Here is a 56,643-nt window from a genome sequence, read left to right as displayed (position 1 = left end):
GGAGTAGCGGAAGATCGCCGCCCCCGCCTTGTTCGCGCCGGGGCCGGCGGGCTCCGAGGCCCCGTCGATCCACCGGCGCTGCTCGCGCAGGGTCGCCTTGGAGATCAGGGCCCCGCCCGCGTACCCGCGGATGAAGCGGGTCAGGTCCGCCGGGGTCGAGATGATGCCCCCCGAAGCCCACACGCCCGACGCGCTCAGCGCCTCGCTGACGTCCTCCGGGGGATTCGGCGGCGTGACGTCGTACCCGTGCATGTAGGGCCGCGGCATCTCGTAGCCCTGCGGGAGGCTCGTGTCGCGCAGGCCGAGCGGCCGGTAGACGAGCCCGCGCAGCAACTGCTCGTAGCGCACGCCGGTCACCGCCTCCGCCATCAGCGCGACCGCGATGTTGTCCGAGTTCGAGTACTGGTACCGCGACCCCGGCGGGAACAGCAGCGGATCACCGGCCACGTAGTCGAGCAGCCGGCGCGAGTCGAAGTGGTGGTGCGGATCGGCGGTGAGGACCTTGATGAACTCGGGGTCCTGCGAGTAGTCGGGCAGCCCGCTGGTGTGGTTCAGCAGCTGGCGCAGCGTCACGGCGTGCCACTGCCGGGGCAGGGACGGCAGCCGGCGGCCGATGGTGTCGTCGAGGGAGAGAGCGCGCCGGTCCACCAGGCGCAGCGCCACGGCACCGCTGAACGCCTTGGCGGTGCTTGCGATCCGCGTGTGGTCGTCCGGCTCGATCGGGCGGGCGCCGCCGAGCTCGGCGACTCCGGCGCGCACGACTCGGGACCGGCCCTCGCGGGTGAGGACCGCGATGACACCGGGCGGGCCGCCGGGACTGCGCACCAGCTCTTCGAGCTGCCTGCGCAGAGCGCTGTCGCGGTCACGGTCAGCGGAGCCGGAGCCGGAGCCCGAGCCGGGACCGGAACCAGGTCCTGAGCCGGTGGCGGAACCGGCGTCGGCCGGTCCGGCCATGGCTCCGGTCAGACAGGCGGCGGCCAGCAGGGCGCCGAGGGACGAGCGCAGCCGGGGGCGGCGGGGCAGGGGCATGAGGGTCTCCCGAGTCGGGCGGGGCCTGGGCACGCCCAGCTTCGGCCCCGGGTGATCGTCCCGCCTGCGCCGCTGCTGCATACGGAGGAGCGGGTGACCGGGCGTTGGGCCGTCCGGCTGTCCCGGCGCGGGAGCACGGCCCGGGCGACCGATGAGTTTCCTGGGGCACCCGGGTCTACCTCTTGGGAGTGCGCCCACGGCTCTGATCGGAGTGCACCTACGGCTCTCGAGGGAGTGCGCCCGCAGGCTCGCCCTACCGGCTCGCCGTGCGGGCGCCGCCCCTCGCGGGCTCCCCTGATGGGGACACGAAGAAGGACACGCGTTCTGAGGAGAATCGGATGACCGGCAAGACCTTCGATTTCGGGCCGCAGGCCCTCGTCGTGGCGCGCCTCGTGGAGGGTGTCACGGACGCACAGCTCGACGGGGTGACGCCCTGTCCCCGGTACGCGGTGCACAACCTGCTCGGGCACCTGGCCGGACTGGCCGTCGCCTTCCGCGACGCCGCGCGCAAGGACCTGGGTCCCACGACCGACACCAGCCCCACCGCCGGGGTGCCCGACATCGAGCCGGGCTGGCGCGAGTCCCTGCCGAAGGCGCTCGACGAACTCGCCGACGCCTGGCGGGACCCGGCCGCCTGGACGGGGACGACCCGGGCCGGGGGAGTGGACCTGCCGGCCGAGGTCGCCGCGGCCGTCGCCGCCGACGAACTGGTGGTGCACGGCTGGGACCTCGCGCGGGCCACCGGACAGGCCTACGCCCCCGACGACACCGTCCTCCAGGTGACGCACGGGTTCCTCGCGGGCGTGGCCGACGACCCGACCCGCCTCGGGGGCATCTTCGGGCCCGTCGTCCCGGTGCCCGACGACGCGCCGCTCCTCGACCGGGTGATCGGCCTCAGCGGCCGCGACCCGGGCTGGAAGCCGTAGCGCGGGAGCCGCTCGCACCGAAGGCTCCAGCCGAGAAGCCGAGAAGCCGAGAAGCCGAGAAGCCGAGAAGGCGACATGACGACGTGTCATCCCGGCTGAGAGGCCATCCAGGCCGAGCAGCCGACATGGCGAGGTGTCACGGGCCGCCCGTCGAACGGGCGGCCCGTCCTCCTCCACACCTCCCTGTGCCGGAACCGTTGACGAATCACGGTCACGCTCCTACCTTCGACGCGTCGTACTTCGTATGTCATATATGAGACGCGCTACGCGAGAGGCCCGGGGATTCTCGTCCGTGACCGGTGCCCGGCTCCCGTGATCCGCGCCCTGAGACCGGAGAGGCGCGCATGACGTCTGTGCCCATCCCGATCCCCTCCCGCACCCAGGTCGTGCTCGAAGGGATCAGACACCGCATCCTCAGCGGGCAGTTGACCCCGGGACAGGCCCTGGTGGAGACCGAGCTCGCCGCGCACTTCGGGGTGTCGAAGACCCCGGTGCGCGAGGCGCTCAAGACCCTGGCCGGCACCGGACTCGTCGTGATGAACCAGTTCAAGGGCGTCACGGTCCGCGGGGTGGACGCGGAGATGGCGCGCGAGGTGTACGACGTACGGCTGCTCCTCGAACCCGAGGCGCTGCGACGGGCGGTGCGCCGAAAAGCCTCCCTCGACGCCGCCCGCGACGCGCTCACCCGTGCCGACGCGGCCGCCGACACCGCCGAACGGTCCCTGGCCAACCGGGAGTTCCACCGGGCCCTGTACGCGCCCTGCGGAAACCCGCTGCTCGGCCGGATGCTCGACGAGCTGCGCGACCAGGCGGCCCTCGTCTCCGCCGCCGCCTGGGCCCTCGACCCCTCCTGGGAGCGGGAGGCGGGCGAGCACAGGGAGATCCTGCGCCTCGCCCTCGAAGGCGACGCCGACGGCGCGGCCGCGGAACTGCACGCGCACATCGCCTCGTTCGTGCGACGGGCCTTCCCCCAGGGCCAGGAGAAGGGCGGACGGGAATGACGGCGACGTTCGCGGCCCGGCGGGCGGCACTCGCCGAGGTGGTGGCGATCCCGGTGACCCCGTTCGCCGAGGACGGCACGATCGACCGGGACACCCACCGGGCCCTGCTGCGCCGGCTGATCGACGGTGGCGTCCACACCCTCACCCCCAACGGCAACACCGGTGAGTTCTACACCCTCACACCCGAAGAACGCCGTACCGTCGTCGAGTTGACCGTGGAGGAGGCCGCCGGCCGCGCGGCCGTCCTCGTCGGCGTCGGGCACGACGTGCCGACGGCCGTTGCCTCCGCACGGCACGCCCGCGCCCTCGGCGCGCCGATGGTGATGGTCCATCAGCCCGTGCACCCCTACGTCTCACCGGGCGGCTGGGTCGACTACCACCGGGCGATCGCCGCCTCCGTACCGGAGTTGGGCGTCGTGCCCTACATCCGCGATCCGGCGCTCGCCGGCGCCCGGCTCGCCGAACTCGCGGACACCTGCCCGAACGTCATCGGCGTGAAGTACGCGGTCCCCGACGCGGCGCGCTTCGCGTCCTTCGCACGGGACGCGGGCCTCGACCGGTTCGTCTGGGTGGCCGGACTCGCCGAGCCGTACGCCCCCTCGTACTTCTCGGCGGGCGCCACCGGATTCACCTCGGGCCTGGTGAACGTCGCCCCGGCCGTCTCGCTGAACATGATCGAGGAGCTGCGCCGCGGCGACTACCCGGCCGCGATGAAGGTCTGGGAGCGGATCCGGCGCTTCGAGGAGCTGCGCGCCGCCGACGCCTCGGCGAACAACGTCGCCGTCGTCAAGGAAGCCCTGGCCTCGCTCGGTCTGTGCCGCCGTGATGTGCGCCCGCCCGGCGGTCCGCTGCCCGCGAGCCGACGGGCGGAGATCGCCGCCCTGGTCGCCGGATGGCCCCGGTGAAGCGGCCGGAGGAGCTCAGAAGCCATCAGTGGTACGGCACCGACGGGCTCCGCTCGTTCAGCCACCGGGCCAGGACCCGGCAGCTCGGCTATCTCCCCGAGGAGCACCTGGGCAAGCCGGTCGTCGCGATCCTCAACACCTGGTCCGACATCAACCCCTGCCATGCGCACCTGCGTGACCGGGCCCAGGCCGTCAAGAGGGGCGTGTGGCAGGCCGGCGGATTCCCGCTGGAATTCCCCGTGTCCACGCTGAGCGAGACCTTCCAGAAGCCGACCCCGATGCTCTACCGCAATCTGCTCGCGATGGAGACCGAGGAGCTGCTGCGCTCCTACCCGGTGGACGGGGCCGTGCTGATGGGCGGCTGCGACAAGACCACACCCGCGCTGCTCATGGGCGCGGCCTCGGTCGATCTGCCGACCGTGTTCGTGCCCGCGGGACCGATGCTCCCGGGCCACTGGCGCGGCGAAGTCCTCGGCTCCGGAACCGACATGTGGAAATACTGGGACGACAGGCGCGCGGGCCTCATCGGCGACTGTGAGATGACCGAGCTGGAGAGCGGGCTCGCCCGGTCGCCGGGACACTGCATGACGATGGGGACCGCGTCCACGCTGACGGCCGCGGCGGAGGCGCTCGGCGTCACCGTTCCCGGCGCGTCGAGCATCCCCGCCGTCGACTCCGGACACGACCGGATGGCGGCCGCTGCCGGGCTCCGGATCGTCGAACTCGTCCACCGGGACCGGCGGTTGTCCGGCATCCTGACCGCCGACGCCTTCCGGGACGCGGTCACGACCGTGCTCGGCATCGGCGGCTCGACCAACGCCGTGATCCATCTGATCGCCATGGCCGGACGGGCCGGGGTCACCCTCACCCTGGACGACTTCGACACGATCGCCCGGACCGTGCCGGTGCTCGCCAACGTCCGTCCCGGCGGCCGGACCCACCTCATGGAGGACTTCCACTTCGCCGGCGGGCTGCCCGGCTTCCTGTCGCGGATCACCGATCTGCTCCACCTGGACCGGCCCACGGTGTCGTACGACAGCATGCGCGAGCAGCTGGCCGGTGCGCGGGTGCACGACGACGACGTCATCCGCACCCGGGACAACCCGGTCGCGGCCGAGGGCGGAGTGGCCGTCCTGCGCGGCAACCTCTGTCCCGACGGCGCCGTCATCAAGCACATCGCCGCCGAACCGCGCCTGCTCAGGCACACCGGCCCCGCGGTCGTCTTCGACGACTACCGCACGATGCAGCGCACCATCGACGACCCGGCGCTCGGCATCACCGAGGACAGCGTCCTCGTGCTGCGGGGCTCCGGCCCCAAGGGCGGCCCCGGCATGCCCGAGTACGGCATGCTGCCCATCCCCGGCCATCTGCTGAAGCGGGGAGTCCGGGACATGGTGCGGATCTCCGACGCCCGGATGAGCGGCACGAGTTACGGCACCTGCGTGCTGCACGTGGCACCCGAGTCGCATGTCGGCGGCCCGCTCGCCCTCGTACGGAGCGGGGACCGGATCACCCTCGACGTCGGGGCGAGGTCGCTCCACCTCCACGTGGACGAGACGGAGCTGGAACGCCGACGGGCCGCGTGGACCCCGCCGCCCGCGCGGTACGAACGCGGGTACGGCGCGCTCTACAACGAGCAGATCACCCAGGCCGACACCGGCTGCGACTTCGCGTTCCTGGCCCGGCCGGGAAAGGTGCCGGACCCGTACGCGGGCTGAGATCCCCCGCGCCCCGTGCGGGCCGTGACGGTGTGAACCGGCCCCCGCCGTACGGGTCGTGGGGCTCAAGTCGGCCGAAAAGTATGTATCGATCGGGCAAAGGGCCTCGCGCAGCAGGGTGTTACGCGCGTAGAAAATCTGTCATGCATAAGCCACTCCGCATCGCGGCCGTCACCGCAGCCTGTGCCGTCGCCGGTGCCGCCCTGTACGGCACCGGTGTCGCCACCGCCGGTCAGTCGACCGCGAACTCGACGCACGAGCCTTACAACATCGGCGTTCTCGTGAAGGACATCGACACCTACTACGGCACCACCGCCGACAGCAACGGTGTCTACCAGGCGTCCCCCGACAGCCAGTACGCCAAGGACCTGGCCCGCCTCGACGCGGCCGCGAAGCGGCACATCGACCAGGCGGCCCGCAAGGCCCACCACCGGCACGAGAAGGCCGCGGTCGTCTTCGACATCGACGACACGCTGCTGCTCTCGCTCGACTACGAGAAGAAGACCAACTACACCTACAACTCGGCCTCCTGGGCCGCGTACGTCGCCCAGGCGGACCGTCCGGCCGTCTTCGGCAGTCCCGACCTCGTCAACTACGCCGCTTCCAAGGGCGTCGAGGTGTTCTACAACTCGGGCCTGAAGGAGTCGCAGCGCGTCTCCGCGGTCGACAACCTGAAGAAGATCGGCGTCGACGTCAACCTCGACTCCGCGCACATGTTCCTCAAGGACGCGGCCAACCCGCCCGCCTACCTGAGCGGCTGCGCCACCGCGGCCGCCTGGAACTGCACGACCGTGCAGTACAAGGCCGGCACCCGCCAGCACATCGAGTCCCTCGGGTACGACATCGTCGCCAACTTCGGCGACCAGTACTCGGACCTCGACGGCGGCTACGCCGACAAGACCTACAAGCTGCCGAACCCCACGTACTTCGTGAGCTGACGCGCCCCCATGGTCGAACGCCCCCGCCGGTCGTCACCGGCGGGGGCGTTCGTCTGCCGGCCGAGGGGGGCTCAGGCCGGCAGGTCCACACCCTCGATGACGTCGAAAACGACGGCGTGGTTGGCTCCGCGGCCCTCACGAAACCGGGGAACCGGTCATGGGCCGGTCCGCGCGGCGGGTCTCAACTCCATTTCCGTAACACGGAGAAAACCTGAAACCGGTTGAAGGGGGGAACAATCCAGCCAGCATCCGCACGCCGAGCGCGCAGGCAACGAGGAGAATCGCCATGTCCGAAGCTCAGACGGTCGACAACCGGCCAAGTGCCGCACCACCGGCGGCAGGTGGGGTCGACGGGTTCTTCAAGATATCCGCCAGAGGCTCCACCATCGGCCGTGAGATACGCGGCGGATTCGCCACCTTCTTCACCATGGCGTACATCCTCGTCCTGAACCCCATCATCCTCGGCAGCGCCAAGGACAAGTTCGGGCACACGCTCGACACCGGCCAACTGGTCACCGCCACCGCGCTGGTGGCCTGTGTGATGACCGTCGTCATGGGCATCGGCGGCAACCTCCCGCTCGCCATCGCCGCGGGCCTCGGCCTCAACGCCGTCGTCGCCTTCCAGCTCGCGCCACTGATGAGCTGGGACGACGCGATGGGCCTGGTCGTCCTCGAAGGCGTCCTGATCTGCGTCCTGGTGCTCACCGGCCTCCGGGAAGCGATCATGAACGCGATCCCGCAGCAGCTCAAGCAGGCCATCGGCGTCGGCATCGGACTGTTCATCGCCTTCATCGGCTTCGTGGACGCCGGGTTCGTCAGCCGTATCCCGGACATCGCGCACACCACCGTGCCCGTGCAGCTCGGTGCCGTGGGCCGGCTCACCGGCTGGCCCGTCCTCGTCTTCTGTCTCGGTGTCCTGCTGACCATCGCGCTGCTCGCCCGCAAGGTGAAGGGCGCGATCCTCATCAGCATCGTCACCATGACGGTCGTGGCGATCGTCGTCAACGCCGTCGCCGACATCAAGAGCTGGGGCCTGACCACCCCGAAGGTCCCGGACAAGATCGTCGACACTCCGGACTTCGGGCTCCTCGGTCACTTCAGCCTCTTCGGCGGCTTCGCCGAGGCCGGTGTGCTCACCGCGGTCCTGCTGATCTTCACCCTGGTCCTGTCGGACTTCTTCGACGCCATGGGCACCATCGTCGGGATCAGCGCCGAGGCCGGGCTGCTCGACGAGCAGGGGCAGGTCCCGGGCATCGGCCGGGTCCTGTTCATCGACGGCGCCGCCGCCGTCGCGGGCGGTCTGGGCTCCGCCTCCTCCAACACCGCCTACATCGAGTCCGCTGCCGGTGTCGGTGAGGGCGCCCGCACCGGCTTCGCCAACCTGATCACCGGCGGCCTCTTCGGCCTCGCGCTCTTCCTCACCCCGCTGCTGACCATCGTCCCGCTCCAGGCCGCGGCACCCGCGCTGATCGCGGTCGGGTTCCTGATGATGACCCACGTCAAGCACATCGACTGGGACAAGTACGAGATCGCGATCCCGGCGTTCCTGACCATCGTGGCGATGCCCTTCACCTACTCCATCACCGACGGCATCGGCGCGGGCTTCCTCGCCTACGTCGTCATCAAGGCGGTGCTGGGCAAGGCGAAGGAGGTCAACTGGCTGCTGTGGGCCGTCTCGGCGCTCTTCCTGGCGTACTTCGCGATCGACCCGTTGGAGCAGCTGCTCGGCGTGAAGTGACCGACCGGCCCCGCACCCCGTCGCCGGGGGTGCGGGGCCGTCTCGCGTACGGGCCGGGCGCGCCTCAGTTCTTCAGCGCCGCCCGCATCATCGCCTTGGCGACCGGCGCCGCCAGTCCGTTGCCGCTGACCTCCGAGCGTGCCGCGTCCGACTGCTCGACCATGACCGCGACGGCGACCTCCTTGCCGTTCGCGTCCGACTTCGCGAACGACGTGAACCACGCGTACGGCGTCTTGCTGTTCTTCTCGCCGTGCTGGGCCGTGCCGGTCTTGCCGCCCACGGTCGCGCCGGGGATCAGGGCGTTGGTGCCCGTGCCCTTCTCGACGACCGTCTGCATGGCGGACCGGAGCTGCCTGGCGGTCTCCGAGCTCACGATCTCAGCGGTCCCCGCGCTGTCGTCGTAGTTCTTCAGCACATTCCCGTCGGAGTCGCTGGTCTGCGACACCATGTGCGGCGAGACCAGCTTGCCGTCGTTGGCAATGGCGGCGGACACCATGGCCATCTGGAGCGGGGTCGCGGTGACGTCGTACTGCCCGATACCGGTCAGTGCCGTGGACGACCTGTCCATGCCCGAGGGGTACACGCTGGCGTACGCCCGCACCGGCACGTCCTGCTTCGTGTCGTTGAACCCGAACTTCTCCGCCATCGCCCTGACCTTGTCCTGGCCCAGGTCGACGGCCATCTTGCCGAAGACGTTGTTGCAGGAGTACTGGAGGGCGACCCGGATCGAGGCGTCCTTGCAGGGCGCCGACCTGTTCTCGTTGCTCAGGGGGGTCGTCGTGCCCGGCAGGGTGTACGGGTCGGGGCTGACCGTCCTCTTGTCCACGTTCGGGTAGAGGCCATCCTCCAGCGCGGCGGCCGCGACGACCAGCTTGAACGTCGAGCCCGGCGGCAGCGGCTGCCGCAGCGCGCGGTTGACCAGCGGCTTGTCCGCGTCCTTGGTCAGCTTGTTCCAGACACCGCTGTTGCCGGCGCTGATCGACGCCGGGTCGTACGACGGGGTCGACACGACCGCGAGGATCTTGCCGGTCTTCGGGTCGATCGCGACGGCGGCGCCCTTGTTGTTCCCCAGCGCCGCGTATCCGGCCTTCTGCACGGCCGAGTCGATCGTCGTGACCACGTCACCGGGGTCGGCGCGCTTGCCGGTGAGCGTGTCCAGCGGGTTCTTCAGCGAGATGTCCGAGCCGTCCAGCATCTTTTGATAGACACCCTCCAGCAGCGTCGCACCGTAGACCTGCGAGCTGTAGCCGGTGACCGCCGCGTACAGGCTGCCGTCCTTGTACGTCCGCTTGTACTTGAGGTCGCTCCCTGTCGTCTGCGCGGAGCCGGTGATCGCCTCACCGCCCACGATGATGTTCCCGAGCGGGTTCGCGTACAGCGCTATCGCGTTCCGCCGGTTGTCCTTGTTGTCCGCGAGTGCCCGCCCGTCGTAGAACTGCACCCAGGTCGCCCTGACCAGCAGAGAGAGCACGAGCAGCAGGGTGAAGACGGCGGCACGCCTGATCGTCTTGTTCATTCCGCACAGAAGGACGAGCGATCAGGGGTGGATCGTTCCCGTCCGCCCTGGTTTCTCATCGATCCCTCATGGGGCCGGCCCTCGTGGAACCGGCCCTCGTGCCCGTCAGAGCCTGCGGGTGGCCAGGGTGAGCCGGTCGCGGGCGTCGAACAGGGCGTCCTTGACCGTCTGCTCGTGCGCGGGGGTGAGACGGGCCACAGGCACCGAGCAGCTGATCGCGTCACGGGCCGGCGTGCGGTACGGGATCGCCACACCGAAGCAGCGCAGCCCCAGCGTGTTCTCCTCGCGGTCCACCGCGAAGCCCTGCTCCCGCACCTGGCGCAGCTCCTCGATGAGTTTCTCCCGGTCGGTGATCGTGTGCTCGGTCAGCGCGGGGAGCGTCTCCGGCAGCATCTTGCGGACCTGCTCGTCGCCGTAGGTGGCGAGCAGCGCCTTGCCGAGCGAGGTGGAGTGGGCGGGCAGCCGGCGGCCGACCCTGGTGAAGGGGCGCAGATAGTGCTGCGACTGCCGGGTGGCCAGATAGACGACGTTCGTGCCGTCCAGACGCGCGAGGTGGATCGTCTCGGTGGTGTCGTCGGAGAGGCGGTCCAGGGTGGGGCGGGCTGCGGCGACCACCTCGTCGCCGTCGATGTACGAGGTGCCGACCAGCAGCGCCCGTACGCCGATGCCGTAGCGCGTGCCCGTCGCGTCCGTCTCGACCCAGCCGAGCTCCACGAGCGTGCGCAGCAGCATGTACAGGCTGGACTTGGGGTATCCGACGGCCTCCTGGACCGCGGCGAGGGAGTGCATTCCGGGCCGGCCGGCGAAGTACTCCAGCAATTCAACGGTCCGCACCGCGGACTTGACCTGCGCCCCGCCGCCTGTCTCGCCTGCCGACATCGCCCTTGACCCCTTCGTTGGACGGGAAATAGTCTCCGATGGAGAGTTCACCATCAGAGACAGCGTTCAGCATATCGAACAGCCTGGTGAGTGGCACAAGAACGGTGGCATCACAGGTGAAGGGACCCCCGGTGGCAGCAGCACCAGTCTGGAGTGTCGACCCCCGTACCGGGAAGCAGCGGGAGCAGGTCGCGGTGGAGGCCACGGGCCAGGAGGTGGACGAGGCCGTCCGCGCCGCGCACGCCGCGCGTCCCGCGCTCGCCGACCGCACCGTCCGCGCCGCGTTCCTGCGCACGGCCGCCGACCTGCTCGAAGGCGCCAAGGACCTGCTCGTCGAGGCCGCCGACGCGGAGACCGCGCTCGGCCCGGTCCGGCTCACCGGTGAACTCGCCCGCACCTGCTACCAGTTGCGCGCGTTCGCCGGAATCGTGGACGAGGGCGCCTTCCTCGACATCGTGATCGACCACCCGGACGCCACGGCCACCCCGCCGATCCCGGACCTGCGCCGCCACAAGGTGCCGCTGGGCGTCGTCGCCGTCTACGCGGCCTCGAACTTCCCCTTCGCCTTCTCGGTGCCCGGCGGCGACACGGCGAGCGCGCTGGCCGCGGGCTGCCCGGTCGTCGTCAAGGCCCACCCCGACCACCCGGCCCTGTCCGAGCTGGTCGCGGCCGTCCTGCGCCGCGCGGCCGCCCGGCACGGCATCCCAGAGGGTGTCCTCGGCCTCGTGCACGGCCTCGACGCCGGCGTCGACCTGGTCCGCCACCCGCTGGTCACGGCGGCCGGCTTCACCGGTTCCGTCCGTGGCGGGCGCGCGCTGTTCGACGCGGCCGCCGCCCGTCCGGTGCCGATCCCGTTCCACGGTGAGCTGGGCTCCCTCAACCCCGTCGTCGTCACCGAGGCCGCCGCCGCGGAGCGCGCCGAGGAGATCGGCACGGGACTGGCCGGTTCGATGACCCTGGGCGTCGGCCAGTTCTGTGTGAAGCCGGGCCTGGTGCTCGCTCCGGCGGGCGCCGCGGGCGACCGGCTGCTGAAGTCCCTGACCGACGCGGTGAGCGACACCGCCGCCGGGGTCCTGCTCGACCACCGCATGCGCGACAACTTCGTCGCCGGGGTCGCCGAGCGCGCCGGACTCCCGGACGTCCAGGCCCCGGTCACCCCGGGCGCCGGGAGCGAGCACACCGTGAGCCCCGGCTTCCTGACCGTGCCCGCGAGCAGGCTCACCTCCGAGGGCGAGCACGATCTGCTCCTGGAGGAGTGCTTCGGGCCGCTCACGGTCGTGGCGCGCTACGAGGACGAGGCCGAGGCCGGCGCGGTGCTCTCCCGGCTCCCCGGCAACCTCACCGCCACCGTGCAGCTGTCCGCCGAGGAGGCCGCGGGCGAGGGGCGCGGCGCGGAGATCCTCGCCGAACTCACCTCCCTCGCGGGCCGCGTTCTGGTGAACGGCTGGCCGACCGGCGTCGCCGTCGCACCGGCCCAGCACCACGGCGGGCCGTACCCCGCGACGACCTCGACGTCCACCTCGGTCGGCGCCAGCGCCATCGAGCGCTGGATGCGGCCGGTCGCCTACCAGGGCGTGCCCGAGGCCCTGCTGCCGCCCGAACTGCGCGACGCCAACCCGCTGGGACTGCCCCGGCGCTACGAGGGACGCCTGGAGCGCTAGGGCTTCTCGGCGACGGGCGGGCCGGTTCCCGGGGGGGCCGGCCCGTCACGTGCGCCGGCGGATCGGCGGGTGCCGCACGCTTCGTCAGATATGGGTCGCCGGGTGCCGCACGGTTCGTCAGATACGGGTCGCCGGGTGCCGCACGATCCGTCCGGTGCGCGTCGCGGGTGTCGCATCGTTCGTCCGGTGCCGCACGGTCCGTCGTGTGACCCCTCGCGTCCCCGGTGGGGCGGCTCCGGACCTGACAGACTCGGGGCCATGGACGTCACTCTCCCCGAACTCCCCTTCTCCTTCCGCACCTACGGACCCGACGGGCACTGGTCGTACGAGGACGGTGTGCTCACCGGATGGGCCGGACCCCGGCAGGACCGCTTCGTGCCGCCCACCGGCGAGGGACTCGACCCGGCCTCCGACGCGCCCCGGCTGCTCGGCTCGCCCGAGGGGGACTTCCAGCTGATCGCCCGCGTGACGGTGGGCTTCGGGGCGGCCTTCGACGCGGGCGTGCTCTACGTCCACGTCGGGGAGCGGGCCTGGGCCAAGCTGTGCCTGGAGAACTCCCCGGACGTGCCCACCGTCTGCACGGTGGTCACGCGGGGACACTCGGACGACGCCAACTCCTTCACCGTGGACGGCAGTTCCGTCTGGCTGCGGGTGAGCCGCACCGGCCGTGCCTTCGCCTTCCACGCCTCCCGCGACGGCGAGCGCTGGACCTTCGTCCGCCTCTTCACCCTGGCCGGCGAGAAGGAGACCGACGCGGCGCTGGTGGGCTTCATGACCCAGTCGCCGATGGGAGAGGGCTGTGTCGTGACCTACGACCACATCGAGTTCAGGCCCGACTGGCCGAGCGATCTGAGAGACGGAAGCTGAGGGCGGACGTCACCGTGAGCAGGGCCGCGCCGATGACCAGGCTCAGCCGCATGCCCGTCTCGAAGCCGCTCGCGACCAGCGCCCCGAACACCGCGATGCCCAGGCCCCCGGACACCTGACGGGCCGCGTTGAGCACACCGGCCGCCAGCCCCGCCCGCTCGGCGGGCACGGCGTCCATCATCGCGGCGGTCAGCGGCGGCACCGTCAGGGCGCACCCCAGCGCCAGCGGGATCAGCAGGAGGGCCACCAGCACCGGGGGCGTGCGGGCGTCGACCTGGAGGAGGGCGAGCAGCCCGGCGGCGGCCACCGGCTGCCCCACCAGCATCGGCAGCCGGGGCCCGTAGCGTCCCGTGAGCTTGCCGGCCACCACGTTCGTCACCGCGATCAGGCTCGTCATCGGCAGGAACAGCATCCCGGCGTACAGCGCGGAATGGTGCTGGACCTGCTGGAAGAACAGCGAGAAGACGAACACCATGCTGTAGAAGGCCACGCTGACCGCCGAGCCCGCGGCGACCGCCGTGGCCACGGTCCGGTCGCGGAACAGGCCGAGCGGCACCACCGGGTGTGCCTGGCGGGCCTCGACCCACAGGAACGCGCCGCCCGCGGTCACGGCGACCGGCAGCGCGGCCAGACCCGCCGTCCCGCCCTCGATCACCGCGAAGGCCAGCGCCGCGAGGGCCACCACCGCCGTCAGCTGCCCCGGCAGGTCGAGCGGGGCCGGGCGGGGCCGCGAACGGGGGGCCCGCAGGAGCAGCAGCAGGATCACCGCGCCCACCGGCACGTTGACGAAGAAGATGCCGCGCCAGTTCCAGGCCGTGGTCAGCGCGCCACCGACCACGGGACCGAGCGCGACCGCCAGGGAACCGCCCGCCGCCCAGGCGGCCACCGCGCGGGCCCGCCGCGCCGGTTCCGGATACGCCTGCCGCACCAGTGCCAGCGAGGCCGGGAGCACGACCGCGGCCGCGACGCCCTGCACCACTCTGGCACCGACCAGGGCGGGCAGTCCCGGGGCCAGTCCGCAGGCCACCGAGGCGAGCGTGAACACCGCGGTGCCCAGCGCGTACGCGCGGCTCGCCCCGGCCCGGTCCGAGAAGGCGCCCGTGGACAGCATCAGCGCGGCGAAGGCCAGGGTGTAGGCGTCCACCACCCACTGGAGGCCGGACATCCCGGCGCCGAACGAGGAGCCGATCGTCGGCAGGGCCACGTTCACCACGGACGCGTCGAGACAGGTCAGCCCGAAGCCGAGCAGCGCGGCGGTGAGGGTGAGCGCGGAGGAGGTCCCGCCGGGCCCCGACTCCCCGTGGCCGATGGCGGGTTCGCAGGCCCTGGACATCTGGTTCGTCGACATGCCCCCATGCTGCGGACTCATGGCGCCGTACAGTAGTGGCCCGAATGCCATACGTCCGGAGGTTCTGGCCATGCCCGAGCGGCTCGCCCCCCACCGCGTCACCGTCATCGCCCCTTCCCCCGTCGCGCTGTTCAACCTCGCGATGCCGGAGATGCTGTTCGACAAGGTCCAGGTGGACGGACGTCCGGGCTACGAGGTGGTCGTCTGCACGGCCGAGCCGGGGCCCGTGCCCACGACCGGCGGACTCGACCTGTACGTCCCGCACGGTCTGGAAGCCGTACGGGAGGCGGACACGGTGGTCGTCGCGGGCACCGGGGCGCCCTTCGAGCCGGACCCGAGGATCGTGGCGGTCCTCCGCGAGGCGGACGCCGCGGGCAAGCGCATCGCCTCCATCTGCACCGGTGCCTTCCAGCTCGCCGAGGCCGGCCTGCTCCAGGGCCGCAGGGCCACCACGTACTGGGCCCACGCCGGGGCGATGCGCCGGCGCTACCCGCAGGTCGAGCTGCGCGGCGACGTGCTCTACGTGCAGGACGGCCCGTACGTCACGTCGTCCGGCTACGCCGCCGGCATCGACCTGTGCCTGCACATCATCCGCACCGACTACGGCGCCGCCGTCGCCAACGAGGTCGCGCGCCTCGCCCTGGTCGCCCCCGTACGGCCGGGCGGCCAGACCCAGTTCACCCAGACCCCGCTGCCCCCCGAGCGAGGCACCGCCTGCGCCGACACCCGCGGGTGGGCCATGCGCAACCTCGACAGGCCGCTCACCCTGACCGACCTGGCCCGGCACGCGGGCGTCAGCGTGCGCACCCTCACCCGCCGGTTCCACGCCGAGAGCGGGGTCAGCCCCCTCCAGTGGCTGCTCCACCAGCGCGTGGAGCGGGCCAGGGAACTCCTGGAGACCACGACCCTGCCGATGGACCAGGTGGCCGCGGCCTGCGGACTGGGCACGGCCGACTCGCTGCGCGCCCACGTGGTGCGCCGCACCGGTCTCACCCCGAGCGCCTACCGGACCCAGTTCAGCCGCCACGGAACGGTGCCCGGAGCCGGACTCGGTGCCGTAGCCGGACTCGGTGCCGCAGCCGGGACCGGAACCGTGAGCGCGGCTGTGACGTCCTCCATCGCATGATCAGTGAACGCGAAACCGGCGGACCGGTGATCCGCACCGCCCTGCCCGCCGAAGTCGGGGCCATCGCCGATCTGCACTTCCGGGCCCGGTCGACGTACTACCCGGACGGCGTCCCGCAGGGCGACATCGACTGGGCGGAGGCCTGGCGCGGCTCCGTCGCGCGCCCCGACGGCCATGTGCTGTGCGCCGTCGCACAGGGCCGGATCGTGGGCATCGCCTCCTTCCGTACGGACGAGGGCGCGCCCGCCGACACGGTGAAGCTGTTCCAGTTCCACGTCGATCCCGACCGCTGGCGGGCCGGGATCGGCAGGGCCCTGCACGCGGCCTGCGTGGAGCAGTGGCAGGCGGACCGGAAGCGCACCGCGACCCTCGACGTGCACACCGACAACCTGCGCGCCCAGGCCTTCTACGCCCGCCTCGGCTGGGCCCCCGATCCGGAGAACCCGCCCGAGGAGGGCGATCACCACCTGTATCTGCGGTACGCCGTGGCCGGGCGCGCGGACGGGACCGGGGCCGGGCGGGCGGAGGCGGCCGGGGAATGACCCGAGCCGCTTGAATGTTCATCCAGTGACGTCCCCGAAGGGTGTCCCGTAACCGCACGACCTGGAGAGAGCCGAAGAATGCGCGTCGAGATCTGGTCCGACATCGCCTGCCCCTGGTGCTACGTCGGAAAGGCCCGTTTCGAGAAGGCGCTCGACGCCTTCCCGCACCGTGACGAGGTCGAGGTCGTGCACCGCTCGTTCGAGCTGGACCCCGGCCGCGCCAAGGGCGACATCCAGCCCGTGCTCACGATGCTCACCAAGAAGTACGGCATGAGCGAGGCACAGGCGCAGGCGGGCGAGGAGAACCTCGGCACCCAGGCCGCCGCCGAGGGCCTCGCCTACCGCACCCGGGACCGGGACCACGGCAACACCTTCGACATGCACCGCCTGCTGCACCTCGCCAAGGCGCGGGGCCGCCAGGACGAGCTGATCGGCCGGTTCTACGAGGCCAACTTCGCCGAGGAGCGGACCGTCTTCGGCGACGACGAGCGGCTCGTGGAACTGGCCGTCGCCGCCGGACTCGACACCGACGAGGCCCGCGGGGTGCTCGCCGACCCGGACGCCTACGCCGACGACGTCCGCGCCGACGAGCGCGAGGCCGCCGAACTGGGCGCGAACGGTGTCCCCTTCTTCGTCCTGGACCGCACCTACGGTGTCTCCGGCGCGCAGCCCGCCGAGGTCTTCGCCCAGGCCCTGTCCCAGGCCTGGGGCGAGCGCCCCGGGCTCACGCTCATCCAGGACGGTGCAGCCGACGCCGAGGCCTGTGGCCCGGACGGATGCGCCGTTCCGCAGAACTGAGCAGCCGCTGGAAGGGCCCCGGCGCGGGAAGCCGCAGGTCGGGGCCCATGCATAAGCGTCGCTTAGGGAATCCACGTAAAACCGCGCAATGGACTTGGGCATCGTCCGGGCCCACAGTGGTCCCATGGAGACCTTCGAGACCCTCGTCCGTGCCGAGTTCGCCCCGGAGAACACCTTCCTGAACACGGCCAGCAGCGGCCTGCTGCCGGCCCGTACCGTCGCGGCCCTGCACCGGGCGGTGGCGCTGCGGGCCGAGGGCAGGCCGATCGACTCGCTCTTCGAGGACGTCGAGCTGGCCCGCGCCGCCTTCGCCCGGCTGGCCGGTGTCCCGGCCTCCCGGGTCGCCGCCGGCCCGTCCGTCGCCGCCCAGAGCGCGCTCGTCGCGACCGGCCTCGCCCCGGGGGCCGAAGTCCTCACCGCGGAGGACGACTTCACCTCCGTGCTGAACCCGTTCCACGTCCGCGGCGACCTGAAGGTGCGCGCCGTACCGCTGGAGCGGCTCGCCGAGTCCGTGCGGCCCGGCACGGCGCTCGTCGCGGTCAGCGCCGCGCAGTCCGCCGACGGTCGGATCGCCGACCTGCCCGCGCTGCGCGAGGCGGCCCGCGCCCACGGGGCCCGTACCTACGTCGACTTCTCTCAGTCGGCGGGCTGGCTGCCCTTCGAGGCCGACCATCACGACTTCACCGTGTGCACCACCTTCAAGTGGCTGCTGGGCCCGCACGGCGCGGCCTTCCTCGTCGTGCCCGAGGACTTCGGCGGGCTCACCCCGCTGCTGGCCGGCTGGGTGGCGGGGGAGAAGCCCTGGGACAGCTGCTACGGCCCGGTGCAGGAACTCGCCCACTCCGCCCGCCGGTTCGACGTGAGCCCCGCCCTGTTCACCTACGCGGGGGTACGTCACTCGCTCGAGCTGATCGAGGAACTGGGCGTGGACGCCGTACACGCGCACGATCTCGCGCTGGCCGACCGGTTCCGTACGGGGCTGGCCGCGCTGGGCCACGAGCCGCTGCCCGCACCCGGCTCCGCCATCGTCTCGGTGCCCGGACTTGGCCACCGCCAGGGCGAGTTGAGCCGGGCCGGCATCGAGGTGTCGAACCGCGCGGGCAATCTGCGGGCCTCGTTCCACCTCTACAACACGCCGGCCGACGTCGACCGGCTGCTGGACGTGCTCGCCGGCTGAACGGCGGGACCGGCGTGAAGTCCCGGGCCCCGATGAACTCCGGCCTGCGCACGGGCGCCGCGAACGGCTCCACGGCGGCGTTCTCCACGCTGTTGAACACGATGAAGACGTTGCTGCGCGGGAACGGGGTGATGTTGTCCCCCGAGCCGTGCATGCAGTTGCAGTCGAACCAGGTGGCCGAACCGGCCCTGCCCGTGAAGAGCTTGATGCCGTGCCGGCCCGCGAGCTCGGTGAGCGCCTCGTCGGAGGGAGTCCCGGCGTCCTGCATCTGGAGGGACTTCTTGTAGTTGTCCTTCGGCGTGGCCCCCGCACACCCGAGGAACGTCCTGTGCGACCCCGGCATGATCATGAGGCCGCCGTTGGTGTCGTGGTTCTCGGTCAGCGCGATCGAGACGGACACGGTCCGCATGTTCGGCAGCCCGTCCTCGGCGTGCCAGGTCTCGAAGTCCGAGTGCCAGTAGAAGCCGCCGGCCCCGAAGCCCGGCTTGACGTTGATCCGGGACTGGTGGACGTACACGTCCGAGCCGAGGATCTGCCGGGCCCGGCCGACCACCCGCTCGTCGCGCACGAGCCGGGCGAAGACCTCGCTGATCCGGTGCACCTCGAAGACGGACCGGATCTCCCGCGATCCCGGCTCGACGATCGAACGCTCGTCGGCGCGGATCGCCGGATCGGCCACGAGCCGTTCCAGCTCCTGCCGGTAGACGGCGACCTCGTCGTCGCCGATGAGCTGCTCGACGGACAGGAAGCCGTCGCGCTCGTAGGAGTGCAGGTCCGGGACCGAGATCGGGCCGGGTTCGTCCGGGGCGCCCCAGACGACCGGGTCCTGGCGGGGCGCGGTCATCTCGGTGGCGGCGCGGCTGGGGTACAGATCGGTGAGTGTGGTCATCGGTGTGTCACACCTCCTCGGGTTCGGTGAGCAGGGGGTAGACGCCGTTCTCGTCGTGGTCCTCCCGCCCGGTGACGGGCGGGTTGAAGACGCAGACGCACCGGAAGTCGGTCCTCGGGCGCAGGGTGTGGCGCTCGTGGCCGTTCAGCAGGTACATCGTCCCCGGCGCGATCCAGTGCTTCTCGCCGGTCTCGTGATCGGTGAGTTCGGCCTCGCCCTCCACGCAGAGCACGGCCTCGATGTGGTTCGCGTACCACATCGACGTCTCCGTGCCCGCGTACAGGACCGTCTCGTGCAGGGAGAAGCCGACCTTCTCCTTGGCGAGCACGATGCGCTTGCTCTCCCAGGTGCCGGACGCGGCCTTCACATGCCGGTCGGTGCCTTCGAGTTCCTTGAACGAACGGACTATCACGGTGGTGCGATACCTCTCTCTCGTGCGGACTGTGCGGACTGTGCGGGCTGTGCGGGTCGTGCGGTTCGCGTGGTGCGCGCCGCTCGAACGGTGCGTGCCGCTCGGGCTTCCCGCCGGTCTCCCGGAGCGCCGGTTCAGGCGGTCTCGCGGACGGCGCGTTCGAGGGTGCGCAGACCCTCGTCGAGTTCGTCGGGGGTGATGGTGAGGGCGGGCAGCAGTTTCACCACCTCGCTCTCGGGTCCCGACGTCTCGATGAGCAGCCCGAGTTCGAAGGCGCGGCGGGCGACGCGCGAGGCGCGGGCCTTGTCCTTGAACTCCAGGCCCCAGACGAGCCCGCGGCCCCGGTACTCCTTGACGTCGGCGAGGTTCTCCTCGGTGACGGAGATCAGTGCCTGCTCGATCTGCTCGCCGCGGGCGCGGGTCTGCTTCTCCATCGCGGACCCGTCGGCCCAGTAGGCCTCCAGCGCGGCGGCGGCCGTGACGAACGCCGGGTTGTTGCCGCGGAAGGTGCCGTTGTGCTCGCCCGGCTCCCAGACGTCCAGCTCGGGCTTGAACAGGCACAGCGACATCGGCAGCCCGTACCCGCTGATGGACTTGGACACGGTCACGATGTCGGGGACGATCCCCGCCTCCTCGAAGGAGAAGAACGCGCCGGTCCGCCCGCAGCCCATCTGGATGTCGTCGACGATCAGCAGCATGTCGCGGCGCGCGCACAGATCGGCGAGGGCGCGCAGCCACTCGGGCCGCGCCACGTTGATCCCGCCCTCGCCCTGGACCGTCTCGACGATGACCGCGGCGGGCTGGTTGAGGCCCGATCCCTGGTCCTCCAGGAGCCGTTCGAACCACAGGAAGTCCGGGACCTGCCCGTCGAAGTAGTTGTCGAAGGGCATCGGGGTGCCGTGCACCAGCGGGATGCCGGCGCCCGCCCGCTTGAAGGCGTTGCCGGTCACCGCGAGCGAGCCGAGCGACATCCCGTGGAAGGCGTTGGTGAACGACACGATCGCCTCGCGTCCCTTCACCTTCCGCGCGAGCTTCAGCGCCGACTCGACCGCGTTGGTGCCCGTCGGGCCCGGGAACATCACCTTGTACGGCAGGTCGCGCGGCCGCAGCACCAGGTTCTGGAAGGTCTCCAGGAAGCCGCGCTTGGCGGTCGTCGACATGTCGAGACCATGGGTGACGCCGTCGCGCTCCAGGTAGTCGATCAGGGCCCGTTTGAGGACGGGGTTGTTGTGTCCGTAGTTCAGCGATCCGGCGCCGGCGAAGAAGTCGAGGTACTCGTGGCCGTCCTCGTCGTACATGCGGCTGCCCCGGGCCCGGTCGAAGACGGTGGGCCAGTTGCGGCAGTAGCTGCGCACCTCCGACTCCAGAGTCTCGAAGACGCTCAGATCGGGCTGGGTGATGGTCAAGGTGGTTCGCTCCTCGAAGCTGTGGGGGGAAGGGGAGGGGAAGACGCGGGGGAGGGGCTCAGCCGCCGAACGGGCCGATGCGGTACAGCACTTCGGGGTCGTGCGGTCCGTCGGGGAACTGGCCGGGCTCGAACAGCACCTCGCGCGCGACGGCCGCGCCGTGCCGCCGCGCGTACGACGTGAACAGGCGCTCGGAGGCGGTGTTGCCCGGCGCGATGGTGGTCTCGACGGCGGTCGTCCCGCGCTCGGCCGTCACCCGGGCGGTCAGCCCGTCGAGCAGACGCGCGGCCAGTCCCCGGCCGCGGTGCGCCGAGTCGACGGCCACCTGCCACACGAGCAGGGTCCCGGGGCGCTCGGGGCGCACGTACGCGGTGACGAAGCCGACGGGGCGTCCATCGGCGTCGCGTGCCACCGCCGAGGTGCCGGCGAAATCACGGCACCACAGCAGGTAGCTGTACGAGGAGTTCAGGTCGAGGGTTCGGGAGTCCTTGGCGATACGCCAGAGGGCGGCCCCGTCGGCCACCTCCGGACGGTCGATCCGAAGGCCCTCCGGCATTTCCAGGAATTCCGCTGACAGGTCTGCATGGGCGACGGTCATGCGGATTGAATTTACCGACGGAAAGCTTGGATTGCATCGTCGGAACGGGTTACGAATGGGGCGCCCATGTGTTATCACGCGCCCGTGAAAGAGTGACCGCGAACACGGGTCTATGACCGCTTTTGCCCGGAAAATACCACAGAAAAGGGGCGCGTTGTGGAGTGTGTCACAACGCTGGAAAGCGTGAGGGAACTGCCGGGATCGCGCCGTTCCGTGTTCGCGAAACCTTTGCGTTTAGTCACGAGAAAAGCGGGCAGAAGAATGCAGGAAGCTGAACGGAATTAATTCCGTGCCATTTAGTGAATCGTATGTTACGCGGTGTCGGGTGCGAAGGTAATCGGGTGGAAAGGAACGGCGATGCGCCGGCTTTCCGGGGCCGGGCCGCGCGGGTGTCGGCCGGGGTGTGGATGCCGGCGGGGGCGTGGGTGCCCCCGCCGGTCGCCCGTGGGTCAGCCCCAGGCCAGCGCCACGGCCCGGCGCGCCCCTTCGAGGTCCACCTCGAAGCCGGCCTCGGCCAGCGCCGCGCCGAGGCCCGCGAGGCTCGCCAGCACCGCGCCGCGCGTGGCGTCGGGACCGTAGTGGTTCACACGGATCATGGACTGCGCGAGAGCGCCGCCGCCCGCGGCGAGCGGCAGCGCGGGATCCGCGGCCAGCGCCTTCGCGACCACCGCGGACGCGTCCACGGTCTCGGGCACCCGCAGGGTGGTGGCGACGGGCGCCGCCTCGGAGGCGGCGTCCACGTACGGCGCCAGACCGCCGCCGAGGGCCAGCGCACCCGCCCGGGTGGCCGCGGCGGCCGAGGCGTGGCGCGCCGTCACCGCGTCCAGGCCCTCGCCCTCGATCCGCTCGACGCACGCCTCCAGGGCCAGCATCTCCAGCTGCGCCGGCGCGTGCAGCAGCGCCGTGCGGCCGCCGTCGATCCAGCGCTCCTTCCAGTCGAGGAGGGAGAGGTAGGAGCGGCGCGGCGCGCCGGGGTTCGCCGCCATCCGCGCCCACGCCCGCTCGCTCACCGACACCGCCGACACACCGGCGGGACCGCCCATCGCCTTCTGCGCCCCGATCACGCACAGGTCGACGCCCCAGGCGTCCGGCAGCACCGGCTCGGCGCCGATCGAGGCGACGGCGTCCAGGTAGAAGAGGGCGCCCTGTTCGCGTACGGCCTCGCCGATCTCCGCCACCGGGTTGGTGTTGCCGGTGGCGGCCTCGGCGTGCACGAGCGACACGAAGTCGATCGACGGGTGCTCGGCGAAGGCCGCACGGATCTGCGCGGCGGTCACCGCGGTGTGGAACGGCACCGCCAGATCGATCACCGTGGCCCCGCAGTCCCGCAGCCACTTCCCGAACGTCTGGCCGTAGGGGCCGGTCACGATGTTCAGGGCGGTGGTGCCGGGACCGGCCGTGCCCCGGATGGCCCCTTCCAGGGGGAGCAGCGCCTCGCCCTGCATGATCACGACGTCCTGCCGGGTGGCGAGCAGCCGGGCGACACGGTCCTCGATCGACGCGAAGTGCGCGGCGGTCAGTGGGGCGAGGTCCAGGAACGGGTGTGTCACGGCGGTGCTCTCTTCACTCATGGGGTACAGGTGACGAGATTAACCGTCGCGCCCCGTCCCCCGCCCACTGGTGACTTCTTAGGTCAAGCGGCCCTGTGGCCATGGGTTTGATTTGAGAACCCCAAAGATCTCCTTATAATCGGAACCCACAGTTCCCTGACAGGAAGGCCCGCCGTGAACACCCTCTCCGGCCGCCGGACCCGAGTCCTGGCCGCCATCACCCTGACGGCCGGGCTGACGCTCGTGGCCGCCTGCACCTCCAGCGGGAACGGCGGAAGCGGCTCCAAGACCGCGTCCGGCGGGGTCGAGCTCGTCAAGGCGGGCCAGCTCACCACGTGCACCCACCTGCCCTACCCGCCGTTCCAATCGGAGATCGACGGCAAGGTGCAGGGCTTCGACGTGTCGCTGATCGACCTCGTCGCCAAGGACCTCGGCGTGAAGCAGTCCATCGTCGACACGCCCTTCGAGAACTTCAAGACGGGCGCGTTCCTCAACTCCGAGCAGTGCGACCTCGCCGCGGCCGGCATGACGATCACCCCGGAGCGCAAGAAGAACGTCGACTTCTCCGACCCGTACTTCGACGCCACCCAGGGCGTGCTGGTCGACAAGAAGAGCGGCATCACCTCGCTGGCCGACGTCAAGGCGAAGGGCAAGAAGCTCGGCGCGCAGGCGCAGACCACCGGCGAGGACTACGCCAAGAAGCAGGGCTTCGACCCGGTCTCCTTCGAGTCCTCCGACGCGGTCCTCAGCGGACTGCGCAGCGGTCAGGTCCAAGCCGTCGTCATCGACTACCCGGTCGTCCAGGGCTGGCTCAAGGACAAGGCCAACGCCGACGCCTTCAAGGTGGTCGACAACATCAACACCGGTGAGCAGTACGGCTTCACGGTGAAGAAGGGCAACGCCAAGCTCCTGGCCGCCATCGACAAGGCCATCGCGGACGCCAAGGCCGACGGCACGTACAAGAAGCTCTACGAGAAGTGGATCGGCCCCTACGACGCGGCCGCGGCCTCCCCGTCCGCCTCATGAGCGATGCCGACACGCCCCTCCAGCCCCGCAGGTCCGGCCTGAGCCGGCGCCAGAAGCGCCAGATCTCGCGCGGCGCGCAGTACGCCGTCTTCGTGGCCGTCGTGATCGTCTTCGCGGTCACGGCGGACTGGAGCCGTCTACAGAACCAGTTCTTCCAGTGGGACCTGGTCAAGCAGATGTTCCCGGACGTCATCACGCTGGCGCTGAAGAACACCGTCATCTACACGACGTCCGGCTTCGCGGTCGGTCTGGTCCTGGGCATCGTCATCGCCCTGATGCGCCTGTCCTCGGTGGGCCCCTACCGCTGGTTCGCCGGGGTCTACATCGAGGTCTTCCGCGGCCTGCCCGCCTTGATGATCTTCATCTTCGTGGGTGTCGCGGTGCCGCTCGCGTTCCCGGGCACGGAGATCATCGGCGGAACGTACGGAAAGGTCGCCCTCGCGCTCGGTCTGGTGGGCGCCGCGTACATGGCCGAGACCTTCCGCGCGGGCATCCAGGCCGTGCCCAAGGGGCAGATGGAGGCGGCCCGTTCGCTGGGCTTCTCGCACGCCCGGGCCATGGTCTCGATCGTCGTCCCGCAGGCGTTCCGGGTCATCGTCCCGCCGCTCACCAACGAACTCGTGACCCTCTTCAAGGACTCCTCGCTGGTGCTGTTCCTCGGAGTCACCCTGGAGGAGCGCGAACTGTCCAAGTACGGCCGCGACCTGGCCAGTACGACCGCCAACTCCACGCCGATCCTGGTCGCGGGACTTTGCTACCTGCTCGTCACGATCCCGCTCGGCTTCGTCGCGCGACGCCTCGAGGCGCGGCAGAAGGAGGCCACGAAGTGAGCACACCCGAGATCCGGGTGAAGGACCTGCGCAAGTCCTTCGGCGACAACGAGGTGCTGCGCGGCATCGACCTGGAGATCGGCCAGGGCGAGGTCGTCTGCGTGATCGGCCCGTCCGGCTCCGGCAAGTCGACCCTGCTGCGCTGTGTGAACCTCCTGGAGGAGCCCACCGGGGGCCAGGTGTTCATCGGCGCCACGGAGATCACGGACCCCGATGTCGACATCGACGCCGTACGCCGCCGTATCGGCATGGTCTTCCAGCAGTTCAACCTCTTCCCCCATCTGTCGGTGACCGGGAACCTCACCCTGCCGCAGCGCCGGGTGCTCGGCCGGGGCAAGGAGGAGGCGGCCCGGATCGCCGCCGAGAACCTCTCCCGGGTGGGTCTCGCGGAGAAGGCCGACGCCTTTCCGGCCTCCCTCTCCGGCGGCCAGCAGCAGCGCGTCGCGATCGCCAGGGCGCTCGCCATGGGCCCCGAGGTGATGCTCTTCGACGAGCCGACCTCGGCACTGGACCCCGAACTCGTCGGCGACGTGCTCTCCGTCATGCGGATGCTCGCCGACGAGGGCATGACCATGATGGTCGTCACCCACGAGATGTCCTTCGCGCGCGAGGTCGCCGACCGGGTCGTCTTCATGGACGGCGGCGTGATCGTCGAGGACGGCGTCCCGGCGCAGGTCATCGGCAACCCGGCCCACGAGCGCACCCGGCACTTCCTCTCCCGGCTGCTCGACCCGGCGATGGCGGACGTCCCCGAGGGGACACCGGACCGGCAGGCCGGAAACAGCACAGGGCGGGGCGAGGACGGGAAGCCGCCTCACTAAGGTGCCGTGCATGAGCGATCACCCGGTACTGCACGTGAAGGGGCGGGTCCTCGTCGGGCCCGACGACGTCCGCGACGAACTGTGGGTCGTCGGCGGCAGGACCTCGTACGAGCGCCCCGCCGGCGCCCGTGACGTCCGCGCCGTCGAGGGCTGGGCGCTGCCCGGCCTGGTCGACGCGCACTGCCATGTCGGGCTCGACGCCCACGGCCCGGTCCCGGCGGACGTCTCGGAGAAGCAGGCGCTGACCGACCGCGACGCCGGCACCCTCCTCCTGCGGGACGCAGGTTCGCCCTCCGACACCCGCTGGATCGACGACCGCGAGGACCTCCCGAAGATCATCCGCGCGGGCCGGCACATCGCCCGCACCCGCCGCTACATCCGCAACTACGCCCACGAGATCGAGCCCGAGGACCTCGTCGCCTACGTCGCCCAAGAGGCCCGGCGCGGCGACGGCTGGGTCAAACTCGTGGGGGACTGGATCGACCGCGGCACCGGCGACCTGAGCGCCTGCTGGCCGCGCGACGCCGTCGAGGCCGCGATCGCCGAGGCGCACCGGCTCGGTGCCCGCGTCACCGCGCACTGCTTCGCCGAGGACTCGCTGCGGGACCTGGTCGAGGCCGGCATCGACTGCGTCGAGCACGCCACCGGCCTCACCGAGGACACCGTCCCGCTCTTCGCCGAGCGCGGGATCGCCATCGTCCCGACCCTCGTGAACATCGCCACCTTCCCGCGGCTCGCGGACGGCGGCGAGGCCAGGTACCCGCGGTGGTCGGCGCACATGCGACGCCTCCACGAGCGCCGCTACGACACCGTGCGGGCCGCGTACGACGCCGGGATCCCGGTCTACGTGGGCACCGACGCCGGCGGTTCCCTCGCGCACGGCCTCGTCGCCGCCGAGGTCGCCGAGCTCGTCACCGCGGGCATCCCGCCCGTCGAGGCGCTCTCCGCCACCGCCTGGGGTGCCAGGCGCTGGCTCGGGCGGCCCGGCCTCGACGAGGGGGCGCCCGCGGACCTCGTGGTCTACGAGGGGGATCCGCGCGAGGACGTACGGGTCCTGGCGGATCCGCGCCGCGTGGTCCTGAACGGGCGGATCGTCGGTTGACGGAACGTGACGGCCGGGGTGGGTCGCTCGTTGCTCACCACCGGTCGTGCTCCGGCGCGTCGACGATTCCCGGTCGGCGCGTCAACCGGCGTGTCCGGCCAGGTGCGTTGAGCGAGTGACGGTGGAGAACAGCCGTGCCCAGAGATTCGAAGGCGTGCGCGGTAACCCCACGAAGGAGTGAACTCACGTCAGGTACCTGACTGTTCACTCTCAGTGCGTAATTCTTTCCGGGTCCCAGGCTTTCTCCTATGGGGGTCCCACCCTTGAACAGCATCAACCACCGTATGCCCGCACGCCGTTTCGCCGTCACCGCGGCCGCCGCCGTCCTCACCGCGGGTCCCACCGCGCTGGCCGGCGCGGGCACCGCCCATGCGACCGGCGACCACGGCCGCGCGAGCGCCGTCGTGCTCCGCACCGGACTCGACGTGTCCCTCCTCAAGAAGACCGTGAACGTCCCGCTCACGGTCTCCCTGAACGAGGTGCAGGCACCGCAGAGTGCCGAGAAGACCGCCCTCACCGCCCAGTTGGACGGCGTCGACCACGGACGTCCCTTCAGCGTGCTGCGCGCCGAGGTCGCCACCGCCGAGGCCACCGTCTCCGCGGAGAAGGCCGAGGGCTCGACCCGTCTCGCGCACGCCGCCGTCCACGTCCCCGGGCTGCCGCTGCTCTCCCTCATCGAGGTCCAGGAAGTGACCTCGAAGGCGACCTGCGAGGCGGGCAAGAAGCCCGTCGCCACCGCCAACCTGCTGGGTTCCGTCACCGTTCTCGGCAAGAAGGTCACGCTGACGACGGGCGGCCCGACCCATGTGAAGGTCCCCGGGGTCGGCGAGGTGCGGCTCGATCTCTCCAGGACCGAGACGACCTCCCGCACGGCAGCCGCCTCGGCGCTCGAACTCAACGTGTCCGTCGACCCGTTGAAGCTGGGCGTGGCCGCGGTGGAGGGCACGGTGACCCTGGCGAAGGCCACGTGTGAGTCCCCGGCCGAGCCCGCGGCCCGGGAGTCCGCGCCCGCCGCCCAGGAGTCCGCGGCGGCCGGCCCCTCCGAGGAAGCGGCCGCCCCGGCGGCCGAGGCGAGCCCGCAAGGCGCTCCCGAGGGAGGAGGCCTCGCCGAGACCGGAAGCAGCTCGATGACGCCGTACCTGGCCGGTGGCGCGGCGGTCCTGCTCGCCGCGGGCGCCGGAGCGGTCACGCTCTCCCGCCGCCGCAGGAGCTGACGCCGGCCCCGGGCCGCGGCGGGAGCCGACACCCGACTTCGGCCGCCGTGGAGACGGAACGGCCCCGGCCCGTCCGCGAGTTCACGAGACGGGCCGGTCGGGTGGGGCCTGGCACCGCCGCCGGGTGAGGTGCCCGCGCCTCCACGGCCCCGGGTGCCCCTGCCGGCCGCGGTGCCCTCGATTCAGCCGGATCCGGCGTCCGAGCCGGCTGTGGTTCCCGTACCTCCCCAGGCGCTCTCGGCCCCGTCGGTCTCGGCAGGGTGGGAAGCGCCGTCCCCGGCGACCGTCATCGCCCGGTCCAGGGCCTGGAGGAACCGGTTGACGGTCGCGCGGTCCCGTACCGCCATGCGCAGCCACTCGTCCCCGAGCCCGGGAAACGTGCCCCCGCGCCGCACAGCGAACCCGAGATCGCGAAGCGCGCGGCGTACCCCCGCGGCCCGCGGCAGCCGCACCAGCACGAAGGGCCCCTCCGCGGGCTCCACCACCCGCAGCCCGTCGGTGCAGGTGAACTCCCGCAGCCCCGCGACCAGATGGTCCCGGTCCTTGGCGATCCGCCGCGCCGCGTGGGCGGCCTCCGCGAGCGCCTGCGAGGAGACGCACGCCTCCGCCGCCGCGAGCGCGGGCGTGGACACCGGCCACAGCGGCTGGGCGCGCTCCAGCCGCGCGATCGTCCCGGGATCGGCGAGCACATAGCCGATCCGCAGCCCCGCGAGACCCCACGTCTTCGTGAGGCTGCGCAGCACGACGAGCCCGGGGACATCGGTCCGCCCGGCCAGGCTCTCGCGTTCGCCCGGCACCGCGTCCATGAACGCCTCGTCGACCACCAGCACCCGCCCGGGACGGGCCAGTGCGGCCACCGTCGCGGCCGGGTGCAGCACCGAGGTCGGATTGGTCGGGTTGCCGATCACCACGAGATCGGCGTCCTCGGGGACGGCGCCCGGATCGAGCCGGAAGCCGTCCTCCTCGCGCAGCAGCACCCGGCCGACCGCATGCCCGGCGTCCCGCAGCGCGGCCTCCGGCTCCGTGAACTGCGGATGCACCACGACCGGACGGCGTACGTCCAGGGCGCGCGCGAGCAGCACGAACGCCTCGGCCACCCCCGCCGTGAGCAGCACCCGCTCCACCGGCAGCCCGTGCCGCGCCGCCACCGCCGCCCGGGCGGACCGCCCGTCCGGGTAGGCCGCCAGCGACGGCAGCGAGGCGCCGATCCGGTCCAGCAGCCAGGAGGGCGGGGTGTCCGCCCGGACGTTCACGGCCAGATCGGTCAGCTTGGAACCGTCGTCGCGCACCTCGGCGTCGCCGTGGTGCCGCAGATCGTGCCCGCCCTCGGCGGCGTCGTCAGTGGGCATGGGAATGCGTGTGTCCCCCGTGATGGTGGTGCCCGTGGCCGTCGTGATGGCCGTCGTCGTCCGGGTGGAAGTGCGGCTGCTGGGGGAGCCCCACCTTGTCCTCGAAGCCGGGCAGCGCGATCCGGTAGACGCAGGAGTCGCAGTTCATCCGCAGGTCGCCCGCGACGGCCTCCCGGTAGCGCTCCATGACCAGGTCGAGCAGCTCGGGCTCGGGACCGATGACCTCGGCGGAGCCCACCGCGACCTCCGGGTGCGCGGCGGCCCAGTCCCGCGTCTGGCGCCGTACCCGGTCCGGGAGGATGCCGGTGAACAGGAAGTAGGGCAGGACCACGATCCGGCGCGCGCCGAGCCTCACGCAGCGGTCGAGGCCCGAGGGTACGTCGGGAGCCGCCAGGGACACGAACGCGGTCTCGACGCCCGCGTACCCCCGGCCCTCCCACAGCAGCCGCGCGGCCTTGTGCACCTCGGCGTTGGCGTCCGGGTCGGTGGACCCGCGGCCCACGAGCAGCACGGTCACCCCGGCCCGCTCCTCGGGGGTCGCGACACTGTCGCCGAGGGCCTCGTCCAGCCGCCGCTCCAGCACGGCGAGGAGCGACGGATGCGGGCCCAGCGGACGCCCGTACGTGTACGAGATCCCGGGGTGCCGCTCCTTCTCGCGGGCCAGCGCCGCCGGGATGTCGCCCTTGGCGTGCCCGGCGGACACCAGCATCAGGGGTACGGCGGCGAAACGCCGTACGCCCTGTCCGACGAGTTCGCCGACCGCTTCGCCGAGCGGCGGCGGCGACAGCTCGATGAACCCGCCGGCGACGGGCAGTTCGGGATGGCGGCGGCCCAGCTCCCGTACGAAGGAACGGAAGGCCTCGGCTCCGGCCTCGTCCCGGGTGCCGTGTCCGGCGATGAGCAGGGCGGGGGGCGGGGTGGTCACGATGTCTCCTCGGCGGCGGGGTGGGCCGCGGTGGTCGTCGGGGCCGGGCCGGCCCCAGCGGTCTTCTTGCGGGCCAGGCCGGCCCGGACGGACTTCTTGTCGGCCAGGTCGGCCAGGTCGGTGTTCCTGTGGGCCAGGCCGGCCCTGACGGTGCTCTCGCGGACCAGGTCGGTCCGGACCGTCTTCTCGGGACCCGGCCGGGCCCGAGCGGTCCTCTCCGAGGCCGCGTCGGCCCGCGGAAGAGGGGGGTGGGTGCCGGCGGACTCCCGCCCGGCGTGCTGCGCGGCCCGGGTCCCGGAACGCACCTGGCTCACTGGGCTCACTCGGTCTCCTTCTGCCAGCGGTAGCCGCGCGGAGTCACCATGCGGCCGGCGATCTCGCGGGTCGCCGTATTGCCCACGGTCACCACCGTCATCATGTCGACGATTGCCGGATCCAGGGACCCCAGCGTCGTGACCCGGCTCGATTCGTCCGGCCGGGAGGCGTTGCGCACGACCCCCACTGGAGTCCCCGGCTCCCGGTGCTCGGAGAGGACCGCGAGCGCCTTGGGGAGCTGCCAGTGGCGGCCACGGCTGCGCGGGTTGTAGAAGGTCACGACGATGTCGGCCTCGGCCGCCGCGCGCACCCGGCGCTCGATGACCTCCCACGGCGTGTGCAGGTCGGACAGGCTGATCGACACATGGTCGTGGCCGAGCGGCGCGCCGAGGATCGCCCCGGCCGCGAGGGCCGCGGTCACCCCCGGCACCCCGACGACGTCGATGTCGTCGGACGCCTCGGCCAGCGCGGGCGACGCCATCGCGTACACGCCCGCGTCGCCGCTGCCGATCAGCGCGACGGCCTGTCCGCGGCGCGCCTCGGCCACCGCCGTGCGCGCCCGCTCCTCCTCCGCGCCGAGGCCCGACTCCAGGATCAGGGTGCCGGGCCGCAGCAGATCGCGGATCTGGTCGACGTACTGGTCGAGCCCGACGAGCACCGCGGCCCGCCGCAGCTCCGCCGTCGCGCGCGGGGTGAGCAGATCGCGGGCCCCGGGGCCGAGTCCCACGACCGCGAGCCGTCCGCGCGCCGGGCGGCGGACGACCGCGCAGGTCGCCATCGCGGGCAGGCCGTCCGCCCGTACCGACTTCCGCTTGGGTACGAGGAGTTCGCCCCCGCCGATCAGCGCGGCGGCCTCCGCCACGGACGGGGTTCCCACGGCGGCGAGCGGCGCGCCCGAGGGGTTCGGGACCGTCACCGCCGCCAGCTCCTTCGCGCCGTAGGTCACGAGCGGGACCCCGAGCCGGGCCGCGGCCCCGACGATCCCGGGCTCCTCGGACTTGGCGTCCACGGTGGCGAGTTCGGCCACCGACGACGCGGAGAGTCCCGCCTCGCGCAGCGCGTCCCCGACGAGGTCGAGGACCTCCTCCACGGGGGCGCCCCGGGAGGCGCCGACCCCGACGACGAGGGTCGGCGGACGCAGGACGACCTCGCGCGCGGAGGTCTCCCCGGCCCGGTCGCTCACCCGGACGACGGCGGCACCCGGCGCCGCCGGGCTCCCCACGTTCGGCGGCAGGGCGGGCAGCGGCCAGGGCGACTCCCGCTCCAGCACGACCGGTTCGCCGTCCAGCACGGCCCGCGAGACCCCGGCGAGATCCCCCTCCACCGGAAGGCCGAGGGTGTCGAGACCGGGCACCCCCACCGCGTCCGTCGCCGTCGTCACCACCGGCTCGGCGCCCAGCAACTCGCCCACCTCGCGGGCGAGTTCGTTCGCCCCGCCCGCGTGGCCGCCGACCAGCGAGACGGCGAAGCGCCCCGCCTCGTCGACGCACACCACGCCGGGGTCCGACCTCTTGTCGCCGAGCAGCGGAGCGATGAGCCGTACGACCGCGCCCGTGGCGAGGAAGCACACCACCTGGTCGCACTCCGCGAAGGCCCGCCGCACGGCGTCCGCCACGGGCCCGTCGTACACCCGGGTCCGCGTGGACCAGGCAGCGGCGAGCCGGTCACGGGCCGCCGCGCCCGCCGCCGTGGCGGAAATCAGGCCGATCACTGGGGGACTCCTTCGGTAGTGGCCGGAGGCCGGACGCCCCACAGCACGAAGACGGGATTGACCGCCGCGAGCCGGGAGACCTCACCCGGCAGCGGGGCGAGCCGCGAGGACTGCAACAGGACGCCGTCGCAGGTGAATCCGGCGGCGCTGAGCGCGTCCCGGGCGGCCGGCACCCGGTCGAGCGCGGCCATCGCGATCACGACGGCCCGCCGGGCCCGGCGCGCGCACGCCGAGACGATCGCGGGCAGGTCCCGGCCGCCGCCGCCGATGAACACCGCGTCCGGGTCGTGGGGGCCGTCGAGGCCGGACAGCACGGCGGGCGCGGCCCCGTGCACGACCCGCACGTCCACGCCGTGCGCCGCCGCGTTGGCGCGGACGCGCTCACAGCCGTCCGCGGTCTTCTCGACGGCGGTGACCGCGGCGCCGAACCGCGCGCACTCCACGGCGACGGAACCGGAGCCCGCGCCGATGTCCCACACCAGGTCGCCCAGCCGCGGCCCGATCCGGGCCAGCGCCAGCGCCCGTACCTCGAACTTGCTGATCATCGAGTCGCGGTGGGCGAACTCGCCCTCGTCCAGGGCCCATCGGCTCGGACCGGCCACCGGCCCCGCGACGGTCCGCACGGGAGCCAGGGCCCGCGAGGTGTCCAGGCACAGCACGACACTGACCGCCGGACCCCAGTCGCGGGCGGCGGCCTCGGCGGGTGTGACCCGCTCGACCCGCTCCCGCTCAGGGTCGCCGAGGGCGCTCGCCACCACCAGCACACGCTCCGCTCCCGCGTCGGCCAGGGCCGCGCCCAGCTCGGCGGGCCCGGACCCGGGAGCGGTCAGCACGGCCACCTTGGGCCGCGACCGGCACACCAGGACCGCCGTCCGCGGATCACGCCCGTGCGCGCTGACCACCACCGCGTCGTCCCAGGGCAGCCCGAGCCGGGCGAAGGCCGCCGCCACGGACGAGACCCCGGGACGCACGTCGAGACGCCCGGCCCCGAACCGCTCCGCGAGCGCCCGTACGATCCCGAAGAACCCGGGGTCGCCCGAGGCGAGCACCACGACCGGGCCTCCGAGGGCGCCGTCGTCCGTGTACCGCTCGATCCGCTCCAGGGCCGGTGCCAGCGGCCCGAGCACCACCCGTTCCGCCCGCTCCGGGGGCCGGGCCGCCTCCAGGTGCCGCCGCGCACCCACGACGAGCCCGGCCACGGCGAGCACCCCCTCGGCGTCCGGGGGCAGCGGCGCGCCCGTGCCCGTACCGACGACGGTGATCACGGCGGAACGGTCCGCGGGACCGGCGGACCCTCCCGCCGCGACGGTGACGTCCACCCTCACGACGCGGGGCCCTGCGCACTGCCCGCACTGCCCGCACCGCTCCGGCGCGCGGCGCGCAGTTCGGCGCGCGCCTGCGGGTCGGCCTTGCGGAAGCCGTGGAAGTGACCGGGGTGGTAGAGGTGCGAGCGGGTGCCGCTCGCGTCGAGCGCCGGGCCGACCAGGAAGAGCGTGTGCTTCCAGAGCTTGTGCTCCTTGACCGTCTCCTCCAGCGTGCCGATGGTGCACCGCACGATCAGCTCCTCGGGCCAGGTCGCCTGGTAGGCGACCACGACCGGTGTGGTCGTCGGATAGCCGCCCTCCAGCAGCTCCCGCACCAGCTGCCCGCTGCGCGCCGCCGACAGGAACAGCGCCATCGTCGTGCCGTGCTTCGCGAACTCCCGTACGTCCTCCCCGGGCGGCATCGGCGTCTTGCCGCCGCCGAGCCGGGTCAGGATCACGGACTGCGCCACCTCGGGGATCGTCAGTTCGCGCTGCGCGATCGCGGCCACCGCGGAGAAGGAGGAGACACCCGGCACGATCTCGGTCTCGATGCCGAGCTCCGCGCACCGGTCGACCTGTTCCTGCGTACCGCCCCACAGGGCCGGGTCGCCGGAGTGGATCCTGGCCACCCGCAGGCCCTCGGCGCGGGCCCGCTCGTAGACGGCGACGACGTCCTCCAGCGACATGGTCGCCGAATCGAGGATCTCGGCGCCCTCCCGCGCGTGGCCGAGGACCTCGGCCTGCACCAGGCTGGCCGCCCAGATCACGACATCGGCCTCGGCGATGGCGCGCGCGGCGCGGAACGTCAGCAGGTCGGCGGCGCCGGGGCCGGCACCGACGAAGGTCACTTTGCCGGTGGGGGCATCGGCCATGGGAATCGGTCCTCTCCTACGGAAGATCAGGGGGTGTTGCGAAGGGTTCAGCGGGTGCGGGGCCGTCGCCCCGGGTGCGGACACGGGGGTGGATCGGATAGCAAGGGCCTATGGCGGTCCTCGTCGCGCTCGGCGCGTTCCTGATGACGCTGGTCGGCGGCTGGACCGCGCAGCGGGTGACCGACCGCCGTCATCTGGTGCTCGGCCTGGCCGGCGGCCTGATGCTGGGCGTGGTCGGCCTCGATCTGCTGCCGGAGGCGCTGGCCGCGGCGGGCACCGAGGTGTTCGGCGTCCCGGCCGCGCTGCTCCTGTTCGTGGGCGGCTTCCTGCTGGCCCATCTGGTCGAACGGCTCCTCGCCCACCGCCAGGCCGCGCACGGCGGTGAGGAGCACGCCGGACGCGCGCCCGAGGTTGGCCTCACGGCGGCCGCCGCCATGGTGGGCCACAGCGCGATGGACGGCGTGGCGATCGGCGCCGCCTTCCAGGTCGGCGGCGGGATGGGGCTGGCGGTGTCCCTCGCGGTGATCGCCCACGACTTCGCGGACGGCTTCAACACGTACACGATCACGAGCCTGTACGGGAACGCCCGCCGCAAGGCCCTGCTCATGCTGTACGCGGACGCGGCGGCCCCGATGGTCGGCGCGGCCTCGACGCTGTTCTTCACCATCCCCGAGCGGCTGCTCGGCGGCTACCTCGGCCTCTTCGGCGGTGTGCTCCTCTACCTCGCCGCCGCCGAGATCCTCCCCGAGGCGCATCACGAGCACCCCGCCCGCTCGACCCTGCTGTGCACGGTCGCGGGCGTGGCCTTCATCTGGCTGGTGGTGGGCCTCGCGGGCTGAGCCCGGGAAGTCCGCCGGGCGCGAGAGGGTCACAGCTTCCCGCCGCGTGTGCCGTCGCGGCGCGCGGGCGCGATGAGCGTCGACAGATACGGGAGCGGTCCGCCGTCCAGCTCGGCGGCCGGCCGGATCGACTCGTCCTCCAGACCGAGCGCCGACCCCCAGACGGCGTCGTCGATGCGCCCGCTGTCCCGCAGCGCCTCGGCCACCTCGGCGGCCTGCCGCCCGAACTTGTACGCGACCACCGTGCCGGGCCCGTTCAGGGCGTCCTTGAGCACGGCCGCGCCCGCGGTCACCGGGACGAGCGTGAGCGGCTCGGTCCCCTCGGTCAGGACGGCACCCGACCGGGCGGCGAGGTCCTGCATGGCGGTGATGCCGGGCACGGTCTCCACGACCGTGCCCGGCACGAGCTCCCCGATCGTGTGGGCGAGATACGTGAACGTCGAGTACACGTTGGGGTCCCCGATGGTGGCGAAGGCGACCGTGCCGTGCCGGCCGAGCAGGCCCGCGACCCGCTCACCCGCGGCGTCCCAGGCCGCCTCGCGCCGCGTCCGGTCGCTGCGCTCGTTGAGCGCGAACACCACCCGGACGACCTTCTCCTCGGGCACGTAGTGCAGGACGGTCGCCTCGGCCCGCCCCGGCTCGCCGCCGTCCTCGCCGTCCGGCGCGGCCATGACGGGCACGACGACGACGTCCGCGGCGCGCAGGGCGTTGACGCCCTTGACGGTCACCAGCTCCGGGTCGCCCGGGCCGACCCCGACCCCGATCAGCTTGCTGCTCATGACGTCAGGCACCTCTCGACGAACCGACGGGCCACGCCGGGCTCGGACGCCCAGTGCGTGTGCAGAAAACTCGCGTGCACGCCCTGCTGCACGAATCCTTCGACGCGCCGCTCGGGGGCGCGCATCCCCCAGGCGGGAGAGGCCCCGGCGCCCGGCTCCACGACCGTGCGGTGGAACTCGTGCCCGCGCATCCGGGTGCCGGCCACGGCGAGCGAGCTGTCGCCGAGGGCCACGGCGTCCCGGTAGCCGAGGGTGAGCCGCGCGTCCATCCGGGCGGTCGCGTCGAGCACCCCGCACATCGGCCGCCCGTCCAGTTCCCGGCACAGATAGAGCAGCCCGGCGCACTCGGCCGCGACCGGCGCCCCGGCCGTCGCCAGCTCGGTGACCGCCTTGCGCAGCGGCTCGTTGGCGGACAGCTCGGCCGCGTAGACCTCGGGGAAGCCGCCGCCGATGACCAGACCCCGGGTCCCGTCCGGCAGGTGCTCGTCGCGGAGCGGATCGAAGGAAACGACCTCGGCCCCGGCGGCGGTGAGCAGTTCGGCGTGCTCGGCGTACGAGAAGGTGAACGCCTCCCCACCGGCGACGGCCACCAGGGGCGCTCGCTGCCCGACGGGGCGGCCGGGGGCCGTGGTCGCGCCCGCGACGGCCACCCGCGGCCTCCGCTGTCCGGCCGGGCGGCCGGGGGCCGCTTCCGCGCCCGCGACAGGCACCGATGGCGCTGGCTTCTCGGCCGGGCGAGTCGGGTGGTCGTGGGTGGGCGAGTCGACGGCCTCGGCCGCGTCCCAGGCCGCACCCGGCAACGCGCCGGCACTCCCCGCCAGCGCCGCCAGCGCGTCCAGGTCGCACCCCTCGGCGACCTGTGCCGCCATCGCCGCGACCGCCGCCACCGCCTCCGCCCGCCGCTCGGCGACCGGCACGAGACCGAGGTGCCGGGACGGTGTGTCCACCTGCGGCGCCCGTCGCAGCACCCCGAGCAACGGCACCCCGGACGCGTCCAGCGCCTCCCGGAGCATGGCCTCGTGCCGCTCGGACCCCACCTTGTTGAGGATCACGCCCCCGATCCGCACCTCGGGGTCCCAAGAGGCGAACCCGTGCACCAGCGCGGCCACCGACCGCGACTGCGAGGACGCGTCGACGACCAGCACCACCGGCGCCCGCAGCAGCTTCGCCACCTGCGCCGTGGACGCGAGCTCCCCCTCGCCCGCGGCCCCGTCGTACAGCCCCATCACGCCCTCGACGACCGCGAGATCGCACCCGCGCGCCCCGTGCGCGAACAGCGGACCGATCAGTTCCGTGCCGCACAGGTACGCGTCGAGATTGCGGCCCACGCGCCCGGTGGCGAGCGCGTGATACCCGGGGTCGATGTAGTCGGGCCCCACCTTGTGCGGGGACACGGCGAGCCCCCGCGCGGCGAACGCGGCCATCAGCCCCGTGGCGACGGTCGTCTTGCCGCTGCCCGAGGAGGGCGCGGCGACGACCAGCCGGGGAACACGGGACATCACCACTCGATGCCCCTCTGGCCCTTCTGGCCCGCGTCCATCGGATGCTTGACCTTGGACATGTCGGTCACGAGATCGGCCAACTCGACCAGTTTCTCCGGGGCGTTGCGCCCGGTGATCACGACATGCTGGGTGCCGGGACGGTCCCGCAGCACCGCGACGACCTCGTCCGTGTCGATCCAGCCCCAGTGCATCGGGTACGCGAACTCGTCGAGCACGTACAGCTTGTACGTCTCGGCGGCCAGGTCGCGCTTGACCTGCTCCCAGCCCTCGCGGGCCTTCTCCTCGTTGTCCATCTGCGCGTCGCGCTGGACCCAGGACCAGCCCTCGCCCATCTTGTGCCAGTCGACGGACCCGCCCTCGCCCGAAGCCCCGAGCACCCGCAGCGCGTTCTCCTCGCCGACCTTCCACTTCGCCGACTTGACGAACTGGAACACCCCGATGGGCCACCCCTGGTTCCAGGCGCGCAGCGCGAGCCCGAACGCGGCGGTGGACTTGCCCTTGCCGATCCCCGTGTGCACGACGACCAGCGGCCGGTTACGACGCTGGCGAGTCGTCAGTCCGTCCTCCGGTACGACACTCGGCTGTCCCTGCGGCACTAGGCGGCCCTCCCTCGTACGTCCTTCACCAGTCCGGCGATCGCGTCCGCCCGCAACTCGCCGAGTGTCACCGCCGTACCGCCGAGATCCGCGGCCAACCGCCCGGCCAGGCCGAGGCGTACGGGTCCCGACTCGCAGTCCACGACCACCGAGGCGGTGCCCTCGGCGGCGAACAGCCGTGCCGCGCGTGCCCCGAGCGCCACCGGCTCGGGCCCGCCGGTCGCCCGCCCGTCCGTCACCACCACGACCAGCGCCCGCCGCGCCGGATCGCGCAGCCGCTCCACGCGCAGCACCTCGTGCGCGGTGAGCAGTCCGGCCGCCAGCGGGGTGCGCCCGCCGGTCGGCAGCGACTCCAGGCGGGCCGCGGCCGCGTCCACCGACGACGTCGGCGGCAGCACGACCTGCGCGTCACGGCCCCGGAAGGTCACCAGACCCACCTTGTCCCGCCGCTGGTAGGCGTCGAGCAGCAGCGACAGCACGGCGCCCTTCACGGCGCCCATCCGCTGCCGCGCGGCCATCGAACCGGAGGCGTCCACCACGAACAGCACGAGGTTGCCCTCGCGGCCCTCGCGGGTGGCCTGCCGCAGATCGTCACGGCGCACCACCAGGCCCGGCCCGGAGCGCCCACGCGCCCGCTGGTGCGGGGCGGCCGCCTGCACGGTCGCCGCCAGGTGCAGCTTGGTGAGCGTTCCCCGGGGCCGCCGTGCCCCGGTCGTCCGGCCGTGCTCGGTCCGCGCCCGCGAGCGCCGCCCGGCCGCGCCCTCACCGAGACCCGGCACACTCAGCATCTTCGTGCGAAAGGGCTCGGCGGCCCGTGCGGGCGCCTGCTCGCCGCCCTGACCGGCCGGGGACCTCCCCTCGTCCGAGGGCTCGCCCTGGGCCGGGACGTCACCGGCGGGGGAGCCGTCGTCCGGTCCGTCCTGCGGCGGCCGGCCGCCCCCGCCGGGCCCGTCCGGGTCCGGGTCGGGGTCGTCGTCCGAGGAGTCCTCGCCGGAGGAGTCCTGGTCCTGCTCCTGGCCCTGGTCCGCGTCCGAGCCGCCGAACTCCTCCAGCGTCTCGTCGAGTTTGTCCTCGTCGAGTCCGGGCGCGTCGAAGGGATTGCGGCGACGCCGGTGGGGCAGCGCGAGCAGCGCCGCCTGCCGCACGTCCTCGGCGAGCACCTCGGTGCGCCCCGCCCACGCGGCGAGCGCGGTCGCGGTCCTGGCCATCACGATGTCCGCGCGCATGCCGTCCACCTCGAAGGCCGCGCAGGTCGCCGCGATCTGCCGCAGCGCGCCGTCGCCGATCCGCACCCGTGGCAGCAACTCCCGGGCCGCGACGATCCGCTGCCGGACGGCGGCCTCCTCGTCGGCCCAGCGCCCCGCGAAACCGGCCGGGTCGTCGTCGTACGCCAGCCGCCGCCGGACGACCTCGACCCGCTGGTCGGGCTCGCGCGAGGCGGCGACCTCGACGGTCAGCCCGAACCGGTCGAGCAACTGCGGCCGCAGCTCGCCCTCTTCGGGATTCATGGTCCCGACGAGCAGGAACCGCGCCGCGTGCCGTACGGAGACACCCTCGCGTTCCACGTACGAGGCGCCCATCGCGGCCGCGTCCAGCAGCAGGTCGACCAGGTGGTCGTGGAGCAGGTTGACCTCGTCGACGTAGAGGATGCCGCGGTGGGCCTGAGCCAGGAGACCGGGCTCGAAACTCTTCACGCCCTCGGCCAGGGCGCGTTCGATGTCGAGCGAGCCCACCAGCCGGTCCTCGGAGGCACCGACGGGCAACTCGACCATACGGGCGGGGCGTCGCGCCCCGGTCCCGGCCTCGTGCGGCCCGTCCGGGCAGGCCGGGTCGGCGGCGGCCGGGTCGCAGGAGAACCGGCACCCGGGCACGACGGCCACCTCCGGCAGCAGCGCCGAAAGGGCGCGTACCGCCGTCGACTTGGCGGTGCCCTTCTCGCCGCGGACCAGTACACCGCCCACGGCCGGCGAGACGGCGTTCAGCAGCAGCGCGAGCCGCAGGTCGTCCTGGCCGACCACCGCCGTGAACGGGAACGGGGTACTCACTGGTCGTCGCCCTCCAAGTCGCCTTCGAGCTCCAGATAGGTGGCGCGCAGCCGCTCCAGCGTGTCCGCGTCCGGCTCGGCCCACAGACCGCGGTCGGCGGCCTCCAGCAGCCGCTCGGTGATCCCGCGCAGCGCCCAGGGGTTGGACTTCTTCATGAAGTCCCGGTTCTCCGCGTCGAAGACGTACTCCGCGCTGAGCTTCTCGTACATCCAGTCGTCCACGACCCCGGCGGTGGCGTCGTAGCCGAACAGGTAGTCCACGGTCGCCGCCATCTCGAAGGCGCCCTTGTAGCCGTGCCGGCGCATCGCCGCCATCCAGCGCGGGTTGACGACACGGGCCCGGAAGACCCGGTGCGTCTCCTCGCCCAGCGTGCGGGTCTTCACCTGGTCGGGAACGGCCGAGTCCCCGACGTACGCCTCGGGGGAGGCCCCGGTGAGGTGGCGGACCATCGCGACCATGCCGCCGTGGTACTGGAAGTAGTCGTCGGCGTCCACGAGGTCGTGCTCGCGGGTGTCGACGTTCTTCGCCGCCACTGCGATCCGCCGGAACGCCGTCTCCATGTCCCCGCGCGCGGCCCGCCCGTCGAGCCCGCGCCCGTAGGCGTAGCCGCCCCAGACGGCGTACACCTCGGCGAGGTCGGCGTCCGAGCGCCAGTTGCGGGCGTCGATCAGCGGCAGCAGCCCGGCGCCGTACGCGCCCGGCTTGGAGCCGAAGATACGGGCCGTCGCGCGCCGCCGGTCGCCGTGCTCGGCGGTGTCCTCGTCGGCGTGCCTGCGCACGAAGTTCCGGTCGGCGGGCTCGTCCAGCTCGGCGACCGCGCGGACGGCGTCGTCCAGGAGCCCGACCACGTGCGGGAACGCGTCCCGGAAGAACCCGGAGATACGGACCGTGACGTCGATGCGCGGGCGGCCGAGCTCGTCCAGCGGGACGATCTCGAAGCCGGTGACCCGCCGCGACGCGTCGTCCCACACCGGGCGGCAGCCGAGCAGCGCGAGGATCTCCGCGATGTCGTCGCCCTGGGTGCGCATGGCGGACGTGCCCCACACCGTCAGCCCGACCGATGTCGGGTAGTCGCCGGTGTCCTGGAGGTAGCGCTGGACGAGCGAGTCCGCGAGGGACTGGCCGACCTCCCAACTGAGCCGGGAGGGAATGGCCTTGGGGTCGACCGAGTAGAAGTTGCGGCCGGTCGGCAGGACGTTGACGAGCCCGCGGGTCGGTGAGCCCGAGGGGCCCGCCGGGACGTAACCGCCGTTCAGGGCCTTGAGGATGTGCCCGATCTCGTCCGTCGTCCGGGCGAGCCGCGGTACCACCTCGCGGCAGGCGAACTCCAGCACGGCGACGGCGTCGGGGAGTTCGGTGCCGAGGACGTCCCGCACGAGCGCCGGCACGGCGGCCGGATCCCAGCCCCGCTCCTCCATGCCGAGCGCCGCCCGGCGGCACAGCTGCTCCAGCAGGTCGATCGCGTCGGCCGCCGAACGGGCCGGGCCCTCCACGAGGTCGGTCAGCTCGACGGGCGCCTTGACCGGGGCGCCCGGCTCGGCGAGCAACTCCTTCTCCACCAGGCCGAAATGCTCGGCGAGCGCGGCGCGCAGACCGGGCAGCGCGTTCGCCGCGCCGCCCCACACCTGCGCGGCGCGCAGCACGGCCAGCACCAGGTTCACCCGCGGTTCGGCCTCCGGGCCGCCGCCCAGGATGTGCAGACCGTCACGGATCTGCACATCCTTGATCTCGCAGAGGTAGCCGTCGATGTGCATGACGAAGGAGTCGAAGTCGCCGTCGTCCGGCTGCTCGTCGACATGCAGGTCGTGGTGGAGCTCGGCCGCCTTGACCAGGGTCCAGATCTGCGCGCGGACCGCCGGGGCCTTCGTCGGGTCCAGGTCGGACACGAGCGCGTACTCGTCGAGGAGCTGTTCCAGCTTCGCGAGGTCGCCGTAGGTGTCGGCGCGGGCCATCGGCGGCACGAGGTGGTCGACCACGGTGGCGTGCCCGCGCCGCTTGGCCTGCGTGCCCTCGCCGGGGTCGTTGACGATGAACGGGTAGATCAGCGGGAGTTCGCCGAGGACCGCGTCGGGCGCGCAGCCGCCACTGAGCCCGAGCCCCTTGCCCGGCAGCCACTCCATCGTGCCGTGCTTGCCCATGTGCACGACGGCGTCCGCGCCGAAACTGTTCTCCAGCCAGCGGTAGGCGGCCATGTAGTGGTGCGAGGGCGGCATGTCGGGGTCGTGGTAGATCGCGATCGGGTTCTCCCCGAAGCCGCGTGGCGGCTGGATCATCACGACGACGTTCCCGAACTCCAGGCATGCCAGGACGATGTCGTCGCCGTCGGTGTAGAGGGAGCCCGGCGGCTCGCCCCAGGCCTCCAGCATGCCCTCGCGCAGGGCGGGGTCGAGGGTGTCGAACCAGGCCCGGTAGTCGGCGAGCGGCACCCGCGCCGGGGCGGCGGCGAGCTGCTCCTCGGTCAGCCACTCCACGTCGTGGCCGCCGGCAGCGATCAGGCGGTGGATCAACTCGTCGCCGTTGTCGGGGTATGGGGTGAGGGCGTAGCCCGCGTCGCGGAGCGCGTCGAGGACCCGTACGGCGGAGGCGGGGGTGTCGAGGCCGACCGCGTTGCCGACCCGCGAGTGCTTGGTGGGGTAGGCGGTGAAGACGATCCCGAGCTTCTTCTCGCCGTTCGGCTTGTGCTTCAACCGCGCGTGCCGCAGGGCGATTCCGGCGACCCGGGCGGCCCGCTCGGGGTCGGCGACGTACACGGGGACGTCGTCCGGGCCCTGTTCCTTGAACGAGAACGGCACGGTGATCAGACGGCCGTCGAACTCCGGGATGGCGACCTGCATCGCCGCGTCCATGGGGGACAGGGCGGCGTCCGAGGCGTCCCAGGCGGCCTTGGACGAGGTCAGGCAGAGACCCTGGAGCACCGGGATGTCGAGGTCGGCGAGGGCCCCGATGTCCCAGGCCTCCTCGTCGCCGCCCGCGGATGCCTGCGAGGCGTGGGTGCCGCCCGCGGCGAGGACGGTGGCGACGAGCGCGTCGGCCCGGCCCAGGATCTCGTACAGACCGGGGTCGGCTCCGCGCAGCGAACCGCAGTACACGGGAAGGGCGTTGGCGCCGCGCGCCTCGATCGCCTCGCACAGGGTGTCCACGAAGCCGGTGTTCCCGGACAGTTCGTGCGCCCGGTAGAACAGCACACCGACCGTCGGCCGGCCGTCCACGTACGCGAACTCGCCGTGGACGCCGAACTCGGCGGTCCGGTGCGGCTCCTCGAAGCCCTCGCCGGTCAGCAGCACGGTGTCGGAGAGGAACCGGGCCAGCTCGCCGAGGTTCGCCGGACCGCCCTCGACCAGATAGAGCAGCGCCTCCGCGACCACACCGGCGGGAGCCGACGACTCGGCCATCAGCTCGGCGTCCGGGACGGACTCGCCGCCCAGCAGCACGGTCGGGATCCCGGCCGCCTTCAGGAAGGCCAGCCCATCCTCCCAGGCCCGCTTCCCGCCGAGCAGCCGGACGACGGCCAGGTCGGCGCCCTCGACCAGCGCGGGCAGTTCGCCGGTGACGTCCACCCGGGTCGGATTGCCGATCCGGTAGGCGGCGCCGCTGGCGCGGGCCGCCAGCAGATCCGTGTCGGCGGTCGACAACAACAACACAGTGCTCATGCGGGTGCTCCCGGTGGAATGAAGGGCAGTCCTCGTGGCGCGCCGGACTCGATGAGCCGCCACAGCGCGTCCGTGTCCGCGTGTTCCTCGATCAGGTCGCCGAGCCGGTCGAGCTGCTCCTCGCGCAGCGCCGCGAACGACGTGTCGGGGGCCGGCACGAAGCGGCGGCCCGCGGCGGCGGCCACCTCGCGCAGATAGGCCCGTCTGAATCCGTCCGACTCCAGGGAGCCGTGCCAGTGCGTGCCCCGGACGGAGCCGACCCGGCAGCCGTCCAGGGCCGCTCCCGCGGCGTCGGACATGAAGGTCTCGCCGCCGGTGACCTCGGCGACGCCATGGTGGATCTCGTAGCCCTCGACGTGCTCGCCGAGGGCCTCGCCGACCGGACGCGCCAGCGTCTTCTCCCGCGCGAACCGCACGCGTACGGGCAGGAGTCCGAGCCCTTCGACCCGGCCGGCCCGGGACTCGACGTCGTCCTCGATGGACTCGCCGAGGAGCTGGTAGCCGCCGCAGATGCCGAGGACGGGCCGCCCCTCGGCGGCCCGGCGCGCGAGGGCGTCCGCGAGGCCGCGTTCGCGCAGCCACCGGAGCGCCCCGACGGTGCCCCGGGTCCCGGGCACGACGACCAGGTCCGCGTCGGCCAGTTCCTCGGCCCGGTCCACGAACCGCACGACGACACCCGGTTCGGCGGCCAGCGCGTCCACGTCCGTGAAGTTGGACATCAGCGGGACCGCGCAGACGGCGACCCGCAGGACGTCCGCGCCGACGGGGGAGGAGACGACGGACTCGCGGACGGCCCCGCGCAGCGAGACCCGCAGCCCGTCCTCCTCGTCGATGCCGAGTCCGTGCCGGAAGGGCAGCACCCCGTAGGTGCGCCGCCCGGTCAGGCCGTGCAGCATGTCGAGGCCGGGCTCCAGCAGGCTGACGTCACCGCGGAACTTGTTGACGAGGAACCCGGCGACGAGCGCCTGGTCCTCGGGGGACAGCAGCGCGACCGTCCCGAAGAACGAGGCGAACACCCCGCCCCGGTCGATGTCGCCGACGACGAGCACCGGAAGCCCCGCGTTGCGCGCCACCCCCATGTTCACGATGTCGGTACGCCGCAGATTGATCTCGGCCGGACTGCCGGCCCCCTCGCAGATCACCGCGTCATACGTGCCCCGCAACTGCTCCAGACAGTCGAGGACGGTCGCGAGGAGTGCCTCCCGGTGCCCCCCGCTCAGCCGGTCCCCGGTCGGGGCGGTGCCCGACGAGGGGTCCGTCATGGACCCGGCCGTCCCGAAGAACCCGCGCGCGCTCATCTCGCCCACCGGCCTGCCCATCAGGACGACCTGGCTGGTGCGGTCGCCGCCCGGCTTGAGCAGCACGGGATTCATCAGCGCGGTCGGCTCCACCCGGGCGGCCTGCGCCTGCATGGCCTGCGCCCGCCCGATCTCGGCGCCCTCGCGGGTCACGAACGAGTTCAGCGACATGTTCTGCGCCTTGAAGGGCGCGACCTTGACGCCCTGGCGCACCAGCCACCGGCAGATCCCGGCGGTCACGACGCTCTTGCCCGCATCGGAGGTGGTCCCGGCGATCAGCAGCCCGCCGCTCATGCGGTGCGCCCCTTCCTGGTGGACGGAACCGGAACCGGAACCGGAACCGGGTCCCGTCCGGCTCCGGTGAGCAGGATCCGGGCCGCGGCGCTCACCCCGAGCGCGAGCCAGCCGACCCGCCGGGAGAGCCGTACGGCCCGTTCGATGTCGTGGACCTGGACGGCCCGCCCCGTGCCGTTGAGCACGGGCCGGTGCTCGACCCGTCCGCCGTACGCGAGGGTGCCGCCGAGCCGTACCCCGAGCGCGCCCGCGAACGAGGCCTCCACGGGACCGGCGTTGGGGCTCGGATGCCGGCGGGCGTCCGCGCGCCAGGCGCGTACGGCACCGCGCGGGTCGGATCCGGCCACGGCCGCGAGGACGGCGGTCAGCCGGGCCCCCGGCCAGCCGGCGACGTCGTCGAGCCGGGCCGAGGCCCAGCCGTAGCGCCGGTGGCGGGGCGACTTGTGTCCGACCATGGCGTCGAGGGTGTTCACGGCGCGGAAGGCGACGAGTCCGGGCACACCGGCGACGGCGCCCCAGACCAGGGCGCCGACGACGGCGTCGGAGGTGTTCTCGGCCACGGACTCGACGACGGCGCGCGCGACGCCGTCGGCGTCCAGGGCCTGCGGATCGCGACCGCACAGATGCGGCAGCCGCTCCCGGGCCGCGTCGAGGTCACCGGCCGCGAGCGCGCCGCCGATCCCGCGCGCCTCGCGGCCGAGCGAGGTCCCTCCGACGACGGCCCAGGTGGCGGCGGCGGTCAGGGCGATCGAGGCGGTACGGGAGCGGCGTACGGTACGGCTCGCGAGCGCGGCCAGTCCGGTGGCGCCGCCCACGCAGACGGCGGTGTGCAGGGCGCCCCACCCGCGGTGGTCCCGCCACAGCATCCGCTCCACGGCGGCCGCGGCGTGCCCGAACGCGGCGACCGGATGCCCCCGGCCGGGATCGCCGAGCAGCAGGTCACCGAGAAGGCCGGCGGCGGCGCCGTACGCGAAGACGCGATCGGCACGCACGGGGTCAGCCGGCCGTGGGGTGGAGCGGAACCCTCGTACTCAGCGAAACGGGCAACGGGCAGCCGCGCATGGCGATATGTCCTCACTCAGGGTGTCCACGCCCTGGTTCGACGAGACCGGCGGTGAGAGTTCCTGGCTCCCGGGGAGTTTCTTCCCCGATGACAGTGGCGGGACCGCGCCGGATTCGCACCGGCTTCCTCTCATGCCGCCGTACTTGGCTCCGGCAGTCCACCACGGGGTGCGAACGGCCGTCAACTGGCTGTTGACCTGCGGAGGGACAGTGTGCGAAGGCCCACATACGCGTGGGGTGCGGGACGGTGATCCGTCCCGCACCCCACGCGTATGTACCGCTCGGCGCAGCCCGCTCCGGGCCGCCGGGACCTACTCGTCGTGACCGGGCCCCGGTGCCGGGCTACTTGGTGATGATCAGTGAGATGCCGTACGCCACCGCGGCGGCGCAGGCCGCGAAGCAGACGTAGGCGCCGGTGGCCGCCGCGACCGCGGAACCGCCCTGGGCCGACTCCTTCTTGGCGAGGCCGGCGACGCCGAGGGTGAAGAGGGCGACGAGGGCCACGGTCACTCCGAGGCTGACCCCGAAGACGGACCCGAGGGCTGACCAGTCGATGTTCATGCTGTTGCTTCCTTTGGTCTCAGGCCACTCGGGACGGAGCCGACGGGTTCGCCGTGGGCTCCGCCGGAGCCGGGATGGTGGCCGTGAGGCCTTCGGCCACGGAACCGGCCGGGGGCGGGGTGACCGCGGCGATGGCCTGCGTCACCACTCCGGCGGGCTCCTCGGTGTCGTTCACGTTGCTGTGGTCGATCACCTCGCGGCGCGAGCGGCGCCAGATCGCGAAGCTGGAACCCACCAGGAAGGCGGCCACGAGCGCGGTGCCCCAGGCGCCGAAACCGGTCACCCATTCGGCGCCGGCGCCGACCAGGGCGGCGGCGGGCAGGGTGAGGACCCAGGCGACGACCATGCGGGTGGCGGTGGACCAGCGGACCACACCGCCCTTGCGGCCGAGGCCCGCGCCCATCACGGAACCGGAGACCGAGTGCGTGGTGGAGAGGGAGAAGCCGATGTGCGACGAGGCCAGGATGACCGTGGCCGCGCTGGTCTGGGCGGCGAAGCCCTGCTGCGGCTGGAGGTCGGTCAGGCCCTTGCCCATCGTGCGGATGATGCGCCAGCCGCCCAGGTAGGTGCCGAGCGCGATCGCGAGACCGGCGGAGAGGATGACCCAGACCGGCGGGTCGGAGTCGGGAGCGACGGCGCCACCGGCGACCAGGGCCAGGGTGATGATGCCCATCGTCTTCTGCGCGTCGTTGGTGCCATGGGCCAGCGAGACCAGGCCCGCGGAGGCTATCTGGCCGGCGCGGTAGCCCTTCTTCGTGGCCTTGGTGTCGGTGTCACCGCTCAGCTTGTACGACAGCCGGGTGGCGAACATGGCGGCCAGACCGGCGACGATCGGGGCCGCGACGGCGGGCAGGAGCACCTTGCCGACCAGGACGTCACCGTGCACGGCGCCGGTACCGGCGGAGGCGATGGTGGCGCCGACCAGGCCGCCCATGAGGGCGTGCGAGGAGCTGGACGGAAGTCCGACGAGCCACGTCACCAGGTTCCAGAGGATCGCGCCGACGAGCGCCGCGAAGATCACCTCCGGCCGGATGCCCGACTCGTCGACGAGGCCCTTGGAGATCGTGTTGGCGACCTCGACGGAGAGGAAGGCGCCGACAAGGTTGAGGGCGGCGGACATGGCCACCGCGACCTTGGGCTTGAGTGCGCCGGTCGAGATGGTGGTGGCCATCGCGTTGGCGGTGTCGTGGAAACCGTTCGTGAAATCGAACACGAGAGCGGTGACGATCACGATTCCGAGGAGGAGCGTGATGTGTTCCATTTACCCAGGCTTCTGTTGGACGTCAGTGGCAGGTGGACCGTAGGCAACCTGGGTGAACGGAAGATGAACTGGGTCGGGCCTCATGGTGTCCCGAACAGTGGAATGACATTCCGCTTGTGTCGAGGCGTGATCGAGCAGGTTCGAACGGATGCGGAATTCCGTACTCCGCTTGGGGTCCGCGTCCGGGTTTCACCGCCCGGGCCGAGGGGGGTTCGGGTGACGAGATCCCGGTCACGCCCAGGCTGTAGCCGTCGTCACACCCTCCGGGGGTCCGAGGAGGTCGCCCGATGGAGGGTGTCCGGGTATGTGCGGGATCGTAATGGGTCGACCACGGGGTGTGATCCGTGGCAAATGTCCGACCCGGACAGTGTCGGCGATCCGACGATGTGATGTGACTCAAATCACATACAGCCGGGGGCTCTTGGCGGGTCGTCCACGTCCCGGAGCCCGCCCGCCGGGGGTGCGGGGACGGCCGTGCCTGGCAGGATCGCGTCATGACGGAGCGGCACCGGGACACCCGGGACGGACACGAGCTCGGGCGGACGACGGGCGAGCCCCGCGAACCGTCCTCGGCCCACGCGCGGGACGCCCTTCGGCGGGCCTGGGACGAACTGGTCTCCACGGCCCGCCGCACGGTCGCCGACGGGCTGGTCGTCGGCACCTCGGGCAACGTCTCCGTCCGCGTCGGCGACACCGTCCTCGTCACCCCCACGGGCGTGCCCTACGACCGGCTCGCACCCGAGGACATCGTCGGCGTCGGTCTCGACGGCCGGCAGGTCCTCGGCTCTCTGCGCCCGACCAGCGAACTGCCGATGCACCTCGCCGTGTACCGCGCCACTCGGGCACGGGCCGTCGTCCACACCCACGCTCCGCACGCGACGGCCGTCTCGCTCCTGGTCCCCGAACTCCCGCTCGTCCACTACATGGCGGCGGCCATGGGCGGCGCCGTCCGCGTCGCCCCCTACGCGGCCTACGGCACTCCGGAACTGGCCGAGAACACGCTCCGGGCCCTGGCCGGCCGCACCGCCTGCCTCCTCAGGAACCACGGAACGATCGCCCACGGGGCCTCGCTGGACCAGGCGTACGACCGCACGGCCCAGCTGGAATGGATGTGCCGCGTCTGGCTCCTGGCCTCCTCGGTCCCCGGCCTCACGCCCGCACTGCTCTCACCGGAGCAACTGGCGGACGCGGGGGAGCGGCTGAGGGGCTACGGCCAACAGGGGTGAGCCCCGCGCGCCTTCCCCGGCGCCGCCCCACAGCCCGCCACCCCCAGCGCCCGGCCGCAGAGTCCCCCACCGTCCGCGCCCGGTCGCACGCCCTGCCGCTCTGCCGCCCCGCCCGGTCGCACGCCCTGTCGCCCAGGCGTGGACGGTCGGCGAGTGTCGGGTGTCACCCCTGGAGGCGCTTCCGCTGGCCGATGGCCGGGTACCCCGGGAAACTGGTCGGGTGCGCACTCTCAGAGCCACGGCAGCGGCCGTCACCGTAGCCATAGCCGCGGGCGCGGCCTCCGTGGCGGCGGGCCGGTTCGCCAGCGACGCCGCGCTGAAGACGAGGCCGGGCAAGCCCCTGCCCACCGAGCCCCGGCTCACCGTGCACGCGACCACGGCGGGCGGGATCACCCTCACCAGGGCCCTCGCCTCCCGGCGCCCGGGAACCTACGGCCTCGCCGGCGACGGCTCCCACGCGGTCGTCGGCCCCCTCCAGAACTCCGTGCCCCACACCGCCGACACCGTCGTGCGCACCCTGGAACGCGTCACGCACGGCTCCCTGGAGCCCGGCGACAAGGTGTGGCTCACCCCGAACCTGTACGTCGGCGACCCCGGGTCCGCCCTCGGACTCGAACACGCCGACGTCGACGTGCCCGGCGAACTCGGAGCCCTCCCCGCCTGGTTCGTGCCCGCGGTCCGCGACACCTGGGTCATCACCGTCCACGGCCTGGGCGCCACCCGGGAACACCCCATGAACCTGATGGGCTTCCTGAACGACCGGCACTTCCCCGTCCTCGACCTGGCCTACCGGGGCGACCTCGGGGCACCCCGCCCGCCGGACGGCCTGAACCACCTCGGCGAGACCGAGTGGCGCGACCTCGACGCGGCCATCCGCTACGCCGTGCGCTTCGGCGCCGAGCGGGTCGTCCTGTACGGCTGGTCCACCGGCGCCACCATGGCCCTGCGCGCCGCCGCCCACTCCGCGCTGCGCGAGCGGATCTCCGGGCTCGTCCTGGACTCGCCGGTGCTCGACTGGGAGACCACGCTGCGCGCCCTCGCAGGCGCCCGCCACACCCCGGGCTTCCTGCTGCCGCTCGCGGTGCGCGCCGCCCAGGGACGCACCGGCGTACGCGGAGACCGCATCGCGCACGCCGCGCACCCCGACCAGGTCAAGGTGCCGACCCTGCTGGTGCACGGCCCGGACGACCGGATCGCCCCCTGGGGCGCCTCCCGCCGCCTGGCCGCGAGCCGCCCCGACCTCGTCACCCTGCACACCGTCCCCGACGCCCCGCACGGCGCCATGTGGAACGCCGATCCGGCCGGCTACGAAGAAGCCCTGCGCCGCTTCCTCACCCCCCTGATGTAGGCCCCGGCGCCCCGCCGACAGCGACCGGAACGGCCCGCGGAGCCGGCGCGGGCAAGGGCTTCCGGTCGGGGCCGGGACAACTCCGCGCGGACCTCTTTCCCGCGTTCCGGGCACCCCGGCGGGGCCCCTCTCCCGGCGCCCCCGTGGCCTGCGAGGGCATTCCGTTTGGGTTTTCGGACTGTCAACCGCAAGACTGCACCCGTGACGTCCCGTAACCCGCGCGACTCCAGGCTCCGACTCGTCAGCCCGCGGTCCCTCGCGACCGCTCCCCGAGCGGTGACCCAGCGCCGCACCCGCCGCCCCGCCCCGCGCCCGCCGGAAGGCACACCGCCGCCCGCCGAGCTCGCCCGCATGGCGCGCACCGGCCTGTCCGACGCGGCCCGCGTGGCGCGCTGGGCCGACGCCGCCCTGCGCCCGGGGCGCGACGGCGCGAACCCCGACGGGAAGGGCACCCTCTCCGACGCCACGGCCGAGCGGGCCGCCACGGACCTCGGACTGACCCCGGTCCAGGTACGCGCCGACTGGGACACCGCACGCCTGGCCGGCCTCATCGAGGTGCACGGCGGCGACGCCCGCCCGGGATGGCGGCTGCGCGCCTGGAGCCGCGACGACAGCGCCGTCCTGCGCGGCTGGGTCGCCCTGTTCGACGCCTGGTCCCTCGCCTACCCCGAACCGGCCGACCGCGAGCCCGCGGCCGTCGCCGAGGTCGTCTCCGCGATGCCCCAGGTCCTCTCCTTCCTCCAGCTCTCCGCCGGACCCGTCCCCGTGGACCAGCTGCTCGACCTCCTCGGACAGCGCGTCACGGAACTGCGCACCGAGCGCTGCGAGATCTCCTACGGCCCCGACCCCGGAACCGACCCCGCCCCGGTGCCGGCCGAGATCCCGGACGCCCCCCTCGCTCCGCTCCTCGACTGGGCCCTCGAAGCCCTCGCCTCCGTCGGCGCGCTGACCTACGGCGAGGGACAGGCCACCCTCACCGCGCTCGGCAGCTGGGCGGTCTGGGTCAAGCTGGAACAGATCTGCGTCGCCGCCCAGAGCCCCGCGGGGAACATCGAGCAGTCCGCCGAGGACATGCTCCGCGGCTGCGCCCAGCTCCGCCCCAACGCCGCCCGCGCCGAGTACCGGGCCTGGCTCGCCGCCCGCACGGTCGGCGGCGCCGTCACCGAACTGATCGCCGCGGCCCGCGGCGAGGACGCCCTCACCCGGGGCCTCGCCTTCGAGGCGCTGCGCGTGGTCGGCGCCCCCGCCGAGCCCGACGTGCGCGCCGTGGTCGAGGAGACCCCGCTGCGCCCCTACGCCCTGCTCTGGCTCGCCGAGCACGACGGCTACGACCCCGAGGACGCCCACGAGGTCCTCACCCGCGCCGAGTCCACCTGGCTGTGGGTCGACACCGCCGCCGCCGTCGCCGACCACGGCGAGGCCCCGCTCCTCGTCCGGCACCTGGAATCCGCGGTCCAGCCCACCGTCCCCGCGCTCCTCGACGAGGTACGGGCGGTCGGACACCCGCGCACGGTGCAGGTGCTCGTCGCGCTCGCCGCCGCCCACCCGGACCCGGCGCTCGCCAAGGCCGTACGCAGAGCCGCCTTCCAGGTGCACACCGGAGGAAGCTGACCGGACCGGCCGCCCGCCCGGAACCGCGGACGGCCGGACCCCGGAGCGGGCCTACGCGCCTATCTCCGGGGCGTAGGTGCCGAAGCTCCAGATGTTGCCCTCCAGATCGCGGGCCATGTAGTCCCGCGAGCCGTAGTCCTGGTCGGTCGGGGCCATCAGGATCTCCGCGCCGTGGTCCACGGCCCGCTGGTGGTGCGCGTCCACGTCGTCCACGACGATGTACACCCCGCACGGGCCCGCGCTCTTCATCGCCTCGTCGAAGCGGCCGCCGCGCCCCTTGGACCCGAGCATCACCGCGCCGTTGCCCTGCACCAGCTCGGCGTGCATCACCGAGCCGTCCTCACCCTCGTAGACAGCCAGCTCCGTGAAGCCGAAGGCCTCCGTGAGCTGCCTGATCGCCGCCTTCGCGTCGGCGTACAGCATCGAGGGGTAGATGCTCGGGCGCCCGCCGTTCATGCCGGCCATACCGATCACTCCGTCCCGTCACAAACTGCCGGATTCCGATCCGCTGCCCAGTCTGGCACCGGCCACTGACAACGCCCCGCGCCCGGCGGTCCGGCTCACCGGAACGTGTTGCACTGCGCCATGTCACCGCTGGTGAAGCCCTGGTAGAACCACTGCTGCCGCTGCTTGGCCGACCCGTGCGTCCAGGTCTCCGGCGTCACCCGGCCCTGGTACCTCGCCTGGATCCGGTCGTCGCCGACAGCCGCCGCCGCGTCGAGGCCGTCACGGATGTCGGTGTCCGTCAGCGAGGTCAGCAACGGCTTGCCCGTCGACGAGGACGGCGTGGTGGTCGCGTGCCGCGCCCACACCCCCGCGTAGCAGTCGGCCTGGAGCTCGGTCCTCACCGCGTTGCTGTTCGCGCCGGTCACGCCGTCCTGCGAGCGGCCCAGCGTGCCCGTCAGGTTCTGCACGTGATGCCCGTACTCGTGCGCCACGACATAGGCCTGCGCGAACGGCCCGCCGCTTGAGCCGAACTTCGTCCGAAGATCGTCGAAGAAGCCGAGGTCCAGATAGACCTTGCGGTCGGCCGGGCAGTAGAAGGGCCCGACGGCCGAGGACGCGGCGCCGCACGCCGTGTTCACCCGGCCGCCGAAGAACACCGTCGGGGCGCGGGTGTAGGTGCCGCCCCGGCGCGCGAACTCACGGGTCCAGTAGTCCTGGACGCTGTTGACCACCGCCACGGTCCGGCAGTCCTCCCGGGCGTTGGCGTCGCGTCCCGTCCGGCAGGTCTGCTGCAACTGCGCGAGGGAGGAGGCGGTCGCGCCGGGCTCGTCGCCGCCCGAGGAGAGCCCGAGCTGGTCGGGACCCACCCCGAAGAGCAGTCCGATGACCAGGGCGACGAGACCGGCGAGACCGCCGCCGATGGTCGCCCTGCCGCCGGGGACACGACTGCCGCGCCGGTCCTGGACCTCGGAGGTGTCCAGACCGGCGTCGTCGTCGAACCGCATGAGCACACCGCTTTCGTCGCTCCGTGACGCCATCCTCGTACGCTTCGCGACCCCCGGCCCCGGCCCGCGGTCCGAACGGGCGACACCGGCTCCGGGCGGCCGGAGCGTCCGCGAAGGGGGCGAGCGTCACAGTGCGCACCGGAAAAGTGGTTGCACGGCCCCGTTAGACTTGGCCCATGGCCATTCTCCTCGCGCACTAGACGGCGGGAACGCCTCAGCCGCCCACCCCGCCACCAATCCCGCTCTGGAGTCTGTCCGTGATCTCCGCCTCCGGTATCGAGCTGCGCGCCGGTGCCCGCATCCTCATCGAGTCCGCCACCTTCCGCATCACGAAGGGCGACCGCATCGGCCTGGTCGGCCGCAACGGCGCGGGCAAGACGACGCTCACCAAGGTCCTCGCGGGCGAGGGCCAGCCCGCCGCGGGAGCCGTCGCCCGCTCCGGCGAGGTCGGTTACCTCCCGCAGGACCCCCGCACCGGCGACCTCGACATCCTCGCCCGCGACCGCGTCCTGTCGGCCCGCGGCCTGGACGTCCTGATCCGCAAGATGCGCGAGAACGAACAGCGCATCGCCAACGGCGCGGGGGCGACCCGCGAGAAGGCCCTGCGGCAGTACGAGCGCCAGGAGACGGAGTTCCTGACCAAGGGCGGGTACTCCGCCGAGGCCGAGGCCGCGACCATCGCCGCCGCGCTCAACCTGCCCGACCGCGTGCTCGGACAGCCCCTGCACACCCTCTCGGGCGGTCAGCGCCGTCGTATCGAGCTGGCCCGCATCCTCTTCTCAGACGCCGACACCCTGCTGCTCGACGAGCCGACGAACCACCTCGACGCCGACTCCATCGTCTGGCTGCGCGACTACCTGAAGACCTACCGCGGCGGCTTCATCGTGATCTCCCACGACGTCGACCTGGTCGAGACGGTCGTGAACAAGGTGTTCTACCTCGACGCCAACCGCGCCACGATCGACGTCTACAACATGGGCTGGAAGCTCTACCAGCAGCAGCGCGAGGCCGACGAGAAGCGCCGCAAGCGCGAGCGCCAGAACGCCGAGAAGAAGGCCGCCGCGCTGAACGCGCAGGCCGACAAGATGCGCGCGAAGGCCACCAAGACGGTCGCCGCGCAGAACATGGCCAAGCGCGCCGACCGGCTGCTCGCCGGCCTTGACGCCGTCCGTGTCTCCGACAAGGTCGCCAAGCTGCGCTTCCCCGAGCCCTCGCCCTGCGGCAAGACCCCGCTCATGGCCGAGGGGCTGTCGAAGTCGTACGGCTCCCTGGAGATCTTCACCGACGTCGACCTGGCCATCGACAAGGGCTCCCGCGTCGTCATCCTCGGCCTGAACGGCGCCGGCAAGACGACCCTCCTGCGCCTCCTCGGCGGTGCCGAGAAGCCCGACACCGGAGAGGTCATCGAGGGCCACGGCCTCAAGCTCGGCTACTACGCGCAGGAGCACGAGACCCTCGACCCCGAGCGCACGGTCCTGGAGAACATGCGCTCCGCCGCCCCCGACCTGGACCTGGTCGAGGTCCGCAAGACGCTCGGCTCGTTCCTGTTCTCCGGCGACGACGTCGACAAGCCCGCCGGTGTGCTCTCCGGCGGCGAGAAGACCCGCCTCGCGCTGGCGACCCTCGTCGTCTCGTCCGCGAACGTCCTCCTCCTCGACGAGCCGACGAACAACCTCGACCCGGCCAGCCGCGAGGAGATCCTCGGCGCGCTGCGCACCTACAAGGGAGCCGTCGTCCTCGTCACCCACGACGAGGGTGCCGTCGAGGCGCTCCAGCCGGAGCGGATCATCCTGCTGCCGGACGGCGTCGAGGACCTGTGGGGCGCCGACTACGCCGACCTGGTGGCCCTCGCCTGAGCCCCGCGCGGCCTCCCGGAGGGGGTCGCCGCCCCGTGATCGATTGACTGATCCACTGCGTATGGATCATTCGGCCGATCCGTGATCCATCATCTGTGTGAGATCTCCTCGTACCGGGGTGTGTCGTACATCGATTTCACGGCCGAGTCCTTTGTTCCCAAGGGCTCGGCCGTTCTGCGTCGCTGACCAGGCACTTCGCGCGGGAACCCGTTCGGCCGCACCGGCGGCGCCGGCCGGAATGATTGATTCCACTCGTGGGGACGGGCTCCTGTCGTCAAAACCTTGTCTTACGGACCTTGCCGAATGGGTGGCCATGACGCCCGAAAGGGGTGATCATGAGAGTCCAGAGCGCACTTCCCATGAGGAGGACCGGGTGGCCGAGACTCTGAAGAAGGGCAGCCGGGTTACCGGCGCCGCGCGCGACAAGCTCGCGGCAGACCTGAAGAAGAAGTACGACTCCGGTGCGAGCATCCGAGCGCTGGCCGAAGAGACCGGCCGTTCGTATGGCTTCGTGCACCGGATGCTCAGCGAGTCGGGTGTCACGCTCCGAGGGCGTGGCGGCGCGACGCGGGGCAAGAAGGCCGCCTCGGCCTGAGGCCGGGCGTCCCCATCGGCTTCGGTGGTGACCACCCGGTCGGTCGGGTGACCGACCGGGTGGTTACTGTGCAGTCACTTAGGTGCGTTCCTCGTGTCTTCGCGAGGCGCGTGTCTGATCCGACCGCACCCATCGGAGGCACCCCATGGCTTCGCTCGACAAGGATCTCGACCCCG

At 72.5% G+C, this 56,643-nt stretch carries 49 protein-coding genes, 1 pseudogene and 1 riboswitch (2 of these 51 running past the window's edge); of the genes and pseudogenes, 24 read left to right on the top strand and 26 right to left on the bottom strand.

Annotated features, from left to right (window positions below; translation table 11 throughout):
• Nucleotides 1–1,029, bottom strand: partial view of a serine hydrolase domain-containing protein gene (locus tag ACZ4AA_RS29245; RefSeq protein ID WP_467609376.1) — the 5' portion only. The gene continues 195 nt to the left of window position 1, outside the view; the window shows 1,029 of its 1,224 coding nt (coding positions 1–1,029); the start codon lies at nt 1,027–1,029; its stop codon lies off the left edge, out of view.
• Between the two features lie 338 nt (nt 1,030–1,367).
• Between ACZ4AA_RS29245 and ACZ4AA_RS29240 the strand changes: the two genes are divergently transcribed.
• The 6 genes from ACZ4AA_RS29240 to ACZ4AA_RS29215 all read left to right on the top strand — a co-directional run bounded on the left by ACZ4AA_RS29240 (nt 1,368) and on the right by ACZ4AA_RS29215 (nt 8,255).
• Nucleotides 1,368–1,955: a TIGR03086 family metal-binding protein gene (locus ACZ4AA_RS29240; protein WP_467609374.1), complete on the top strand. Its 588-nt coding sequence runs from the start codon at nt 1,368–1,370 to the stop codon at nt 1,953–1,955.
• A 344-nt stretch (nt 1,956–2,299) separates the two neighbouring features.
• Nucleotides 2,300–2,956, top strand: coding sequence for a GntR family transcriptional regulator (locus tag ACZ4AA_RS29235; protein ID WP_467609371.1), 657 nt, complete (start codon nt 2,300–2,302; stop codon nt 2,954–2,956).
• Nucleotides 2,953–3,861, top strand: coding sequence for a dihydrodipicolinate synthase family protein (locus tag ACZ4AA_RS29230; RefSeq protein WP_467609369.1), 909 nt, complete (start codon nt 2,953–2,955; stop codon nt 3,859–3,861). The genes ACZ4AA_RS29235 and ACZ4AA_RS29230 overlap by 4 nt, the downstream gene beginning before the upstream one ends.
• On the top strand, nt 3,849–5,579 hold the full coding sequence (gene araD, locus ACZ4AA_RS29225) for an L-arabinonate dehydratase (RefSeq protein WP_467609367.1): 1,731 nt from the start codon (nt 3,849–3,851) through the stop codon (nt 5,577–5,579). The genes ACZ4AA_RS29230 and araD overlap by 13 nt, the downstream gene beginning before the upstream one ends.
• Before the next feature lie 143 nt (nt 5,580–5,722).
• Nucleotides 5,723–6,517 (top strand): HAD family acid phosphatase, encoded by a 795-nt coding sequence (locus ACZ4AA_RS29220; RefSeq protein ID WP_467609365.1) that lies wholly within the window; start codon nt 5,723–5,725, stop codon nt 6,515–6,517.
• Nucleotides 6,518–6,803: 286 nt separating this feature from the next.
• Nucleotides 6,804–8,255 carry an NCS2 family permease gene (locus ACZ4AA_RS29215; protein ID WP_467609363.1) on the top strand — a complete coding sequence of 484 codons (1,452 nt, stop codon included), beginning with the start codon at nt 6,804–6,806 and terminating at the stop codon, nt 8,253–8,255.
• 64 nt (nt 8,256–8,319) lie between these two features.
• On the opposite strand, the gene ACZ4AA_RS29210 is transcribed toward ACZ4AA_RS29215, so the two are convergent.
• Together ACZ4AA_RS29210 and ACZ4AA_RS29205 are read right to left on the bottom strand one after the other, a co-directional pair.
• Nucleotides 8,320–9,771 carry a peptidoglycan D,D-transpeptidase FtsI family protein gene (locus ACZ4AA_RS29210; protein ID WP_467609361.1) on the bottom strand — a complete coding sequence of 484 codons (1,452 nt, stop codon included), beginning with the start codon at nt 9,769–9,771 and terminating at the stop codon, nt 8,320–8,322.
• A gap of 105 nt (nt 9,772–9,876) precedes the next feature.
• The gene (locus ACZ4AA_RS29205; protein ID WP_467609359.1) at nt 9,877–10,650 is read right to left on the bottom strand and encodes an IclR family transcriptional regulator; all 774 of its coding nucleotides are present in this window, start codon (nt 10,648–10,650) and stop codon (nt 9,877–9,879) included.
• Nucleotides 10,651–10,781: 131 nt separating this feature from the next.
• Between ACZ4AA_RS29205 and ACZ4AA_RS29200 the strand changes: the two genes are divergently transcribed.
• The gene (locus tag ACZ4AA_RS29200) at nt 10,782–12,311 is read left to right on the top strand and encodes an aldehyde dehydrogenase (NADP(+)) (RefSeq protein WP_467609357.1); all 1,530 of its coding nucleotides are present in this window, start codon (nt 10,782–10,784) and stop codon (nt 12,309–12,311) included.
• A 258-nt stretch (nt 12,312–12,569) separates the two neighbouring features.
• The gene (locus tag ACZ4AA_RS29195; protein WP_467609355.1) at nt 12,570–13,178 is read left to right on the top strand and encodes a DUF1349 domain-containing protein; all 609 of its coding nucleotides are present in this window, start codon (nt 12,570–12,572) and stop codon (nt 13,176–13,178) included.
• Here ACZ4AA_RS29195 and ACZ4AA_RS29190 read toward each other — a convergent pair.
• Complete coding sequence (locus ACZ4AA_RS29190) at nt 13,138–14,526, bottom strand: MFS transporter (RefSeq protein WP_467609353.1); 1,389 nt, start codon at nt 14,524–14,526, stop codon at nt 13,138–13,140. The two genes, ACZ4AA_RS29195 and ACZ4AA_RS29190, sit on opposite strands and share 41 nt — an antisense overlap.
• 70 nt (nt 14,527–14,596) lie before the next feature.
• On the opposite strand from ACZ4AA_RS29190, the gene ACZ4AA_RS29185 reads away from it, so the two are divergent.
• From ACZ4AA_RS29185 to ACZ4AA_RS29170, 4 genes are all read left to right on the top strand, one after another.
• Nucleotides 14,597–15,652 (top strand): GlxA family transcriptional regulator, encoded by a 1,056-nt coding sequence (locus tag ACZ4AA_RS29185; RefSeq protein ID WP_467609351.1) that lies wholly within the window; start codon nt 14,597–14,599, stop codon nt 15,650–15,652.
• A complete protein-coding gene (locus ACZ4AA_RS29180) occupies nt 15,649–16,194 on the top strand; it encodes a GNAT family N-acetyltransferase (RefSeq protein ID WP_467609349.1) in 546 nt (181 codons plus the stop codon). The genes ACZ4AA_RS29185 and ACZ4AA_RS29180 overlap by 4 nt, the downstream gene beginning before the upstream one ends.
• A gap of 78 nt (nt 16,195–16,272) precedes the next feature.
• A complete protein-coding gene (locus ACZ4AA_RS29175; protein ID WP_467609347.1) occupies nt 16,273–16,992 on the top strand; it encodes a DsbA family oxidoreductase in 720 nt (239 codons plus the stop codon).
• Between the two features lie 124 nt (nt 16,993–17,116).
• Nucleotides 17,117–18,169, top strand: coding sequence for an aminotransferase class V-fold PLP-dependent enzyme (locus ACZ4AA_RS29170; protein ID WP_467609478.1), 1,053 nt, complete (start codon nt 17,117–17,119; stop codon nt 18,167–18,169).
• A gap of 7 nt (nt 18,170–18,176) precedes the next feature.
• On the opposite strand, the pseudogene thpD reads toward ACZ4AA_RS29170, so the two are convergent.
• From thpD to ACZ4AA_RS29145, 5 genes and pseudogenes are all read right to left on the bottom strand, one after another.
• Nucleotides 18,177–19,058, bottom strand: a pseudogene (thpD, locus tag ACZ4AA_RS29165) (ectoine hydroxylase); the annotation flags it as partial.
• A 7-nt stretch (nt 19,059–19,065) separates the two neighbouring features.
• A complete protein-coding gene (locus tag ACZ4AA_RS29160) occupies nt 19,066–19,470 on the bottom strand; it encodes an ectoine synthase (RefSeq protein ID WP_355775730.1) in 405 nt (134 codons plus the stop codon).
• A gap of 134 nt (nt 19,471–19,604) precedes the next feature.
• Nucleotides 19,605–20,876 (bottom strand): diaminobutyrate--2-oxoglutarate transaminase, encoded by a 1,272-nt coding sequence (ectB, locus tag ACZ4AA_RS29155; protein WP_467609343.1) that lies wholly within the window; start codon nt 20,874–20,876, stop codon nt 19,605–19,607.
• A 58-nt stretch (nt 20,877–20,934) separates the two neighbouring features.
• Nucleotides 20,935–21,474, bottom strand: coding sequence for a diaminobutyrate acetyltransferase (gene ectA / locus ACZ4AA_RS29150; RefSeq protein WP_467609340.1), 540 nt, complete (start codon nt 21,472–21,474; stop codon nt 20,935–20,937).
• A 449-nt stretch (nt 21,475–21,923) separates the two neighbouring features.
• Nucleotides 21,924–23,045 carry a pyridoxal-phosphate-dependent aminotransferase family protein gene (locus ACZ4AA_RS29145; RefSeq protein ID WP_467609338.1) on the bottom strand — a complete coding sequence of 374 codons (1,122 nt, stop codon included), beginning with the start codon at nt 23,043–23,045 and terminating at the stop codon, nt 21,924–21,926.
• 153 nt (nt 23,046–23,198) lie between these two features.
• On the opposite strand from ACZ4AA_RS29145, the gene ACZ4AA_RS29140 reads away from it, so the two are divergent.
• The 5 genes from ACZ4AA_RS29140 to ACZ4AA_RS29120 all read left to right on the top strand — a co-directional run bounded on the left by ACZ4AA_RS29140 (nt 23,199) and on the right by ACZ4AA_RS29120 (nt 28,017).
• Complete coding sequence (locus tag ACZ4AA_RS29140; protein ID WP_467609336.1) at nt 23,199–24,050, top strand: transporter substrate-binding domain-containing protein; 852 nt, start codon at nt 23,199–23,201, stop codon at nt 24,048–24,050.
• Nucleotides 24,047–24,880, top strand: coding sequence for an amino acid ABC transporter permease (locus ACZ4AA_RS29135; protein ID WP_467609334.1), 834 nt, complete (start codon nt 24,047–24,049; stop codon nt 24,878–24,880). Before ACZ4AA_RS29140 ends, ACZ4AA_RS29135 begins: the two co-directional genes overlap by 4 nt.
• Nucleotides 24,877–25,701, top strand: coding sequence for an amino acid ABC transporter ATP-binding protein (locus ACZ4AA_RS29130; RefSeq protein WP_467609331.1), 825 nt, complete (start codon nt 24,877–24,879; stop codon nt 25,699–25,701). The genes ACZ4AA_RS29135 and ACZ4AA_RS29130 overlap by 4 nt, the downstream gene beginning before the upstream one ends.
• Before the next feature lie 10 nt (nt 25,702–25,711).
• Nucleotides 25,712–26,803, top strand: coding sequence for an amidohydrolase family protein (locus ACZ4AA_RS29125; protein WP_467609328.1), 1,092 nt, complete (start codon nt 25,712–25,714; stop codon nt 26,801–26,803).
• A 263-nt stretch (nt 26,804–27,066) separates the two neighbouring features.
• Nucleotides 27,067–28,017 (top strand): SCO1860 family LAETG-anchored protein, encoded by a 951-nt coding sequence (locus ACZ4AA_RS29120; protein WP_467609326.1) that lies wholly within the window; start codon nt 27,067–27,069, stop codon nt 28,015–28,017.
• Between the two features lie 182 nt (nt 28,018–28,199).
• Here ACZ4AA_RS29120 and cobC read toward each other — a convergent pair whose 3' ends face one another.
• From cobC to cobM, 6 genes are read right to left on the bottom strand one after another with little or no spacing between them, the layout of a single operon-like run.
• The gene (gene cobC, locus ACZ4AA_RS29115) at nt 28,200–29,366 is read right to left on the bottom strand and encodes an Rv2231c family pyridoxal phosphate-dependent protein CobC (RefSeq protein WP_467609324.1); all 1,167 of its coding nucleotides are present in this window, start codon (nt 29,364–29,366) and stop codon (nt 28,200–28,202) included.
• Entirely contained in the window at nt 29,356–30,291 is a 936-nt protein-coding gene (locus ACZ4AA_RS29110) for a sirohydrochlorin chelatase (RefSeq protein ID WP_467609322.1), read from the bottom strand. The genes cobC and ACZ4AA_RS29110 overlap by 11 nt, the downstream gene beginning before the upstream one ends.
• The gene (locus tag ACZ4AA_RS29105; RefSeq protein ID WP_467609319.1) at nt 30,288–30,614 is read right to left on the bottom strand and encodes a hypothetical protein; all 327 of its coding nucleotides are present in this window, start codon (nt 30,612–30,614) and stop codon (nt 30,288–30,290) included. The genes ACZ4AA_RS29110 and ACZ4AA_RS29105 overlap by 4 nt, the downstream gene beginning before the upstream one ends.
• Nucleotides 30,611–32,317, bottom strand: a complete 1,707-nt coding sequence (cobJ, locus tag ACZ4AA_RS29100) for a precorrin-3B C(17)-methyltransferase (protein ID WP_467609317.1) — start codon at nt 32,315–32,317, stop codon at nt 30,611–30,613. Before cobJ ends, ACZ4AA_RS29105 begins: the two co-directional genes overlap by 4 nt.
• Nucleotides 32,314–33,582 carry a precorrin-6y C5,15-methyltransferase (decarboxylating) subunit CbiE gene (gene cbiE, locus ACZ4AA_RS29095; RefSeq protein ID WP_467609315.1) on the bottom strand — a complete coding sequence of 423 codons (1,269 nt, stop codon included), beginning with the start codon at nt 33,580–33,582 and terminating at the stop codon, nt 32,314–32,316. Before cbiE ends, cobJ begins: the two co-directional genes overlap by 4 nt.
• A 56-nt stretch (nt 33,583–33,638) precedes the next feature.
• Complete coding sequence (gene cobM / locus ACZ4AA_RS29090) at nt 33,639–34,493, bottom strand: precorrin-4 C(11)-methyltransferase (RefSeq protein ID WP_467609312.1); 855 nt, start codon at nt 34,491–34,493, stop codon at nt 33,639–33,641.
• A gap of 110 nt (nt 34,494–34,603) precedes the next feature.
• On the opposite strand from cobM, the gene ACZ4AA_RS29085 reads away from it, so the two are divergent.
• Nucleotides 34,604–35,332 carry a ZIP family metal transporter gene (locus ACZ4AA_RS29085; protein WP_467609310.1) on the top strand — a complete coding sequence of 243 codons (729 nt, stop codon included), beginning with the start codon at nt 34,604–34,606 and terminating at the stop codon, nt 35,330–35,332.
• 29 nt (nt 35,333–35,361) lie between these two features.
• Here the strand turns inward: ACZ4AA_RS29085 and cobI are convergent, their stop codons facing one another.
• From cobI to ACZ4AA_RS29040, 9 genes are all read right to left on the bottom strand, one after another.
• On the bottom strand, nt 35,362–36,111 hold the full coding sequence (gene cobI, locus ACZ4AA_RS29080) for a precorrin-2 C(20)-methyltransferase (protein ID WP_467609307.1): 750 nt from the start codon (nt 36,109–36,111) through the stop codon (nt 35,362–35,364).
• The gene (locus ACZ4AA_RS29075; RefSeq protein WP_467609304.1) at nt 36,108–37,610 is read right to left on the bottom strand and encodes a cobyrinate a,c-diamide synthase; all 1,503 of its coding nucleotides are present in this window, start codon (nt 37,608–37,610) and stop codon (nt 36,108–36,110) included. Before ACZ4AA_RS29075 ends, cobI begins: the two co-directional genes overlap by 4 nt.
• Complete coding sequence (gene cobO / locus ACZ4AA_RS29070; protein ID WP_398401721.1) at nt 37,610–38,209, bottom strand: cob(I)yrinic acid a,c-diamide adenosyltransferase; 600 nt, start codon at nt 38,207–38,209, stop codon at nt 37,610–37,612. Before cobO ends, ACZ4AA_RS29075 begins: the two co-directional genes overlap by 1 nt.
• Nucleotides 38,209–40,254: a putative cobaltochelatase gene (locus tag ACZ4AA_RS29065; RefSeq protein ID WP_467609301.1), complete on the bottom strand. Its 2,046-nt coding sequence runs from the start codon at nt 40,252–40,254 to the stop codon at nt 38,209–38,211. Before ACZ4AA_RS29065 ends, cobO begins: the two co-directional genes overlap by 1 nt.
• Nucleotides 40,251–43,904, bottom strand: coding sequence for a cobaltochelatase subunit CobN (cobN, locus tag ACZ4AA_RS29060; protein ID WP_467609299.1), 3,654 nt, complete (start codon nt 43,902–43,904; stop codon nt 40,251–40,253). The genes ACZ4AA_RS29065 and cobN overlap by 4 nt, the downstream gene beginning before the upstream one ends.
• Nucleotides 43,901–45,496, bottom strand: a complete 1,596-nt coding sequence (locus ACZ4AA_RS29055; RefSeq protein ID WP_467609297.1) for a cobyric acid synthase — start codon at nt 45,494–45,496, stop codon at nt 43,901–43,903. The genes cobN and ACZ4AA_RS29055 overlap by 4 nt, the downstream gene beginning before the upstream one ends.
• Nucleotides 45,493–46,488: a cobalamin biosynthesis protein gene (locus ACZ4AA_RS29050; RefSeq protein ID WP_467609295.1), complete on the bottom strand. Its 996-nt coding sequence runs from the start codon at nt 46,486–46,488 to the stop codon at nt 45,493–45,495. The genes ACZ4AA_RS29055 and ACZ4AA_RS29050 overlap by 4 nt, the downstream gene beginning before the upstream one ends.
• Before the next feature lie 107 nt (nt 46,489–46,595).
• Nucleotides 46,596–46,736: riboswitch (cobalamin riboswitch) on the bottom strand.
• A 164-nt stretch (nt 46,737–46,900) separates the two neighbouring features.
• The gene (locus tag ACZ4AA_RS29045; RefSeq protein WP_339128573.1) at nt 46,901–47,119 is read right to left on the bottom strand and encodes a hypothetical protein; all 219 of its coding nucleotides are present in this window, start codon (nt 47,117–47,119) and stop codon (nt 46,901–46,903) included.
• Nucleotides 47,120–47,138: 19 nt separating this feature from the next.
• A complete protein-coding gene (locus tag ACZ4AA_RS29040; protein ID WP_467609293.1) occupies nt 47,139–48,380 on the bottom strand; it encodes an inorganic phosphate transporter in 1,242 nt (413 codons plus the stop codon).
• 494 nt (nt 48,381–48,874) lie between these two features.
• On the opposite strand from ACZ4AA_RS29040, the gene ACZ4AA_RS29035 reads away from it, so the two are divergent.
• The 3 genes from ACZ4AA_RS29035 (at nt 48,875) to ACZ4AA_RS29025 (ending at nt 52,565) form a co-directional block, all read left to right on the top strand.
• Entirely contained in the window at nt 48,875–49,606 is a 732-nt protein-coding gene (locus tag ACZ4AA_RS29035; protein ID WP_467609291.1) for a class II aldolase/adducin family protein, read from the top strand.
• A gap of 220 nt (nt 49,607–49,826) precedes the next feature.
• Complete coding sequence (locus ACZ4AA_RS29030) at nt 49,827–50,954, top strand: alpha/beta hydrolase family protein (RefSeq protein WP_467609289.1); 1,128 nt, start codon at nt 49,827–49,829, stop codon at nt 50,952–50,954.
• A 201-nt stretch (nt 50,955–51,155) separates the two neighbouring features.
• Entirely contained in the window at nt 51,156–52,565 is a 1,410-nt protein-coding gene (locus ACZ4AA_RS29025) for a hypothetical protein (RefSeq protein ID WP_467609287.1), read from the top strand.
• Nucleotides 52,566–52,616: 51 nt separating this feature from the next.
• Here the strand turns inward: ACZ4AA_RS29025 and ACZ4AA_RS29020 are convergent, their stop codons facing one another.
• Complete coding sequence (locus ACZ4AA_RS29020; RefSeq protein WP_467609285.1) at nt 52,617–53,030, bottom strand: VOC family protein; 414 nt, start codon at nt 53,028–53,030, stop codon at nt 52,617–52,619.
• A 95-nt stretch (nt 53,031–53,125) separates the two neighbouring features.
• Complete coding sequence (ypfJ, locus tag ACZ4AA_RS29015; protein ID WP_467609476.1) at nt 53,126–54,016, bottom strand: KPN_02809 family neutral zinc metallopeptidase; 891 nt, start codon at nt 54,014–54,016, stop codon at nt 53,126–53,128.
• Between the two features lie 257 nt (nt 54,017–54,273).
• Between ypfJ and ACZ4AA_RS29010 the strand changes: the two genes are divergently transcribed.
• From ACZ4AA_RS29010 to ACZ4AA_RS29000, 3 genes are all read left to right on the top strand, one after another.
• Nucleotides 54,274–55,872: an ABC-F family ATP-binding cassette domain-containing protein gene (locus tag ACZ4AA_RS29010; protein WP_467609283.1), complete on the top strand. Its 1,599-nt coding sequence runs from the start codon at nt 54,274–54,276 to the stop codon at nt 55,870–55,872.
• A gap of 373 nt (nt 55,873–56,245) precedes the next feature.
• On the top strand, nt 56,246–56,467 hold the full coding sequence (locus tag ACZ4AA_RS29005; protein WP_006123601.1) for a helix-turn-helix domain-containing protein: 222 nt from the start codon (nt 56,246–56,248) through the stop codon (nt 56,465–56,467).
• A gap of 145 nt (nt 56,468–56,612) precedes the next feature.
• Nucleotides 56,613–56,643 carry the 5' portion of an enoyl-CoA hydratase/isomerase family protein gene (locus ACZ4AA_RS29000; protein WP_467609281.1) on the top strand. It continues 773 nt past the right edge of the window, so 31 of the gene's 804 nt are visible here — the first part of the coding sequence; its start codon is at nt 56,613–56,615; its stop codon lies beyond the right edge, outside the window.

Source organism: Streptomyces sp. NPDC024698, assembly GCF_055559015.1.
The sequence above is the reverse complement of the archived record's forward strand: the minus strand, read 5'-3'. Positions and strand labels throughout refer to the sequence as shown.

Excerpts from the sequence above, each read along its gene's own strand:
- ACZ4AA_RS29240 (WP_467609374.1), top strand. The coding sequence starts at position 1,368 with ATGACCGGCAAGACCTTCGATTTCGGGCCGCAGGCCCTCGTCGTGGCG.
- ACZ4AA_RS29235 (WP_467609371.1), top strand. The coding sequence starts at position 2,300 with ATGACGTCTGTGCCCATCCCGATCCCCTCCCGCACCCAGGTCGTGCTC.
- ACZ4AA_RS29230 (WP_467609369.1), top strand. The coding sequence starts at position 2,953 with ATGACGGCGACGTTCGCGGCCCGGCGGGCGGCACTCGCCGAGGTGGTG.
- araD (WP_467609367.1), top strand. The coding sequence starts at position 3,849 with ATGGCCCCGGTGAAGCGGCCGGAGGAGCTCAGAAGCCATCAGTGGTAC.
- ACZ4AA_RS29220 (WP_467609365.1), top strand. The coding sequence starts at position 5,723 with ATGCATAAGCCACTCCGCATCGCGGCCGTCACCGCAGCCTGTGCCGTC.
- ACZ4AA_RS29215 (WP_467609363.1), top strand. The coding sequence starts at position 6,804 with ATGTCCGAAGCTCAGACGGTCGACAACCGGCCAAGTGCCGCACCACCG.
- ACZ4AA_RS29210 (WP_467609361.1), bottom strand. The coding sequence starts at position 9,771 with ATGAACAAGACGATCAGGCGTGCCGCCGTCTTCACCCTGCTGCTCGTG.
- ACZ4AA_RS29205 (WP_467609359.1), bottom strand. The coding sequence starts at position 10,650 with ATGTCGGCAGGCGAGACAGGCGGCGGGGCGCAGGTCAAGTCCGCGGTG.
- ACZ4AA_RS29195 (WP_467609355.1), top strand. The coding sequence starts at position 12,570 with ATGGACGTCACTCTCCCCGAACTCCCCTTCTCCTTCCGCACCTACGGA.
- ACZ4AA_RS29190 (WP_467609353.1), bottom strand. The coding sequence starts at position 14,526 with ATGTCGACGAACCAGATGTCCAGGGCCTGCGAACCCGCCATCGGCCAC.
- ACZ4AA_RS29185 (WP_467609351.1), top strand. The coding sequence starts at position 14,597 with ATGCCCGAGCGGCTCGCCCCCCACCGCGTCACCGTCATCGCCCCTTCC.
- ACZ4AA_RS29180 (WP_467609349.1), top strand. The coding sequence starts at position 15,649 with ATGATCAGTGAACGCGAAACCGGCGGACCGGTGATCCGCACCGCCCTG.
- ACZ4AA_RS29175 (WP_467609347.1), top strand. The coding sequence starts at position 16,273 with ATGCGCGTCGAGATCTGGTCCGACATCGCCTGCCCCTGGTGCTACGTC.
- ACZ4AA_RS29170 (WP_467609478.1), top strand. The coding sequence starts at position 17,117 with ATGGAGACCTTCGAGACCCTCGTCCGTGCCGAGTTCGCCCCGGAGAAC.
- ectA (WP_467609340.1), bottom strand. The coding sequence starts at position 21,474 with ATGACCGTCGCCCATGCAGACCTGTCAGCGGAATTCCTGGAAATGCCG.
- ACZ4AA_RS29145 (WP_467609338.1), bottom strand. The coding sequence starts at position 23,045 with ATGAGTGAAGAGAGCACCGCCGTGACACACCCGTTCCTGGACCTCGCC.
- ACZ4AA_RS29135 (WP_467609334.1), top strand. The coding sequence starts at position 24,047 with ATGAGCGATGCCGACACGCCCCTCCAGCCCCGCAGGTCCGGCCTGAGC.
- ACZ4AA_RS29125 (WP_467609328.1), top strand. The coding sequence starts at position 25,712 with ATGAGCGATCACCCGGTACTGCACGTGAAGGGGCGGGTCCTCGTCGGG.
- cobC (WP_467609324.1), bottom strand. The coding sequence starts at position 29,366 with ATGCCCACTGACGACGCCGCCGAGGGCGGGCACGATCTGCGGCACCAC.
- cobM (WP_467609312.1), bottom strand. The coding sequence starts at position 34,493 with ATGGCCGATGCCCCCACCGGCAAAGTGACCTTCGTCGGTGCCGGCCCC.
- ACZ4AA_RS29085 (WP_467609310.1), top strand. The coding sequence starts at position 34,604 with ATGGCGGTCCTCGTCGCGCTCGGCGCGTTCCTGATGACGCTGGTCGGC.
- cobI (WP_467609307.1), bottom strand. The coding sequence starts at position 36,111 with ATGAGCAGCAAGCTGATCGGGGTCGGGGTCGGCCCGGGCGACCCGGAG.
- ACZ4AA_RS29075 (WP_467609304.1), bottom strand. The coding sequence starts at position 37,610 with ATGTCCCGTGTTCCCCGGCTGGTCGTCGCCGCGCCCTCCTCGGGCAGC.
- cobN (WP_467609299.1), bottom strand. The coding sequence starts at position 43,904 with ATGAGCACTGTGTTGTTGTTGTCGACCGCCGACACGGATCTGCTGGCG.
- ACZ4AA_RS29055 (WP_467609297.1), bottom strand. The coding sequence starts at position 45,496 with ATGAGCGGCGGGCTGCTGATCGCCGGGACCACCTCCGATGCGGGCAAG.
- ACZ4AA_RS29045 (WP_339128573.1), bottom strand. The coding sequence starts at position 47,119 with ATGAACATCGACTGGTCAGCCCTCGGGTCCGTCTTCGGGGTCAGCCTC.
- ACZ4AA_RS29040 (WP_467609293.1), bottom strand. The coding sequence starts at position 48,380 with ATGGAACACATCACGCTCCTCCTCGGAATCGTGATCGTCACCGCTCTC.
- ACZ4AA_RS29035 (WP_467609291.1), top strand. The coding sequence starts at position 48,875 with ATGACGGAGCGGCACCGGGACACCCGGGACGGACACGAGCTCGGGCGG.
- ACZ4AA_RS29020 (WP_467609285.1), bottom strand. The coding sequence starts at position 53,030 with ATGGCCGGCATGAACGGCGGGCGCCCGAGCATCTACCCCTCGATGCTG.
- ypfJ (WP_467609476.1), bottom strand. The coding sequence starts at position 54,016 with ATGCGGTTCGACGACGACGCCGGTCTGGACACCTCCGAGGTCCAGGAC.